At 69.8% G+C, this 57,671-nt stretch carries 44 protein-coding genes and 1 pseudogene (1 of these 45 cut by a window edge); 26 read left to right on the top strand and 19 right to left on the bottom strand.

Annotated elements, in window-relative coordinates; all coding sequences use genetic code 11:
• Together NGB36_RS11035 and NGB36_RS11030 are read right to left on the bottom strand one after the other, a co-directional pair.
• A protein-coding gene (locus NGB36_RS11035) for a hypothetical protein (RefSeq protein ID WP_255920014.1) crosses the window boundary here: on the bottom strand, positions 1-494 show its 5' portion. The gene continues 190 nt to the left of window position 1, outside the view; only the first 494 of its 684 coding nucleotides appear in the window; its start codon is at positions 492-494; the stop codon falls past the left edge of the window.
• A gap of 18 nt (positions 495-512) precedes the next feature.
• Positions 513-1,475: a hypothetical protein gene (locus tag NGB36_RS11030; RefSeq protein WP_255920013.1), complete on the bottom strand. Its 963-nt coding sequence runs from the start codon at positions 1,473-1,475 to the stop codon at positions 513-515.
• 440 nt (positions 1,476-1,915) lie between these two features.
• Between NGB36_RS11030 and NGB36_RS11025 the strand changes: the two genes are divergently transcribed.
• From NGB36_RS11025 to NGB36_RS11005, 5 genes are all read left to right on the top strand, one after another.
• Entirely contained in the window at positions 1,916-3,721 is a 1,806-nt protein-coding gene (locus tag NGB36_RS11025) for an amino acid adenylation domain-containing protein (RefSeq protein WP_255920012.1), read from the top strand.
• A gap of 182 nt (positions 3,722-3,903) precedes the next feature.
• On the top strand, positions 3,904-6,282 hold the full coding sequence (locus NGB36_RS11020) for a polyketide synthase (protein WP_255920011.1): 2,379 nt from the start codon (positions 3,904-3,906) through the stop codon (positions 6,280-6,282).
• Complete coding sequence (locus tag NGB36_RS11015; protein ID WP_255920010.1) at positions 6,279-6,629, top strand: PqqD family peptide modification chaperone; 351 nt, start codon at positions 6,279-6,281, stop codon at positions 6,627-6,629. The genes NGB36_RS11020 and NGB36_RS11015 overlap by 4 nt, the downstream gene beginning before the upstream one ends.
• Entirely contained in the window at positions 6,626-7,600 is a 975-nt protein-coding gene (locus tag NGB36_RS11010) for a TIGR03560 family F420-dependent LLM class oxidoreductase (protein WP_255920009.1), read from the top strand. The genes NGB36_RS11015 and NGB36_RS11010 overlap by 4 nt, the downstream gene beginning before the upstream one ends.
• Positions 7,593-7,853: an acyl carrier protein gene (locus NGB36_RS11005; protein WP_255920008.1), complete on the top strand. Its 261-nt coding sequence runs from the start codon at positions 7,593-7,595 to the stop codon at positions 7,851-7,853. The genes NGB36_RS11010 and NGB36_RS11005 overlap by 8 nt, the downstream gene beginning before the upstream one ends.
• Before the next feature lie 22 nt (positions 7,854-7,875).
• On the opposite strand, the gene NGB36_RS11000 is transcribed toward NGB36_RS11005, so the two are convergent.
• Complete coding sequence (locus NGB36_RS11000; protein ID WP_255920007.1) at positions 7,876-8,601, bottom strand: thioesterase II family protein; 726 nt, start codon at positions 8,599-8,601, stop codon at positions 7,876-7,878.
• Positions 8,602-8,697: 96 nt separating this feature from the next.
• Between NGB36_RS11000 and NGB36_RS10995 the strand changes: the two genes are divergently transcribed.
• Positions 8,698-9,534: a hypothetical protein gene (locus NGB36_RS10995; protein WP_255920006.1), complete on the top strand. Its 837-nt coding sequence runs from the start codon at positions 8,698-8,700 to the stop codon at positions 9,532-9,534.
• 138 nt (positions 9,535-9,672) lie between these two features.
• Complete coding sequence (locus NGB36_RS10990; RefSeq protein WP_255920005.1) at positions 9,673-10,941, top strand: MFS transporter; 1,269 nt, start codon at positions 9,673-9,675, stop codon at positions 10,939-10,941.
• Positions 10,942-11,601: 660 nt separating this feature from the next.
• Here the strand turns inward: NGB36_RS10990 and sbnB are convergent.
• The 5 genes from sbnB to NGB36_RS10965 are packed head-to-tail and all read right to left on the bottom strand — an operon-like array spanning position 11,602 to position 16,160.
• Positions 11,602-12,615, bottom strand: coding sequence for a 2,3-diaminopropionate biosynthesis protein SbnB (gene sbnB, locus NGB36_RS10985; protein ID WP_255920004.1), 1,014 nt, complete (start codon positions 12,613-12,615; stop codon positions 11,602-11,604).
• Positions 12,597-13,613: a 2,3-diaminopropionate biosynthesis protein SbnA gene (gene sbnA, locus NGB36_RS10980; protein ID WP_255920003.1), complete on the bottom strand. Its 1,017-nt coding sequence runs from the start codon at positions 13,611-13,613 to the stop codon at positions 12,597-12,599. Before sbnA ends, sbnB begins: the two co-directional genes overlap by 19 nt.
• Complete coding sequence (locus NGB36_RS10975; RefSeq protein ID WP_255920002.1) at positions 13,610-14,590, bottom strand: ornithine carbamoyltransferase; 981 nt, start codon at positions 14,588-14,590, stop codon at positions 13,610-13,612. The genes sbnA and NGB36_RS10975 overlap by 4 nt, the downstream gene beginning before the upstream one ends.
• 24 nt (positions 14,591-14,614) lie before the next feature.
• Entirely contained in the window at positions 14,615-15,532 is a 918-nt protein-coding gene (locus NGB36_RS10970) for a diiron oxygenase (RefSeq protein ID WP_255920001.1), read from the bottom strand.
• Positions 15,533-15,551: 19 nt separating this feature from the next.
• On the bottom strand, positions 15,552-16,160 hold the full coding sequence (locus NGB36_RS10965) for a LysE family translocator (protein ID WP_255920000.1): 609 nt from the start codon (positions 16,158-16,160) through the stop codon (positions 15,552-15,554).
• A 411-nt stretch (positions 16,161-16,571) separates the two neighbouring features.
• On the opposite strand from NGB36_RS10965, the gene NGB36_RS10960 reads away from it, so the two are divergent.
• From NGB36_RS10960 to NGB36_RS33405, 3 genes are read left to right on the top strand one after another with little or no spacing between them, the layout of a single operon-like run.
• Positions 16,572-17,414, top strand: coding sequence for a formyltransferase family protein (locus NGB36_RS10960; protein ID WP_255919999.1), 843 nt, complete (start codon positions 16,572-16,574; stop codon positions 17,412-17,414).
• Positions 17,411-18,730 (top strand): aminotransferase class III-fold pyridoxal phosphate-dependent enzyme, encoded by a 1,320-nt coding sequence (locus NGB36_RS10955; protein ID WP_255919998.1) that lies wholly within the window; start codon positions 17,411-17,413, stop codon positions 18,728-18,730. Before NGB36_RS10960 ends, NGB36_RS10955 begins: the two co-directional genes overlap by 4 nt.
• Positions 18,730-19,896: an HAD-IA family hydrolase gene (locus tag NGB36_RS33405; RefSeq protein WP_308288834.1), complete on the top strand. Its 1,167-nt coding sequence runs from the start codon at positions 18,730-18,732 to the stop codon at positions 19,894-19,896. Before NGB36_RS10955 ends, NGB36_RS33405 begins: the two co-directional genes overlap by 1 nt.
• Before the next feature lie 9 nt (positions 19,897-19,905).
• On the opposite strand, the gene NGB36_RS10940 is transcribed toward NGB36_RS33405, so the two are convergent.
• From NGB36_RS10940 to NGB36_RS10915, 6 genes and pseudogenes are all read right to left on the bottom strand, one after another.
• Positions 19,906-20,955 carry a helix-turn-helix transcriptional regulator gene (locus NGB36_RS10940; protein WP_255919997.1) on the bottom strand — a complete coding sequence of 350 codons (1,050 nt, stop codon included), beginning with the start codon at positions 20,953-20,955 and terminating at the stop codon, positions 19,906-19,908.
• A 43-nt stretch (positions 20,956-20,998) separates the two neighbouring features.
• Positions 20,999-24,025: a non-ribosomal peptide synthetase gene (locus NGB36_RS10935; protein ID WP_255919996.1), complete on the bottom strand. Its 3,027-nt coding sequence runs from the start codon at positions 24,023-24,025 to the stop codon at positions 20,999-21,001.
• Positions 24,022-24,819 (bottom strand): alpha/beta fold hydrolase, encoded by a 798-nt coding sequence (locus tag NGB36_RS10930; protein ID WP_255919995.1) that lies wholly within the window; start codon positions 24,817-24,819, stop codon positions 24,022-24,024. Before NGB36_RS10930 ends, NGB36_RS10935 begins: the two co-directional genes overlap by 4 nt.
• A gap of 383 nt (positions 24,820-25,202) precedes the next feature.
• A pseudogene (locus NGB36_RS10925) lies at positions 25,203-25,789 on the bottom strand (transposase); the annotation flags it as partial.
• 1,165 nt (positions 25,790-26,954) lie between these two features.
• Positions 26,955-28,187 carry an MDR family MFS transporter gene (locus NGB36_RS10920; protein WP_255919994.1) on the bottom strand — a complete coding sequence of 411 codons (1,233 nt, stop codon included), beginning with the start codon at positions 28,185-28,187 and terminating at the stop codon, positions 26,955-26,957.
• Entirely contained in the window at positions 28,184-29,731 is a 1,548-nt protein-coding gene (locus tag NGB36_RS10915; protein ID WP_255919993.1) for an AMP-binding protein, read from the bottom strand. Before NGB36_RS10915 ends, NGB36_RS10920 begins: the two co-directional genes overlap by 4 nt.
• Before the next feature lie 358 nt (positions 29,732-30,089).
• On the opposite strand from NGB36_RS10915, the gene NGB36_RS10910 reads away from it, so the two are divergent.
• The 13 genes from NGB36_RS10910 (at position 30,090) to NGB36_RS10850 (ending at position 45,660) form a co-directional block, all read left to right on the top strand.
• Positions 30,090-31,370, top strand: a complete 1,281-nt coding sequence (locus NGB36_RS10910; protein WP_255919992.1) for a condensation domain-containing protein — start codon at positions 30,090-30,092, stop codon at positions 31,368-31,370.
• 92 nt (positions 31,371-31,462) lie between these two features.
• Positions 31,463-33,913, top strand: a complete 2,451-nt coding sequence (locus NGB36_RS10905) for an ATP-grasp domain-containing protein (protein WP_255919991.1) — start codon at positions 31,463-31,465, stop codon at positions 33,911-33,913.
• Positions 33,914-33,941: 28 nt separating this feature from the next.
• The gene (locus NGB36_RS10900; RefSeq protein WP_255919990.1) at positions 33,942-35,618 is read left to right on the top strand and encodes a carbamoyltransferase C-terminal domain-containing protein; all 1,677 of its coding nucleotides are present in this window, start codon (positions 33,942-33,944) and stop codon (positions 35,616-35,618) included.
• Complete coding sequence (locus NGB36_RS10895; protein WP_255919989.1) at positions 35,618-36,976, top strand: KamA family radical SAM protein; 1,359 nt, start codon at positions 35,618-35,620, stop codon at positions 36,974-36,976. The genes NGB36_RS10900 and NGB36_RS10895 overlap by 1 nt, the downstream gene beginning before the upstream one ends.
• Positions 36,973-38,253, top strand: coding sequence for a pyridoxal phosphate-dependent aminotransferase (locus NGB36_RS10890; protein WP_255919988.1), 1,281 nt, complete (start codon positions 36,973-36,975; stop codon positions 38,251-38,253). The genes NGB36_RS10895 and NGB36_RS10890 overlap by 4 nt, the downstream gene beginning before the upstream one ends.
• Complete coding sequence (locus NGB36_RS10885) at positions 38,250-38,975, top strand: maleylpyruvate isomerase family mycothiol-dependent enzyme (RefSeq protein WP_255919987.1); 726 nt, start codon at positions 38,250-38,252, stop codon at positions 38,973-38,975. Before NGB36_RS10890 ends, NGB36_RS10885 begins: the two co-directional genes overlap by 4 nt.
• A 71-nt stretch (positions 38,976-39,046) precedes the next feature.
• Positions 39,047-40,192, top strand: coding sequence for an acyl carrier protein (locus NGB36_RS10880; protein ID WP_255919986.1), 1,146 nt, complete (start codon positions 39,047-39,049; stop codon positions 40,190-40,192).
• A gap of 69 nt (positions 40,193-40,261) precedes the next feature.
• Positions 40,262-40,537 (top strand): acyl carrier protein, encoded by a 276-nt coding sequence (locus NGB36_RS10875; RefSeq protein ID WP_255919985.1) that lies wholly within the window; start codon positions 40,262-40,264, stop codon positions 40,535-40,537.
• The gene (locus tag NGB36_RS10870; RefSeq protein ID WP_255919984.1) at positions 40,534-41,748 is read left to right on the top strand and encodes an acyl-CoA dehydrogenase family protein; all 1,215 of its coding nucleotides are present in this window, start codon (positions 40,534-40,536) and stop codon (positions 41,746-41,748) included. The genes NGB36_RS10875 and NGB36_RS10870 overlap by 4 nt, the downstream gene beginning before the upstream one ends.
• Positions 41,741-42,877, top strand: coding sequence for an acyl-CoA dehydrogenase family protein (locus tag NGB36_RS10865; protein ID WP_255919983.1), 1,137 nt, complete (start codon positions 41,741-41,743; stop codon positions 42,875-42,877). The genes NGB36_RS10870 and NGB36_RS10865 overlap by 8 nt, the downstream gene beginning before the upstream one ends.
• A gap of 35 nt (positions 42,878-42,912) precedes the next feature.
• Positions 42,913-43,557 (top strand): 4'-phosphopantetheinyl transferase family protein, encoded by a 645-nt coding sequence (locus NGB36_RS10860; protein WP_255919982.1) that lies wholly within the window; start codon positions 42,913-42,915, stop codon positions 43,555-43,557.
• A 5-nt stretch (positions 43,558-43,562) separates the two neighbouring features.
• Positions 43,563-45,104, top strand: a complete 1,542-nt coding sequence (locus NGB36_RS10855) for an AMP-binding protein (protein WP_255919981.1) — start codon at positions 43,563-43,565, stop codon at positions 45,102-45,104.
• Positions 45,105-45,162: 58 nt separating this feature from the next.
• Entirely contained in the window at positions 45,163-45,660 is a 498-nt protein-coding gene (locus tag NGB36_RS10850; protein ID WP_255919980.1) for a flavin reductase family protein, read from the top strand.
• A 1,281-nt stretch (positions 45,661-46,941) separates the two neighbouring features.
• Here NGB36_RS10850 and NGB36_RS10845 read toward each other — a convergent pair.
• The 4 genes from NGB36_RS10845 to NGB36_RS10830 are packed head-to-tail and all read right to left on the bottom strand — an operon-like array spanning position 46,942 to position 55,054.
• Positions 46,942-48,201, bottom strand: a complete 1,260-nt coding sequence (locus NGB36_RS10845; protein WP_255919979.1) for a TIGR02679 family protein — start codon at positions 48,199-48,201, stop codon at positions 46,942-46,944.
• Positions 48,202-48,204: 3 nt separating this feature from the next.
• A complete protein-coding gene (locus tag NGB36_RS10840) occupies positions 48,205-52,305 on the bottom strand; it encodes a TIGR02680 family protein (RefSeq protein ID WP_255919978.1) in 4,101 nt (1,366 codons plus the stop codon).
• The gene (locus NGB36_RS10835; RefSeq protein WP_255919977.1) at positions 52,302-53,477 is read right to left on the bottom strand and encodes a TIGR02678 family protein; all 1,176 of its coding nucleotides are present in this window, start codon (positions 53,475-53,477) and stop codon (positions 52,302-52,304) included. Before NGB36_RS10835 ends, NGB36_RS10840 begins: the two co-directional genes overlap by 4 nt.
• The gene (locus NGB36_RS10830) at positions 53,474-55,054 is read right to left on the bottom strand and encodes a TIGR02677 family protein (RefSeq protein ID WP_255919976.1); all 1,581 of its coding nucleotides are present in this window, start codon (positions 55,052-55,054) and stop codon (positions 53,474-53,476) included. Before NGB36_RS10830 ends, NGB36_RS10835 begins: the two co-directional genes overlap by 4 nt.
• A 373-nt stretch (positions 55,055-55,427) precedes the next feature.
• On the opposite strand from NGB36_RS10830, the gene NGB36_RS10825 reads away from it, so the two are divergent.
• Positions 55,428-55,658, top strand: a complete 231-nt coding sequence (locus NGB36_RS10825; protein ID WP_255919975.1) for a FitA-like ribbon-helix-helix domain-containing protein — start codon at positions 55,428-55,430, stop codon at positions 55,656-55,658.
• On the top strand, positions 55,655-56,065 hold the full coding sequence (locus NGB36_RS10820) for a type II toxin-antitoxin system VapC family toxin (protein ID WP_255919974.1): 411 nt from the start codon (positions 55,655-55,657) through the stop codon (positions 56,063-56,065). Before NGB36_RS10825 ends, NGB36_RS10820 begins: the two co-directional genes overlap by 4 nt.
• On the opposite strand, the gene NGB36_RS33765 is transcribed toward NGB36_RS10820, so the two are convergent.
• Positions 56,040-56,597 carry an amidohydrolase family protein gene (locus NGB36_RS33765; protein WP_372509411.1) on the bottom strand — a complete coding sequence of 186 codons (558 nt, stop codon included), beginning with the start codon at positions 56,595-56,597 and terminating at the stop codon, positions 56,040-56,042. The two genes, NGB36_RS10820 and NGB36_RS33765, sit on opposite strands and share 26 nt — an antisense overlap.
• Before the next feature lie 140 nt (positions 56,598-56,737).
• On the opposite strand from NGB36_RS33765, the gene NGB36_RS10815 reads away from it, so the two are divergent.
• Positions 56,738-57,538 carry a hypothetical protein gene (locus NGB36_RS10815; protein ID WP_255919973.1) on the top strand — a complete coding sequence of 267 codons (801 nt, stop codon included), beginning with the start codon at positions 56,738-56,740 and terminating at the stop codon, positions 57,536-57,538.
• Positions 57,539-57,671 lie beyond the last annotated feature (133 nt).

The following is a 57,671-nucleotide window of genomic DNA, read 5'->3' as shown; positions in this document are numbered from 1 at the left end:
TCGGGGGTGGTATACGTGGTGTGGATCTCGCTGTGGTGGAGCGTGTAGCAGTTGCCCGCCTGCTCGTTGGTGACGAACCGGGGCACGACCCGCAGGTCGGTCGGGACGGCGTCGAAGTCGTCCTGGGCGTTCTGCGGGATGTCCTCGTCGGACAGGCGCCCGACCAGTTCGTGCCGCACGTGCTTGTACTGTCCGCGCATGATCAGCGACGTGAAGGTGAACCGGTGGTCGTGCGGCCGGTCCCGGTGGTCCTCTGTGGAGACGTGGACGCGGATACGGAAACCGCGGTCCAGGGCGTCGTAGATGACCAGCTTGTCGAGCAGCCGGTGGTGCTCGCATTTGTCGAAGAGGTCCTCCTCCTCCCGTGCGCGCTCCAGCAGTTGGGTCAGCGTCGCCTTGTCCTCGGCGAGCGCGGTGAGGATCTCCCGGGTCTGTGCACGGGCCTTGGGCAGGTCCGACCAGTCGACGACCAGCCGGTCGAGAGCTTCCAGCATGGGTGGCTCCTTGTTTCGTCAGGCGGTGGGGAGGCGCAGGTCCTTCATGGCGGAGATGCCGAACACCCGGTGCGCCGTGCCGGTCGCGAGGGCGTGGACCTCCGCGGGCGTGAGGCCCTGCGACAGGGCGTTGGCCTGCTGACGGGCGAGGGGCACGGAGCCTGCCGCGACGATGCCGTCCTGCTGGTACCACAGGCCGTTGTCCTCGATGTGGTGCAGGCCCTGGCCGCCGAGCCGGGCCGAGTCGCAGCGGTCCGTCATCATCATCGAGTTCTCGGCGCCCATCAGTTGCACCGCACGTGCCGCGATGGCCAGGTCGACGTGCTCGCCATCGAAGTTGATGCAGGCGCCGATCCGTCCCGCCGCCGCCTGGCGCATGATCGCCGCCGGCACCGGTCCGGCGATCTCCGCCATCCTGTCGAGCGTCCACGAGGGCAGGTCGTAGGAGGCGATGACCGCGTCCCGCTCCGCGCGCGCCTGTGACGTGCGGAACGCGTGCCGGATGTTGAGCGGCATGTCGTTGAAGAGGTGGTCGGTGACGACCCGGACACCGTTGCCGGCCCACTCGGCATGCCAGGCCAACTCGACTATTTCATCGACGAGTTCCGCGCTGGCCGCCGGGTCGGCCCGGGTGAAGTGCCCGAGTGCCGGGCGGATGCCGTGGGCCATGAGCAGGGGGACGATCCAGTCGAAGCCGGTCTCCTGGGCGCCGGGCTGAACGGTCAGCTCCGAGGCGGGCGAGAATGCGTCCGGCGACACCACGGTGTACATGAGACCGTGCGGCCCCAGCGCCGCGAGGCGCTCCCACTCGTGCCGCGTGGGCGCCCAGACCGTCGCGGCGGGGGTACCGCCGTGGCTGGCGAGCAGCGGGCCCTCCAGGGCGATGCCGGCGATGTGCTGGAGCCGGCCGTCGCGCCGCATACGGTGGTACTCGCGGACGAACGCCTCGAACTCCGCCAGCTGGGACCGGTGGAGGTACATCGTGGGCAGGCTCAAAACGCCCTCGCGTGCGCACCATTCCTCGAGCCGGTCGAGGTCGACCTTCGTAAAGTCCGAGAAGTCGACATCACCGAACCCGTGGCAATGAACCTCTACCGGTGGCAGCTCCGAAAGGTCATTCAACGGCGGCCGCAGCCAGTTTGCTTCAGGGGATTCCACGAGAACACTCCCAATCCAATGAGTCGCACTCCTACTGAGTGTGAGTCACCGGTGCATACGACAGCCAGACCGGGCCTAGGTCAACATCCTGCACTGCATCATGCTGAAGGCGTGCAACTCGCAGGAGATCCCCTACCGTTGTGGCAGCGATTCGGCCACCCTTTAAAGGGAAGACCTGAGTTTTCCGTCGGCTAGGATCCCAAACCGACCAGCTTCGATATCCGAGGGAAAAGTTGCCGGAAGTGGAAATCAATACACCTGAATTGACTGACCTTGCGGTAGCCACCGATACGCTGCACTCCTGGTTCTCCCGTCAAGCGGCCACGAGCCCCGAGGCCACGGCACTCACCGCCGGCGGTACTTCGATGTCCTACGCGGAGCTCCACGACCTGGCCGGATGCATAGCCGGTCGGCTGGCCGCCGCCGGTGTGCGGCCGGGCGATCTGGTGCCGGTGTTCGTCGCCCGCCGCCAGGTCGTGCCGGCCGTTCTCGGCGTTCTCATGGCCGGCGCCGCCTATGTGCCGCTCGACCCCCGCTATCCCGACGCCCGCTTGGAGAGCCTGATCGAGCGGGTGGCTCCCCGGGTGCTTCTGACCGATGAGGAGCTCGCCGGTCGCGCTGGGAAATGGCACCCGGGCCCGCTCGTGTTCGCCGGCGAGACCTCGGATCGGGACTGCCCGGCGGCGAGCGTAAAGGTGGAGCCGGATGATCTCGCCTACGTGATGTTCACGTCGGGATCGACCGGAACCCCTAAGGGTGTGCAAATCACCCACCGCAACGTCACCCGGCTCATGACCGCGACGGCAGACCTTTATGGTCCGGACTCCGACGACGTGTGGACGATGCTGCACTCCTACGCCTTCGATTTCTCGGTGTGGGAGATGTGGGGGGCGTTGCTTTTCGGCGGCCGTCTTGTCGTCGTCGACGACGACAAAGCCCGTACGCCCGACGAGCTTCTCCACTTGATCGACCGCGAGGGTGTCACGGTCCTCAGCCAGACGCCCTCGGCCCTGGCCGCACTGGCCACTGCCGACGAGGGCCGGCCAGCCCGGCTCGACCGCCTGCGGTTGATCATCCTCGGCGGTGAACGGCTCGACCCGGCCTCGCTCGGCGGATGGTTCGGCCGTCGAGGGGACGAACACCCCCGGGTGGTGAACATGTACGGGATCACCGAGACGACCGTCCACGTCACCCACCGCCGGATCACGGCGAAGGACGCGGCCGCCGACACCGGCAGCCCCATCGGTGTGCCGCTGTCCGACCTGGCCGTTTCGCTGCGGGACGAGGATGGCGCGCCTACTCCGGTGGGCAAGGTCGGCGAGATCTGGGTCTCGGGACCCGGCCTGGCCCGTGGCTACTTCAACGACGACGAGGCCACCGCACGCGCGTTCCGCACGGCGTCCTGGGGGCCGCAGGACCAGCGCCGGACCTACCTCAGTGGCGATCTCGCACGGGCGGGGGCCGACGGCCAGCTCTTCTACGTCGGACGGCGCGACCAGCAGGTGAAGGTCCGTGGGTACCGAGTCGAACTCGGCGAGATCGGTGCGGCGCTCAAGGCACACCCGGACGTCGTGGACGCCTGCGTCGTGACGGACACCGGCGAGTCGGTGGGGTCCCGGCTGCTCGCCTGGGCGACCGTCCGCTCCGGCGGCCCGGACGCGGACGGGCTCCGTGCCTTCCTGAGCGATCGGCTGCCCGGCCACATGGTCCCCAATGAACTGCGGATCCTGGACCGCATGCCGCTGACGCCCAACGGCAAGGTCGATCGCCGGGCACTGCTCGACCAGGCTCGTGCGGTGACGAGGGGTGTGGACCCGGCCGAGGCACATCACTCCCATACCGACTCCCTCGAAGCGGCGGTGGCCGGTATCTGGGCCGGGGAGCTCGGAGTTGCCGAGGTGAGGTCCGCGGACGACTTCTTCGCCCTCGGCGGACACTCGTTGATGGTGATGAAGGTCGTCAGCCGCACGCGCCAGGAACTCGGCGCGGACGTACCGGTGCGCGCGCTGTTCGAAGCACCGCGTCTCGCCGACTTCGTCGAGCGGGTCCGTGCCCGAAGTGCGGGGTGAGCCGGTGCCGTCGACCGCTGTCGAGCGGCCATTCGCTCGGCCCGCGCGCTGAAGGCCTCGCCGGCACCACCGGACCGGCCCCTTTCGCGGCCGGGTGGTTTCTCACGCTTGTCTTCGTACGTCGCGCTGCCGCCGCCTGCTGAGTGGCCGCAGGGCACCTTGATCCTCCAGGAGTTCTTAATATGCAGCCGAACCCACTTCACGCACGCCCCATCGCAGTGATCGGTATGGCGGCACGTTTCGCAGGAGCCGACGATGTCGAGGAGTACTGGACGAACCTTGTCAACGGCGTCGAGTCGGTCAGCCGTCCGGATGAGGGTGAGTCCGTGCCGGACGACGACGGGAGCGACGGCCGCCATGTGCGTGCCGTCGCGAAGGTCGATGACATCGAGTCGTTCGACGCCGACCACTTCCGCGTACCACCGGCAGAGGCCGTCACCATGGACCCTCAGCAGCGCGTGCTGCTGGAAGTGGCGTCCGCGGCGCTGGAGGACGCCGGTTACGCCGGGGAACGTGATGCGGTCGTCGGTGTGTTCGTCGGCTCCGGTGAGAACCACTACTTCCGCGAGTTCGTCGCCCCGACGGAGGCCCGCGCGGGACGCGGCGGCGACGTGCGCATCACCCTGGCCAACGAGAAGGACTTCCTCGCACCGCGACTCGCCTTCAAGCTCGGTCTCACCGGGCCCGCGATCACCGTGCAGACCGGCTGTGCCACAGCGCTCAGCGCCGTGGCGCTCGCCTGTGCGTCGCTGGCAGCCGGCGACTGCGACATCGCCCTGGCCGGTGGCGTGAGCCTGCTCATGCCCGACGTCGACGGCTACACCTACACCGAGGGCGGGATCCTGTCGGCGGACGGGCGCTGCCGCGCCTTCGACGCCGGGGCTTCCGGCACGATACCGGGCTCCGGCGCCGGAATCGTGGTGCTCAGGCGCGACGCCGACGCGCAGGCCGGTCGCGACCGCCGCAGGGCTGTGATCCGTGGATGGGCGGTCAACAACGACGGCGGATCACGCGCCGGGTTCACCGTCCCGAATATCGACGGCCAGGAAACGGTCATCCGCACCGCGCTCGCGCGCGCGGACATCACACCTGAGCAGGTCGGCTACATAGAGGCCCACGGCACTGGGACCGCGATCGGCGACCCGGTCGAGTTCGAGGCGCTCCGGCGCGTCTTCGCGACTCCCCACCGGCAGCCCCGGACCCTTACGTTGGGTGCGGTCAAGCCCAACATCGGGCACACCGACGCGGCGGCGGGCGTCGCGGGGCTGATCAAGGCGACCCTGGCGGTCGAGCGGGCCGTCATGCCGGGAACACTGCATTTCCGCGCCCCGAACCCCGAGATCGACCTCGACTCGACCCCCTTCACCGTCACCGCCGAGACACGGGCCTGGGACGCCGAGGGACCGCGTGTCGCGGGCGTCAGCTCGTTCGGCCTCGGGGGGTCCAATGCGCACGTGGTTCTGGAGTCGGTGTCCGCCGTTCCGGCCGCGGACGCCGCGCGCTCGCGTCAGGTCCTCGCGCTGTCGGCCCGCTCGGACGAAGAGCTGGAGCGGATGCGGCAGCGACTCGCCGACCGGCTCGCGGCGGCGCCGTCACTGGATCTGTCCGCGCTGGCCGACATCGCGCACACGCTCGCGGTGGGCCGGGCGCGCTTCACCCGCCGCTGGGCGGCTGTCGCCGCCGACCGGGCCGAGGCCGTCGCGCGGCTCCGCTCGCCCGCCGAGGCCGGCCGGCCCACCACACGGTGGTCTCTGGCAATCCACGGGACGCCGGACGAGTTGGCCGGAATGGGAGAGCGGCTGCTCGCCACCGAGCCGCTACTGGGCCCAGCGGTCGCCGAGCTCAGGGAAGAAGCCGGGCTCACCGGGCAGCTGGGGCTCACAGACCTCGCCCCGCACCAGGCCGGCACGCTGGCTGCGCTCGGCGTTGTCCGGATCCTGCGCCGCCTGGGGCTGACCTTCTCCCGGATGGACGCGCCGGACTGGGCACGTCCGGCCGCGCAGTGGCTTGCCGGCGGCGCCGATCCCACGTCACTGGCGGCAGCTGTCGAAGCCTGCACCGGCGCCGACGCCGGATCCGTCCGCGAGCGGGCCGGTCAGGTCCTGGTCGGCCCGTCGTTCGACCTGGCCGAGGTGGCGGCCGCGGCGTGGCGAGCGGGAGTCGCTGTCGACTGGGCCGCCTACTACGGCGACGAGCCGCGCGGCCGGGTTCCGCTGCCGACGTATCCGTTCACGCGCCGTCGGTTCTGGCTCGAGCGCCCCGAGGTCCAGCCGGATCCCGTGGACGTCGAGCCGCGTGGCTCGAGCCGCGCCGATGCGGCGAGCGTCGTCGCCTACGTCGAGAAGGTCTGGTGCGAAGTCCTGGGCGTTGAGCACATCGCGCACGACGCACACTTCGTGGACGACCTCGGCGGCGACTCCCTGTACGCGGTGGAGATCGGTGCCCGCCTGAACGAGGGCCTCGGGCTCGACATTGCGGTCGACCTGCCGTTCATCGCTCCCACGATCGCTGCCAGCGCAGCTTTCCTCGATCGGACCCTAGCTATGGAGACAACCTCATGAGCACTGTCAACGACAAGACCACCCTGGTCCGCCGACTGGACGTGACCGCCCGCATGACCGGTCAGGTGGCCGAACTGAGTGAGCGCACCGAGGGCGGCGTACTGCTCGAGACCTGGGTCGGCCGTTACGTGGTCGACAGCGACGGGCGTGTGGTCTGGCTGCTCATCGACGGGCGCCGGAACCTCGCCCAGGTGGTCGACGGCGTGACCGAGAAGCTGGGACTGTCCGCCGCGGAGGTCCGCCGGCCGGTGCACGACCTCTGCGAGCGGCTGCTCGAGCTCGGTCTCGTCGAGGAGTTGACGCCGGCCGACGCCGCGGCTCTCGCACAGTCGGCAGTCGCCGGATGAGCCGCCCCGCGATCACCCGAGTCGGCTTGCAGCTGGCCGGCTACTCCTTTCCGGGAGTCATGGACAACAAGCTCTTCCAGCACATCGTGGACATCGCGCACGCTGCCGAGGCATCCGGCTTCGACAGCCTGTGGACCATGGACCACGTCCACCAGATCGCGTCGGTCGGCGAGCCGGACGAACCGATCCTGGAGGCGTACACCACGCTCGCGGCGCTGGCGGCCGTCACCTCGACCGCCCGCCTCGGCGTGCTCGTCTCGTGCAATGGATTCCGCAACCCGGCACTGCTGGCGAAGATGGTGACCACCATCGACATCATCAGCGGCGGTCGTGCCGTCCTCGGCATAGGCGCCGGCTGGCACGAGGAGGAGTGCCGCGCCTACGGCATGGACTTCCAGCCGCCTCGGGAACGTCTGGCACGCCTCGACGAGGCGGTCCAGATCTGCCGCGCGATGTTCACCGAGCACGCCGCACGGTTCTCCGGCCGGTTTCACAGCGTCGACGAAGCACTAAATGTGCCCGGCCCGGTCAATCCCGACGGTCCGCCGATCCTCATCGGCGGCGGCGGCGAACGCGTCCTTATCCCCCTGGTGGCTCGGCACGCGGACGCGTGCAACTTCTTCGGCGGACCCGCCACGGTGCGCCACAAGATAGAGGTCCTCGAACGGGCGTGCGCCGCGGTGGGTCGCGACAGCGGCGAGATCAGCAAGACCTGGCTGGGGACCGCGATCGTCACCGATTCCGAGGCAGAGCTCCAGGAAGCGCTGGAGCGGCTGGGATCCCTGCTGGGCGTGGCGCCGAGCGCGGCCCGAGGGCTCGCGCTCTGCGGCACCCCCGCCGAGGTGCGGCGCCAGGTCGCGGAGTACCGCGCGGCCGGGATCGACGGCGTGATCGCCACGGTCCTCGACGCCGGCGATCTCGACCATCTGCACCGGGTCGGAACGACACTGCGAGAGGCCATGGATGACTGAGCGCACCAGCGCCCCGGAGAACGACTTCGCTCTGGAAGGCGCCCCCGGCGACGTCATCGCGGCGGTGTGGGCCGAGGCGCTCGGCCTGGAGTTGGTCGACCCGGACGCGGGCTTCTTCGACCTGGGAGCCACGTCGGCGACAGTGGTGCGGGTGGTCCACATCCTGCGCCGACGCTGGCCGCGCCTGAAGATCGTCCACGTCTTCTCCCACCCGACTCCCGCGCAGCTCGCGGCGTTTCTCGGCGATGCGTGAGCGGATCGCGGCGGCGGACCGCTCAGGTCAGCACGGCACGGACCGTCTTTGCGAGCTCCAGCCACGCGGTGCCGCTGAAGAGATGATCGGCGCCGACGACCTCACGGAACGCGGTCGGGCCCGTGGTCTCGTGGCGCCAGCCGTCGACCTCGGCGCCGCCGAGTTCGTCGTCGCATGCGCCGTACACGACGGTGAGCGGCACATCGAGGGGGGCGTCCGCCGAACGGGCGTAGTCCGAGACCAGTTTCATATCCGCGGTGAGGATCGGGAGGAGTACCTCGAGCAGTTCGGGTTCTCGCCGGAACTCCTCGGGCACGTAGCGGGCGAGGTCCTGATCCTGGTCGACGCGGGCGTTCTGGAAGACACGCGGCGGAAGTTGGGACGCGACCAGCAGATGGACCACCTCGGGGGCGCTGCCGGATCGGCGCAGCGCATGCGCCAGCTCAAAGGCCAGCAGCGCCCCGGAGCAGTGGCCGAAGAGCGCGACTCGGGGTGCGCCCAGCTCGGTCAGCTCCCGGACCAGCTCGTCGACGACGGCACCGAGGGCAGTCGCCGGCGGCTCCGTCTGCCGGCTCTCACGTCCGGCGAGCCGGACGCCGTACACGTCGGCTGCGTCGGCGAGCGCCGGAGCCCAGGCGCGGAAAGGAGCCGCCCCGGCGCCGGCCCACGGAATACATATACAGGCGATTCCATTCCCTGTTTCCGCACTCCATGGAATCAGCGTCGAAGACTGCTTTGGAATGTTCATAAAACAGATCCTACCCGCTGCGTCATTCAAGGCGCAGCGTGACGAAGCTAACAGAAATTCCACAACCCGAGAATCCCTTCTATCCGGGAGGTCCTGATGTTTAATCCCGTCATCGACGTCATCTGCGCACAGCCGAGGGTCCTCACTCCGCCGGACCTTTCCTTCGAAGCCATCCTCAAGCACTTTCCCGGACTGGCCGAGGCCGAGGCCGTCTGTATGACGGGCTCGACGGCGGCCGGGTGGGGCAATACCTTCAGCGACATCGACCTCTACGTGTTCTCCGACAAGGAACTCGTTCTTCCGGTCGACGAGACCATGGAGACCTGGCCCGGCGCCGACCCCAGCGGGATCCGCTGGCACAACTGGATGGGCGTCTACGACGGTGCGCGCGTCGACCTGAAGGTGTGGCCGACCGACACGCTCGCCACGGCGCTGGCGCGCTACCTCGAAACCGAGGTCGAGTTCTGTTCCATGGGTGATTTTCTCCAGGATTTCGTCTACCGACTCTCCATCGGCATTCCGCTGAAGAACGAGAAATTCTTCCAGGAAATGAACGAGCTGCTCGACCGCTCGTCGTACAAGCGGGCGCTCGCCCGCCTCCTCAAGGCCGACACGGAGAACTCCCTCACCGATGTCGCCGGCCAGCTCGACTCCGGTGACTTCATGTCGGCTTGTGTGTCCGCCGACATCGCGGCAGAGCACATCGCGGACGCGAGTCTGGTCCTGGCCGGGCAGCTGTGCCGACGCAAGAAGTGGATGCTGCGCCGTCTCGAAGGCACGCCGGAATGCGGGATCACGGTCGACGAATATCGTTCGATGGTCCTGGACGGTGCCCGTTCCGGGGAGTCCGACGGCGACTGCGCCCGCCGCGTGGCCCGATGGACCCAGGCGCACCTCGTCCGGCTCGAGGACGCCCTCCTTTCAGCTTCCTGAACGTACTGGCGAAACCTGCCCTACCGCGTCGCCGTGCTCACCGAAGAGGCCGCACCACAGGCCTCTCGGTGCGCACGGCGACGCCTGTGAACCCCCTGCGCAGGTCGCAGTTCGAGAGAGAGAAACCAGGTGAACACCATGAACCAGCTGACCAGGCTCCGCACCGCGCTGAGTGGTCCACAGGATCCCCGCCAGCGACTGCTCGCGCTGTCGACCGTCGTCAACACCATCGGCATGGGGATATTCCTGTCCACAGGGACGATCTTCCTCATCAGGTCCGCCGGGTTGAGTCCGACGAACGCAGGTATCGGCCTCACGGTGGGGTCGCTGACCGGCTTCGGCGCCGGAGTACTGATCGGTGACCAGGCGGACCGGCGCGGCGCGCGGGAGGTGGTCATCGGGTCCATGCTGCTGGAGGCCGTGGCGAGCGTCAGCCTCCTGTTCGTGCACAGCCTGTGGCCGCTGCTGGTCGTGGCCGCCGCCGCTGCCGTCGGCCGCTCGGGAACGGGCAGCGCGCGCGGCGCGATGATCGGCGCGCTGGCCGAGGAGGGCAAGGGCGCGCAACTGCGTACGTACCTGCGTGCCGTGACCAACGTCGGGCTCGCCATCGGGACCATCGGGGCCGCGGTCGTCCTGGCCGTCGACACCCGCCCGGCGTACGTGGCCATGATCCTCACCGACACGATCACCTTCCTGATCGGCGCCGGCATCCTGGCGCGGCTCCCGCACATCCCCCCGACTCGCTCCGCCGGAAAGGACAGCGCCGAGCCGAAGAAGGAGCGCCGGTGGGTGGCGCTGCGCGACCTGCCCTACCTGGCGCTGACCGCCGCATCGTCGGTCGCGAGCCTGCAGTATTTTGTCCTGGTCACGGGCCTGCCTGTGTGGATTGTCCTGCACACGACGGCGCCGCGATGGATCGCGGCCATCGTCCTGTTCTTCGAAGCGGCCATCGTCGCGGCCACACAGGTCCCCGCAACGCGCTCCATCGACGGGCCGCGCTCCGCGGCGCGGCTGCTCGCGCTGTCCGGCCCGCTGTTCCTGGTGTCCTGGATCCTCATCGCCATGGCGTCCGGGCCCGCCGCGTGGCTTGCGATCACGCTGCTGCTCGTAGGCGTCGTCGTGCACTCGCTGGCCGAAGTCTGGCAGGCGGGTGGCGCGTTCGAGCTTTCCTTCGCCCTGGCTCGACCGGAGGCCCATGGCCAGTACCAAGGCGTGTTCGGTCTCGGATACGGCTTGACCGAGGCGGTGGCGCCTATCGTCGTCATCGCGATGTGCGTCAACTGGGGCAAGCCCGGCTGGATCGTCCTCGGGGTGATCGTCGCGGCAGCGGGGTTCGTGTGCGCGCTTGTCGAGCGGATCTGGACTCGTTCACAGGCTGCGGTCGAAGCCGTGCCGGCCGACGCGTGACCGGGCGGGCGGTTCGGGCAGTACGGGTAGGTACGGCAGCCGCGCCGGAAAGCCGGCGCCGATGGGGGCTCTTGTGGGCGCGGCGGGTACGTCCCCGGACCGCGCCCCGGGTGCCCCCGTTGGCCTCCAACGGCCGACGGCCGGGCCGGCAGCACGACCAGCATATGTGGAGCGGTCGCAGCAGCCCGAGTCTGCCGGCGCCGTCCGAGCAAGCCCGCCCTGAGTCAACGCGTGACAGCATCTACGTCGGCCGTCGGCCCCAGGTGTCGGGCAGGCGCCCGCCGACGAACGTGCACACGACGGTGGCGGAGACCACCATCAGCTACAACAGACCCGCAGTGGCGGCCCTGTAGCTCCACGACCGACAGCCCGGCCGGGTCGCCGTTGCCGGGCCCCTGCCGCAGCGCCGCCTGCGCGGTCACGGGCCCCGCATTCCGGCCGGGGGCCGGGACCATGTGACCCTCGGCCACATGGGGCGCCTCTCCCTCGGGTCGTGGGCCTGGGCGAGCCGTCGCTTTGCTGGCGCGCCGGGACGTCGGCATGGCAACAGCCCGCAGCCGGGGCTGCGGGCGGCTCAGCGGGAGCGGGTCGTCGGCCCAGGTGCGGCGTAGGGCCGAGACGATGTCCTGGGTGAGCGGCTCGCCCACACGATCGCGGGGTTCACTTCTGCCAGCGCTCGGTCTCTGCGAAGAACCCGTCGATCGGGGTCGTACGCCCCGACTCCACCGCGCGCCGGTAGATGAAGGAACCCACGGCCAGATCGAGGATGCCCAGCCCGAAGGGGGAGAAGATGCGCGGCTTGCTGTCGTCGAACTCCAGTTTGCCGAGCACCGCCTGGGCCAGGGTCCCGTCGATGAAGTCGCGGTGGCCGCAGGCCTGTTCGGCCAAGTGCGGGGAGGTCTGGGCGGTTAGGCAGTGGTCGAAGTCGTCGACCACGTTGTGCGATGCCAGGACGATCTCGGGGGCGATGTCGCGCAGCGAGATGTTGAGCACCGTCTGCTTGGCGGAGAAGACGTCGAGGCCGCTGATGTAGGGCGTGGCAGCCGTCGTGGCCAGAACGACCACGTCCGCGCCGCGCACCGCGGACTCCAAGCTGTCCGCCCCCGTCGCGGGAATCCCCAGCGTTTCGCGGGAGTACGACACCAGCGCATCCGCGTAGCCGGGCACCTGGTCGTACACCGCGAACTCGCCGATCTTCCACTGCCCGGCGGTGAAGAACTCCAGGATGTTGCGCGCGATCACACCCGCGCCGACGACAGCGATCCGCTCCGCGTGGGTGGACCCGTGCAGGGTCGAGGCGCCCAGGACGCAGGAGGCCGCGGTGCGGGCGGCGCTGATCTGGGACGCCTCCAGGCAGGCGAACGGATACCCAGTGGCATAGTCGTTCAGCAGGAGTACCGCGGAGGCACGGGGAACGTTGCGCGCGACGTTGTCCGGAAAACTCGCGATCCACTTGATGCCGGCCACGTCGTGATCGCCGCCGAGGTACGCGGGCAGCGCGATGATCCGTGCCGAGGGCTTCTCGGGGAACCGCAGGAAGTAGCTGTTGGGGTTGATCGACTGCCCCGACTCGTGGGCCAGGTAGGCCTCTTTCACGACCTGGAGGATGTCCTGCCGTGACTCGGCGATGACCTCGCGGGCCACCGTACCGCTGACTACATCGAACGTGAACAAGGTGTCTCCTTCTCGGGGCTCTGCCGGCGCGCAAGCGTGTTGACAGCAGGAGTGGGGTCGATGCCGAAGCGAGCGGCGGCCCAGTCGTCGTCGTACACGGTGTCGAGATAGCGCTCGCCCATGTCCGGTGCGATGGCCACCACCCGGGAGCCGGCGGGAATGTTGGGCGCGGCCCGATGCACCGCCGTGAACACCGAGCCGGTCGAGCCACCGGCCAGCAATCCGTGCCGCCGGGCGAGCATCCGGCAGGTGCGTACCGCCTCGGTCTCCTCGATCAGCACGACCTCGTCGACCAGGCCGGGGCGGCAGATCTCGGGACGGCGGCTGGTACCCAGGCCGGGAATGTGACGGGGACCCGCGGGGGTTCCGAAGGTGACCGAGCCGAGCGTGTCGACGGCGATGATCCTGGTGTGGGGCGAGACCTCACGGAAGTACCTGGCGCACCCGGTCAGGGTGCCGGTCGTGCCCGCGCCCACGAACAGGAAGTCCACGTTCTCTATCGCGGCAAGAATCGCTGCGGCTGTACGGGTCTGATGGACCCTCGGATTGGCGGGGTTGGCGTACTGATTGGGCCACACCAGCAGGGGATCGTCCGCCAGCATGCGCTCGATGAGGGCGATGCGCGTGCCCAGGAAGCCCCCGTTCGCGTCCCGCTGGTCCACCACTGCGACGGCCGAGCCGAGGGCACGCATCAACGCCACATTGTGCGGTGCGGCGTTGACGTCGGTCACGCAGCTGAAGGCGTAGCCCTTCGCGGCGCAGACCATGGCCAGGGCGACGCCCAGGTTCCCCGACGAGGACTCGACGACGCGTCCGCCCGGAGAGAGCAGACCGCGCCGCTCGGCGTCCTCGATCAGCCCGACCGCCGTCTTGAGCTTCACGGAGCCAGCCGGATTCAGTCCCTCGATCTTGAGATACAGCTCGCTTCCCGGGAGGACGTCGGTGAACCTCAGGAAGACGTCATCGGTGACGAGATCGCAAACGGAATCCTTGATCACTGGCTTCCCTGGCGCGGCTGTATCAGAGCCTCCAGAACCGCCATGGCGCTGGTGAGCTTCATCTCCGCCTGGGTCCAGGCTAGCGACCGGTCGCCCTCCAGTACCTCCGAGGAGATCTCGTCACCGCGATGGGCCGGCAGGTCGTGCATGAGCACGGCACCCGGCCAGCGGCTCATGAACGCCCCGTCGATGTGCAAGTAGCGGAATTCCTCACGCCAGTTCGCGTTGGGCTTCGATGTCCCGGTGGTCTGCCAGCGGGCCGTGTACACCACGTCGACGGCGTCGGGGGCCTCGTCGAGCGCGTGGACCTGCCGGATCGAGGAGCCGCGTTCGGCGGCCCGGGCGCGGGCACGGACCAACTCGGCCTCGGGCACGCCGTAGCCGGGCGGGGTGAGCAGGGTCAGCTCGATCCCGGTGTAGTGGACCAGGCCGTGCGTCAGCGCCACGGCACTGTTGTTGCCCTCGCCGACATACAGCACCTTGATGCCGTCCAGGGCGCCGAAGTGCAGGCCCATGGTTGCGAGGTCGCAGATGCCCTGGGTGGGGTGCTCCTCCTGACCCATGGCATTCACCACGGGAATGCCGCCGGCCCAGGAGAGGGTCTTCAACCGGGCCACGGGGCCCGCGGTGCGCGCGACCAGGATGTCGAGCATCCGCCCGAAGACGCGGCCGGTGTCCTCCACGGACTCGCCCGTCTCCAGCTGGAGGTCGTGCGGGCCGTAGCTGATGACCTGGCCGCCGAGGCGCAGCGCAGCGGTGGTGAACGCCGTACGGGTGCGGGTGGACGTCTTGGTGAACAGGATGCCCGCGATCTTCCCCCGCAGCGGTTCGTCGTGACCCGTCCGGTCGGTGAAGAACTCACGGGACCGATGCACCAGTTGGTCCAGTTCCTTGTCCTCCAGGTCGGCCAGGGAGAAGATCCCCGACTCCGAAGCACGCTCAGGCAGTCCCAACAGGGATCGGCCTGTTGCCACCATGTCTCACATCTCCTATAGGCGTTGTCACAACAACCCGGCGGACGTGAAGGCGTCCCGCGCCCCGGCCACGTCCAGCACTCCAACGGATTCGAACAGGTGAAAGGTGTGCCGCGCGGAAGACCGGACGCCGCGACGCAGTTGCTCGGGGGCATAGCAGTCGGTGACGATCTCGCGCACGGCCGCGTCGCCCAGCCCTGCCGCGCCGAGGGAGGTACGCACGGGCACCAGGTCGGGCGTGAGGCTGCGGCTGACCAGCTCCGGCAGGCAGCGCGCGGCCCGCACGCGGAGTGCCGGGCTCATGCCCTGCCAGAGTTCCTTGAAGAAGGCGGCGAAATAGGCGTGGTGGCGGCCTTCGTCCTCGGCGTGATCACGGACGACCTCGCGGACGGTGCCGACCACGAAGGGGTCCTTCGGTATGTCCTTGAGGATCGAGGTGACTAGCGTTTCGAAGACGACCACCTGGAGCAGCTGCACAAGGACGGGCTCGCCGGGCAGGACCTCGGCGCCGATTGCGTCGAGGCGGCCGAGGAACGGCGCGAAGTCGTAGTCGGGCGTCTCGATGCCGGTCGCGCCGCTCACCTGTTCCACCACGTCGAGGCTGTACAGCGCGTGATAGGCCTCGTCGCAGTAGATCTTGTACGCGTCCAGGCGCACCGAGGACGGCAGGTGCAGCCCCGAGGTGCCGTCCGCAATGCGACCGGCGGCGCGGTTCACCACGCTCGTCTCGAAGTGCATCGTGAACAGCATGTACTGGTAGAGATGCCGGGTTACGAGGGCGAACCGCTGCCGCGGGTCCAGCGCCCGCACCAGCGGATGGTCCAGGTACGGGATCAGCTTCTCAGGAAAGAGGGTCTTTCCCGCTTCCAGTTCATCCCCGATCACGCGCCGCGGGTCGGTCCGCACTCCTGCCTTTTCGTACCAGCCGTCCAGCGGCGACCCCATTGCAACCCTTCCAGCCTTGTCAATTCCCTGTTACCGCGGACACGATCAGCCACAGTCCGACGGCGCACAAACCGGTCCCCGCACACCTCTCCAGGACCTTTCGCCATCTCCCTTCGCGGAAGATGTCGCCCATGCGCGCCGCGAGAACGCCATAGGCGAGCAGCGACAGGAAACTCAGGGCGATGTGAATCGAAGCCAGCAGCGTGGCGGCCCCGAGCGCCGACCCGTGGGAGGGCAGGAACTGCGGGAGCAGGGAGGTGTAGAAAACGCCGACTTTAGGGTTTCCCAGGCTCGTCAGCGCGCCCTGCCGCCAGTCCCGGCCGACGGGCAGCTCGGGCTCCGCCGCCCGGGACGCGGCGATGAGCGCCTGCACCCCGAGCAGGACGAGATAGGCGGCGCCGGCCACTCTGAGCATGGCAAAGAGCGCCGGAGAGCCAGCGACGGCGGCCGCGAGTCCCGCCGAGGACAGCAGGGCCCACGCGGCCAGCCCCGTACATACGCCAGTGGTGGTCCGGACAGCGCTCCCGGGGCCGCCGCTCAGGGTGTTGCGCACCACGACGAGCGTGTCGGCTCCAGGGACAACCACCACCAGCGCGGCCAGCGCCGTATACCCCGCGATGTCAGCCAATGTACCGCACCTCGGCCGAGCGTGGGCCGGGCGACGCCACACCGAAGATCAGATCCCAGCGAATGTCGTTCGCCGTCACAAAGAGCGCGGAACGGGACCGTATGAGCGAGCACGAGGCCATCTGAATTCTCCCACCGTTAGGAATTCAACGAACGCCGCTTGTGGCGGCCTCGCAAGACTCACCCGCTGCCCTCGCCGAACTCCAGTTCCGCAGACATCATCTCCATGCATTGCATGAACATGAGTGCAGCTTGATGCATGTGTGGGCGGAGGATTGCCGTCCTTCAGCTTCCTGCAGTTCAGCAAACTGGGCCGGGCCGTGATGGACCGGCATGCCGCCGCACCGCACAGTGGAAGAACGTCGAAGCGGCTGTCGCACGGCCTCGAAGAACCCGAGAGAAGAGACCGCCCTTGTCCGCACTTCCCCCCGCCACCGGTACCCATGTCCCCCTGAGCCGCCGCTCCGTATCCGGGCCGTTGCGCATCGGTGTCCTGGTCTCCTCGACCGGCGCCAACCTCAGCACCCTGCTCGGCATGCAGGACGCACACCCGGGCGAGTTCGAGGTCTGCCTCGTCGCCTCGCACGGGGAGCGGGTCAAGGCCCTGGACGTGGCGCGCCGGGCCGGCGTCGAGGCGTGGACCGGCGACTTCGACCGCCACTGCGGCACCGCGTCGGCCGCGGGCGACCCGGAGGCCCGCGCGCGCTACCGGGCCCGGGCCCGGGAATGGCACGACGGCCTGGAAACACGGCTGGCCGACTGGGAGCGGTGCAACGGCGAACTGGACCTGATGGTCCTCGCCTACCACCGCTGGATCGAGGGCCGGCTCCTGGAGCGCTATCAGGGCCGCATGATCAACCAGCACCCGGCCGACCTCTCGGTCCTGTCCGACCGGGGCACACGGGAGTTCATCGGCAAGGATCCCGTACGGCTCGCCATGGCGGCGGGCCGTCCCACGACTCGTACCTCCTGCTTCCTGGTCGACACGACCCGGGACGGGGGCGCGGTGCTGGCCATGGGACCGGAGGTGCCCGTGGCGGGACGGCGGCCGACCCCGGAGGACGCCTGGCAGCAGGAGCTGGCGCAGAAGAGCCGCAGCGACCGCCCCTGCCTGCAGTGGACCGTGCGGGCGTTCGCGGCCGGGCGGCTCGCGCTCAGCGACAGCACACACTCTGACGGAAGCCGCGTCGTCGTGGTGGACGGACAGCCGACGCTGTTGGGCGGTCGGCGGTTGACCGAGGAAGCATCCGCATGACCGAATCCAAGAACTCAGACCGCATTCCCGGCTTCGCCGGGGCGGGCAACCTCGTCTACCGCGAGCCCGAGGTCCCCCGGTTCGTCTCGGGCGAGGGCTGCTGGCTGACCGCCGGCGACGGACGCCGGTACCTGGACGCGGAGGCCGCCAACGGCACGGTCGCCTGGGGCTACGACGGCGAGCTGCTGCGTGAGGCGCTGGCGCGCTGTGAGCAACTGCCGGCTCTGCCTTCCTTCTGCGAGTCCGAACTGAGGCTGAAGGTGTTGTCCCGGCTGGAGCGACTCGTGTCGGGTGTCCTGAGCACCCCCGGGCGCGTGGAACTGGACCTCGGCGGCGCGCAAGCGATGGAAACAGCGCTGCGCATAGCCTTCGCGGCCAACGGGCCCGGCACGGTCGTCGTCTTCGAAGGTGCCTTCCACGGCCGCTCCGGAGTGACGAGCATGCTCAGTTCGAGCCCCCGCTACCGCGAACTGCTCGCCGCGTGGGGCCTTGAGGTGGTCCGGCTGCCCAGCCCGGACTGCCGGCGGTGTCCGCATCCCCCTGTCGGCGGCGGGTGTACGGTCGGCTGCCGCAAGGCCGTCGCCCGCTGGGGATCCGAGCTGACCGGGGTCGGCGGCAACGGCTTCCGCCGCAAGGTGTCGGCGTTCGTCTTCGAATCCGTACAGAACGTCGGCGGCATGGTGGAGCCCGACCACGGGTTGCTGCGCTCCGCCGTGGACCATGCGCGGGAGCAGGGCGCGGTGGTCATCGCAGACGAGATCTTCACGGGCATGCACCGGGTCGGACCGCGCTGGGGTTTCCAGCGGGCCGGCGTCACTCCGGACGTCGTGGTGACCAGTAAGGGCCTGACCAACGGCGGTGCGGCGCTGAGTATGGTCTGGTCGCGCGAGCCCTTGGGCCATCCCGACCAGTACCGCCCCGGCAGCCACTCCTCCACGTACATCGGCATCCCGAGCGCACTCGCCGTCGTGGACACGGTGCTGGACCGCTGGGAGCGGTGGACGACAGTGGACAAGGACATCCTCCTGCTGGAGGAGGCGATGCGGGAACGGCTGACCGCGGTCGCGACGCGTCACCCCGCCCTGGTCCGCGAGGTCGATACGATGGGCGGCACGGCTCGTATCGTCCTCAACGGACCGCACGCCAGCCGGCTGCGTCACCTCTTCCGCTCCGCACACCCCGAGGCCGGGGTCCTCGTCGCCACCACCGGCATGGCACCCGACGTCATCAACGTGCATCCGCCTCTGGTCATCCGGGAGGCTGAACTCGATGTGTTCGCCGAGGTCTTCGACACCGCACTGAACGGACTTGCGTGATGGGAGTGGAGACGGAACGCAAGTTCCTGGTGCGCCGCGGCTGGCGCGAGGCGGTGGTCCGGACACGGGAAATCCGCCAGGGCTACCTGTCCGAGGACCCCGACCGGGCCGTGCGGGTACGGATCACCGACGGGCAGTCCGCGGTCCTCACCGTCAAGGGCCCCCGCCAGGGCGCGCTCAGGCCCGAGTTCGAGTACCCCGTACCGCTCGCCGACGCCGAGGAGATCCTCGGACGGCTGTGCCCACAACCGCTCGTGGAGAAGGTGCGGCACTACCTCGGTGTGCCGTACGACGGCTGGACTGTGGACGAGTTCTTCGGCTCCAACTCCGGCCTCGTCCTGGCCGAACTCGACGCGGACGACGCCCAGTCCGTCACCGACCTGCCTCCATGGATCGCCGAGGAGGTCACCGAGGACCTCCGCTTCGACAACTCCCGTCTGCACGGGAATCCGTATCCCGGCTGGGCACCGCCGGCGCCCGTCGCGACGCGGTTGCGGGACCCCGCCGACGCGGATCTGGTGATCTTCGACAACGACGGCGTACTGGTCGACTCGGAGCCGATCGCCAACCGCGTACTCGCCGCCCTGCTCACCGAATCCGGGTTCCCCACCACCTTCGAAGACAGCATCCGCCGCTACATGGGCGGCACCCTGGACCGCGTGCGGGCCTTGGTCCGCGCGGAAACGGGACGCGAGCTCCCGGCCGGCTTCGCGGAGCACTACCGGGAGCGCCTGAAGGCAGCGTTCGAGCGGGAGTTGTGCCCCGTCCCCGGGATAGTGGACATCCTGACCGCCCTGGGCGAGCGCGGAACGCCGTTCTGTGTCGCGTCGAGCTCACCACGAGACCGTCTCGACCTCGCCCTGCGGGTCACCGGGCTCGCCCCGCACTTCGGGCACCGTGTGTACTCGGCGGACGACGTCCTGCGTGGAAAGCCGGCTCCGGACCTCTTTCTGCACGCCGCCGTGCGCATGGACGTCGACCCGGCCCACGCAGTGGTGATCGAGGACAGCATGCCGGGGGTCGACGCGGCGGTGGCCGCCGGCATGACAAGCATCGGCTTCGCGCCCCTGGCTCCGGCCGACCGCCTCAGCCGAGCGACGTACGTGGTGCGGGACACCGTGGGCCTTGCGGACTGCCTCGGCCTCCCCAGGGCGGAGCGGGCCTGAGCGGTCCGGTCAGCCGGCAGCGGCGTTGCCCTCCTCATGGACATCGTCGGCGTCCAGGATCCCTGAGGTGGCAATCAGCACGCCCAGCTGGCAGCGGCTGCGCGCGCCGAACTCCTCGTAGATCTTGGCGATATGGCCACGGCAGGTCCGTACGCTCACTCCCATGCGGCGGGCGATGGCGTTGTCGGTCTCGCCCTCGGCAAGCAGCTTGATGATGGACATGCGGACGTCGGACAGCAGGGTCTTCACTTCGGACACCCGGTTGTGGGCCGAGAACGGCGTCGCGTCATTCCAGAACCGCTCGAAGACGGAGACCAGGAACTTGACGACGGCCGGCTGGTGGATGACGAGCGCGATCTGACGGTCACCGCGGGCCGGAATGAAGGCAATCTTGCGATCAAAAATGATCAGCCGATCGGTGCATTCGCCGACGGTGCGCACGTCCCCGCCGTGACTGGTGACCTGTTTGACGTACTGCCGGGTGGCAGTATGGAAGCGGGCTGAATGCTGATAGATGGTGCACATCTGGACACCGCGCTCCAGCATGGCGCGGGTGGGTTCCCAGGACGCGGCCAGACTCTCGGCGTTGCGGCCGCCGCCGGGCTGCACCGTGAGCACTTCCTCCGTGCAGCGCGCGGCCGCGACCTCCAACTCGGCATTGATGGCGTCGAGCCCGGCAATCGTGCTGAACTCGTTCCCGTCCTCGGTTTCGTGGATGGCCTCGTGGTACGTGACCTGATAGCGGCCGAGGTCGGCGCGGAGATGTTCCGCCTCGCGTTCGAGGCGTTCGATCTGCTGGTCCAGCGGGACCAGCAGCCGGGAGGCCGCGCTACGGGGGGCGGAGACGCCGAAGGTGTTTCCCTCTCCGAGCAGGGGGACCAGCAGCTCGTACTTGCTGAGCCACTCGGCGGCCGCAGCGGTACGCCCCTCGCTCCAGCCCAACATGTCCGCCGCCGCGGACAGGTCCAAGTGCCGTTGACGGACCATCAGCCGGTAAAGCTCGACCGAATCGACCTCTCCGATACATTCACCCTCGTCGGCGCTATGTGTACGCAGCATTCTTCCCCCGTAGCGGTTGTCATGCGACCGAGTCGCACCGTGCTCATGCCAAGGACGCGAACTCGTCCAGCATCGATTCCAATTCCGCGCCGAAGCGTGCCACTCGGTCTCCAGGCACCCACGGCGGGAACTCGATCCGTCCGGACATTCCGAGATCCGCTCGGTCTGTGAACAGAACGGTCCACGGCCAGCGCACTCCCAGCGGGCTTACGGACAGGGACCGCACCGTACAGCCCGGGACAGAGAGCGCGGTGGCCGGATCGCGGTCCCACGCAATGACCAGCGGTGCAACGGATCGGGTCTCGCGCAGGCCCAGTTCGGCCATCAACGCGGGGAAGGGCACTCTCGACATCTCGCGCGCCTCGGCGATCACCTCGCGGGCCCGGCGCAGTGCGTCGTTCGGGCCAGGGGTGACGCGACCGTCTCCGGGAGGCAGGCCGAACGGAACGGTCGTCAGGAAGTATCCTGCGGCGGCGGCGTCGGCAGGTTCGTTCCGGTCAGCCACTGTGAGCGCGAACCGCCCGCCGGTCTCCGCCAGTTGACACACCGGCTCAAGAGTTGCAGCCAAGGTGACCGCGAACACCGTTGTGCCGTTGCGCCGCGCGCAGTCGCGCACCTTGGACCAGACACGTGGGCCAACCGCCAATTCCGTGACACTGCAGGAGCTCTGTACCGGACCGCTCTCTCCCTCACCTAGCGGCGGCAACCAGGCGCGTATCCGGTCGGCCGCGGCGCACACGGCCAGCTTGCCCTCGGTGGAATCGAGGTAACTCCGCTGCCTGTGCGCATAGTCGGCATGGCCATGCTCCTCCGAGCGGGAAGGGGCATGGCCGCTCAGTGCGGCCGTGAGCTCTTCGAGTACGACCCGAGCGCTCCATGCGTCGATCACCAGATGGTGCCAGACGAGCAGCACGCGGACCGTGTCCGGTGCGGCGAGCACGGCAGCGCGGACGAGCGGCCCCTTGGTGACGTCGAAAGCCGGGCGCTGCAATTCGGCCAGCAACTGCTGCCAGCCGTGCTCCAGGCTCTCCCCGGGCGCCACGGACCGCACCGCGACGGAGACCGGTTCACCATCGGTCACGAACAGCGCGCCGCCCTCGTCGATGCATCCGCGAAAGACAACGTGCCGGTTGAGAACGGCCGTCAGCTCCCGGGCTGTTCGGTCGGGGTCGACGGGGCCGGTCAGCTCCAGTGCCACGGACTCGTGGAAGGACCCGGGAGCAGCGCTGATCAGCTCTGCTGCCCACATCCCGGCCTGGCCCGGCGTCAAGGGTGCCTCGCTCTGTCCCGCGTTCTCGTCGTCCGACGCGTCGTCGACGGGCATCGCCGATACCTTCGCCGCCAGGTCGGCCAAGGTCTCCGCTTCGAGAACGTGGGCGGCCGTAACGGCTCGGCCGGTCGCCGATCGCAAGGCGATGGACAGCCGCGCCGCCTGCAGCGAGTCGCCACCTATCTCGGCGAACCCGAGGTCCAGTGCCGAGGGCGGTGTGTGGGGAAGCAGAGCGCGGCAGGCGTCCTCGACGGTTCGCTCGTGCTCGTTCCGGGCCGGGCGCGCCGGCGCGTCGTTCGGCTGCGGAAGCGCGGCGCGGTCGAGCTTGCCGTCGCTGGTCATCGGTATCCGTTCCAGCGCGAAGAAGCGCCGGGGTACGGCCTGTGCGGGAAGCTCCTCGGCCAGGCGCGCCCTGATCACGGTCCAGAGGTCGCCGGTGGCTTCGCCGACGGCGTCGGAAAGCACCACAAAGGCCGTCAGCACCAACGGGCCACCAGGGCTCGTCGGCCGCGCGAGGACGGCGACGTCCGATATCTCGTCGAGCCGCCTGAGCGCGACCTCTGTCTCCGCCGGTTCGATCCGGACGCCGTCGATCTTGAGCTGATCGTCGATCCTGCCGAGGAAGGTCAACTCGCCCTCGACGTCGGCAACGACGAGATCACCGGTCCGGTACATCAGACCGTCGCCGTCGGCGGCGGCCACGAAGCGTTCGGCGGTTCGGCTCGGATCGTGCAGGTAGCCGAGGGCCAGGCCACGGCCGGCGACGCACAGCTCTCCGGGCTGTCCCGGACCGACCGGAGCGAGGCGATCGTCGAGCACGAAGCCGCGGTTGCCTTCGATCACCGATCCGATCGGTGTCCGCCGCTGCGGTTCGGTACATCGCTCGGGAACCGTGTACAGCGTGGCGCACACGGTGGTCTCGGTCGGGCCGTACCCGTTGACGACGACCACATCGGGCATACATGACTGCAGATCAACCAGCAGTCCGATGGGAATCGGCTCGACGCCGGTCAGAAGACGCCTCAGCCGGGGGGCGGGACCACCGCTCACGACCCGGTCGCGCAGCGAAGGGAGGAACTGAGGAGGCAGGTACGCCGAGTCGATGTGGTGCTCGGCCAAGTAGTCGAGCGTGGCGTCGATGTCACGGCGGTGCGCGTCCGGCACAGGCACCACGGTCCCGCCGTTCAGCAACGCACTCCACATCTCGTACACGGAGACATCGAACCCGGGCGACGTCCACCAGCTGTGCCGCGCTCCCGGGCTCAGCGGCGCGCGGCTCTGGAACGCCGCCAGCAGGTTGTGGACGCCGCGTGCCGGAACCACGACACCCTTGGGCCTGCCGGTGGAACCGGAGGTGTAGATGACGTAGGCCGGATCATCATCGTCCGTGGCGGGATCGTGCCGCCCCGGGTCTGGTGAGCCGGGTGCGGCCGATGTTTCCGAGAGGCGCAGGGCCGCACGGAGGTCATCGTCGTCGGCCTGGAGAACAACCGAGGGCCGGGCGTCCTCCAGGATCTGCTCACGCCGCCTTGCGGGGCCCGACACATCGATCGGGAGATACGTCGCGCCGACCGCCACTGCGGCCAGCACACCGACGACGAAGCCCGAGCCGACGGGCATCTCGACTGTGACGAGATCACCCGCACCGACCTTCCGCATGCACAGACGGTCCGCCAACATGGCTGCGGCAACAGCAAGTTGCCGGTAGTCGAGGGCTCCCTCCGGGCCAACATAAGCCTCGCGGTCGGGGTGGGAACCGGCGACCCGGACGAACGTCCGCCACAAGTTGCCATGTGTCACAGTGGGACCTCCTCGCGCGATGGTGCAGAGCACGTCTCCGCCACCAACTTGGCCGTCTGCTCGGGTTGTTCCAGCCAGAAGAAGTGACCTGCCGACAGCACCGTGAAATGGGCGCCGGGGATGGTGGAGGCCAGCTTCTCACCCGACTCGACAGGAACGAGGCGATCGGTGTCGCCGTGTACGACGTGCGTCGGCACATTGATTCGGTGCAGTCGCTCAGCGGTGCTGTGAAGAGCGACTGCACCAATCTGCAGAGCCGTCGTCCGCGGGTCCACTGGCAGTGTCAGAGCGGCATCGCGGTACTCCTCCCAGGCGCCCCGGCGCACCCGCTCCGGGTCCTTTACCCCGACGCGAAAGATGTTGCGCAGCGTCGCCGGCTTGTCGCCGTGGACGATGGCCGAAGCCAGTACATCCGAGGCAAGGGCCGGTGAACCGGCCCCGCCCGTGTGGGTGCAGCCGAGCAGCAGACTCTCCACCCGGTTCGGATGGCGCAGAGCCAACTCCTGAGCGACAACGCCCCCCATCGACACCCCCATGACGTGCGCACGCGGCCAACCGAGCTCGTCGAGCAGGCCAACGGCATCGTCGGCAAGATCAGCCACTGTGAAGGACTCGCACGCCAACGCCGAGTATCCAACACCGCGATGGTCGTAGGCCACCACGTCGAACGAAGCGGCGAGCAGCGACATCAGTCGCTTTCCCCAATGGAGATGCGTTGCCGCTGTCCCCTGTACGAGCAGCAACGGTGATCCCGCTCCACGACGGATGTGCTTAAACGATCTTTCCGTAGGCACGGAGCGTGAGCATAGCGAGGGAAGTCGAGAACTGACACTCCTTTCAGGAGGACTTACCGGCTTTCCCTCGCCTTCACTTCAGGATTAATCAGGCATCTCCTCACGATTAATCGGGCGAAACGGATAGCGGAGACACCACTGCGAGTGGTGTCAGTCAGCCCACATGGGATGGGGGTAGCGAACTGCCGTCCTGTGGCGTTAACCTCGATGTTTCCGTTGGTTCATCCGTCGGACCGATTCGCCTTGTTTGGGCTGGGGTGGGCAAGCCGAAGGCCCGGCTGACGCGTCGGGTGGGCGCCGGGTTCCACGGCTCCGGAGATGGTGGGGTGCTCGTCGGGACAGTACGTCGCTGCTCGTCAGCCTTGGTTCGGCAAGGCCTGCAGCTACTCGAACGCGTTGGTGATCACGTCGGTCCAGGGCCAGTGGCGGGCGAGGCGGAGGTATCGGCGGCCGTTGATAACCAGCTGGGCGGCGGCGGAGAACAGCCGCAGCCGCAGGCGCTTGGGTTCCCACAGGCGGGCCTGGCCCGTCAGGGCGAGCATGGGCATCCAGGCCAGCAGGTCGAGCGCGAGCTGGATGATCTCCAGCCGGATGCGTACTGGGCGGCATCTTGCAGGGGCAGGTTGCGCAGGCCGGTGTCGCGGGCGGCGCGGATGCGGTCCTCAGCGCGGGCGCGCTGGCGGTGCCGCAGCTCCAGGCGCCCGATCGGTGTGCCGGTGGCGTTGGTGGCGAAGCAGGTCAGCCGCATGCCGTCGGCGTCAGTAAGGCGCAACTGGGCGCCGGAATACGAGCGTTCCTTGCGGACGATCAGCCGCATGCCCTTCGGCCAGCCCTTCAGGACGTCACCGGCGAGCTCGGCAACCCAGGCGCCGTCGCGGGCCTTGTCGTCCGGCTTGGTGGCTGGTGTCCAGGCCGATGCCGGGACCAGGAGCACGGCGGGTTGGATGGCGTCAGCGATGGTCATCCCCACCGACTAGGCGCTTGAGGTCTTCTCATCCACAATTTGTTGTCTATGCCGAGGTCGCCAGTTGCTCGATGCCGAGGTGTCTCGGCTTCGTCCGCTCCCAGGAACAGCAGCATCCGCGCAAGTACCGCCGGTGGCAGCGCGAGGCGCCCATGCACCTGTGGCAGATGGACCTGGTCGATGGAGCTCCCGCCGTCCTACTCTGCCTCGGGTTCGGAAAGCGCCAAGCCGATACGACGTCAGCCGGGCGGCCGCACCCCCGTGGAGAGCCGCAGGCGAGAACGGATCGAGGTTATGGGCGCTGGCATTCTTGTGGGACCGTTACAATCTGAACGGTCGGATGGTGACTGGAGCGCTCGACGGGTGGGGTTCCGAGTCCAGACGCAGCAGGCTACCTGCAGGCAGAGCGGTCATGTCCGCGTTGTCGTGCTTCCGCTGGACCCGGGGCGGCACAGATGAAGTACCTCGGAGGACGGTGGGGAGCGCAGGGGGAGCGCGGACGCCTTTGGACCTGCCAGTACGAGGCATCATGAGCGAACGTTGCTCATACACTCTGATCAGGCAAAACGAGATGTGACAGGCTTGCGCAGCACGGGATGGCACGATCAATCCCGTACTCGTAATGCGTAGGTCGAGGGTTCGATTCCCTCAGGCGGCTCCAAGGTGAACCGCAGGTCAAGTCTCTGACCTGCGGTTTTTCGTTCTCTTGACCTTGGAAATCCCCCAGATCGGACGCCCTCGTTCTATGCATCGCAATGCGTAGGCTAGCGGTTTAGTTTCAGTGGCGAAGCTGTGTGGCCAGGGCCCCTGACCTGGTCATGTCCCGACGGCTGCAGGTTTTGATCACCTTTGGCGTCCGGCTCTAGTGGACGGGCGGTGGACGAGACTGCACAGGTGCTGCAACTGGGGCAGAGGTAGGGGCGGTGATGGTGGGGTGAACAGTGGCGAGGTGTTATTGCACGTCTACAAGTGCGTGGGTTCCGACGATTTTCAGTTCGTCCCGCGGCTGGTCAGTGGCACTGAGCGGACGGCCCTCGTCGAGAAGGCCCTGTTCTCCCGAGGCGTTCGGGCTTCATTGCCTCGCTGTTCTGGCCGCGGGAAGGGGTGGAGGCGGCCCTGCGGAAGCGGACCCCTCAAAGTACGGCCGTGCGCCCACCGCTTCGAGTGCCGGTCAGCCCGCGGTTCGGCAGCGGACCGCGGGGGCGAGCGCCAGCTGGCCCAGCGCGGCCAGTACGCACAAGGCGATGCAGCCGTACCAGAGGACCGGAGCGCCGATGGCGAGCAACCGGGTGCCGACGACGGGGGCGATCAGGAATCCGGTTCCCCACGCCATGCCGAGCAGCCCGTTGTATCGGCCGCGCAGGTTCTGTGGGGCGAGGTCGGCAACGATGGAGGCGGTGACGGCGAAGACGAGGATCTCGCCCAGTGACCAGACCGCGACGGCGACGGCATAGCCGGCGGTCGCCGAGGCGATGCTCGCCAGCGCGTTCCCGCAGGCGGCGATGAGGAATCCCGCCGCGAGAACGTGGCTCTTGTCGAAGCCGGAGAGCTTGTGGCCGATGATCGGTTGCATGGAGACCACGACGATGCCGTTGACCGCCATCACCCAGCCGTAGGCTTCGCCGGACAACCCCGAATGCCGCATCGCCAGCGGCAAGGTGGCGAAGGCCTGTTGGAAGACGATCGCATACAGGACGACGACCCCGGCGAAGGCGAGCATCGTGTGGTCGCGGACGACGGTGAGCAGGCTCCCGGCGGCCCGGTCGGCACCGGAGGTATGCGTCTCGGGGACGGCGAGCCACACCATCAGCCCGAAGATCGCACACGCTCCGGCGTCGATCCAGAACAGCAGATGGAAGCCGTGCGTGGCGATGTATCCACCGAGCATCATCGCTGCTGAGAAGCCGAGGTTGACCGACCAGAGGAGCAGTCCGAAGGCCCGGGTACGGTCCGCGACGGGTACGGCGTCGGCGACGAGCGCCTGGGACGCGGGCCGGTAGAGGTCGATGGTGATGCCGAGCAGGAATCCGCACAGTGTGATCACGGCGATGCTTCCGGTGGAGCCCAGCAAGACAAGGACCGCACCATTGGCCAGCATGCCGCCGGTGAGTGCGGCACGGCGTCCGAAGCGGTCCGCGATGATGCCGCCGAGCGGTTGCGAGATGACCGACCCGACGCCGACGATGCCGAGGACAAGTCCCGTCGTGGGGACCGAAAGCCCCCTTACACCGGTGAGGTAGAGGCTGAGGAACGGGTTCACCATGGCGCCGAGACGGTTGACCAGGCTGCCGCACCACAGCACCCAGAAGGCGCTGGGCAGTCCACCCACACGGATTCTCACCGCCGAGCGCAGACGTCCCCGGGCTTCGGTGCCGGCGCGGCCGGGCGCCTCGACCTTGCTCACGGCAGCTCTCCGTTCCTCTCTTCGCCTGTCTCGCCTGCCGTCGCCGCGCTGGAGATGAGCGCGGCTCGGTCCACCTTGCCGTTGGTGGTCGTGGGTAGGGTCTCCACCAGGCGTATTTCCCGGGGGACCATGTAGGAGGGAAGCCTGTCAGCGCAGAATTCGCGCAGGCTCGCCGCGTCGGCGGCGGGCGCATCATTCGACACCACGACGAAGCCCCCGAGCACCGTGCCCGATGCGGCGTGCGGAAGTGGAACGGCGGCCGCTGCGGTGGCTCCCGGGAATTCCAGCAACCGGCGCTCCACCTCGCCGAGTTCGACGCGATTGCCGTTGATCTGCACCTGGGAGTCCGACCGTCCGCAGAAGTACAGCTCGCCGTCGTGCCCGCGGTAGGCGACATCGCCGGTGCGCAGCACCAGCTGCCCGGATTGAGGGCAGAGAGGATCGGGCACCAGCGCGGCCCGGGTCGCGGCGGGGTCGTCCCAGTAACCGGAGAAGAGAGCAGGGCTGCGAAGGTACAGCTCACCGGGAACGCCCGGTTCGTCGATGACATGCCCTGCCTCGTTGACAAGCAGGAGTTCGGCGCCGCGATGGCCGCTGCCGATGGACAGCCTCTCCAGGTCGTCGGGGAGTGGATCGGGAACGTCGGCGAAGGAGCATGCCATCGACTCGGTTGCGCCATAGCAGTTGATGATGCGCACCTGCGGCAACAGCTCGCGGATTCGGCGGAGTTCGGGCAGTGGGAACTCCTCGCCGCAGAAGAGGATGCCGCGCAGCCCGTCGAGCGCGGCCACCTTCTCCGGTTCGTATCGCAGTGCCTGCTGCCAGATCGACGGAACGCCGTTGACCTGCGTGGCGCCGGTTTCACGGAGGACGCGCAGGAAATTGCGGGGCCAGCGGACGAGTTGCTGCGCCACCGGTACGACCGCGGCGCCGGATCCGAGTGCCAGGCCGATGTTGAGCAGCGAGAAGTCGAATTGCAGCGGTGAGGTGCTGGCCACCCGGTCCCGGGGGGTGACGATGCGGTACTCCAGCATGGCCCGATAGAAGGAGACCACTGCGCGATGGCTCATCACCACGCCCTTGGGGCGGCCGGTGGTGCCCGAGGTGAAGATCATGTAGGCGGGGTCGGTGACGCATGCCTCGCGGCGCAGGGAGCGGCCGGTCGGCGGGCGTTCGACGACGGTGATTCCGGCCGTGTCGAACCGTGCGGTGCCGACACCGCCGGGGAGGGCGTCCCGCTTTCCGTCGGTGGGCTGCACGTGCAGAGCGGGGCGGGCCGTGGAGATCATCGAGTGCAGCCGTTGTGCGGGGGTCTCGGGGCTTACGGGAATGAAGGTGAGGCCGGCCGCGGAACAAGCGAGCAGCATAGCGATGGACTGCGCCGTCACATCCGCTTCCAGGATGATGCGTTCGCCGATTCCGATGCCCAGATCGCGAAGGTGGGATGTGTAGGTGTCGACCAGCAGCCGCAGATCGCGGTAGGAGGTGACGCGTACCCGGCCGATTCCCGCGGATTCGACGACGGCCGGGCGGTCGGGAGTCACCTGCGCACCGGCGAGCAGGAATTCATGGAGGAATTCTCCGGCGAAGCCGTCTGAAGCGGGGAAACCGGATGAAGCGGTTGTACCTGGCGCATCTACTGAACCGTCAAATTCGGATGAATGGTTCATTTCGGTCGGCTGCTGACTCACGCTCACACGCCCCCCGTCGACACCAATTTCGTATCACGGAATCGAGATTCCGAAACGACGGTATGATGCCATACCCCCGGAGTGCTCGCCATGTGGCGTGCGTCTCAAGGATCTTGATTGACGCGCTTCAACGGCTTGTGGAAGTGTCTGTCGGGCGTGGATGGAAACTGGATTCCGAAACATGGAAGTTCCCTGGCTTGGAGGGGGGCCAATGTCCGAACCAGCGCTGCTGTCACTGGGGCAGCTCTCGGTCTGGCAAGACATCAGGTACCTGCCACCGAGCCGACGGCATGAGCCCAACAATGCGGCCGTGTGGACCATCCCGCAGGGGGTGCATGCCGAGCAGGTCGGCATAGCACTGCGCACCGTCGTCGAGCGCCACCCGTCCTTGAGGACCCGCTACGACCTCACCGAACGTGCCGCACCACGCCAGTTGACTCCGGACGCCGAGTTCCACGACAGCCTCACGACGCTCGAGTCAGCAGACCGGCCACAGGAGATCGCTGCGGACCTGGCCGCTCGCCCCTTCGATCTCGGGCGGGAACACGGCTGGCGCGCCCGGCTGCTCACCTGCCATGACGCCCCTACCCATGTGGTCTTCATCAAGCATCACATCGTCGCCGACGCCTGGGCCCAGGAACTGCTGCACCGGGAGTTCCTGACGGCGCTGACCCGCCCCGGCGGCCTGAAGCCGGCCCCGCCTGGCCCCGCCGACCTCGCCGCCGACCAGTACTCGCAGACGGGCAGGCGCCGCCAGGCTGCGGCTCTCGCCCACTGGCAGCACACGCTGGAAAGCGCCCCTGCACACATCAGCCTTCCCCGCCGTGCCCCGGGCGCCGGAGGGGCGACGGAAAGCAGCGCCGACGCCCTGCAGTGCACTTTGCATTCCGCGCCCGCACGCTCGGCCGCGCATGCCATCGCCGAGCGAGCGCAGGTGTCGGTGGCCGCTGTCGTCCTGTCCGCGTATGTGCGCAGCGTGGCGCGGCTGTGCGGAACCGATCGGCTGCTGACGCAGTTGATGTGCGCCAACCGCTTCACCGAACGCTGGAAGAACGTGGTGACGTCGATGAATCAATGGGTGCCCGCCGTCGTCGACCACGCCATGGACGACGATCTGATCGCGGTGGCCCGCACGGCGCACTGGAACAGCCTCACCGCCTTCCGCCACGGCATGCACGATGTCACCGCCGTCGAGGCGCTCCGCGACCGCATGCGGCATGCGCCGGAGCCGGTCTGCGCGTTCAACCACGTCGCCGTGCCCGACGGGCCTCCCGGGCCGGGCGAGGAAGCGGACACCATGTCCGCCACCGGGCCCCGGATCGACTGGGAGGAGCCGTTCACCACCATCGGCCCGCGCTGCTACGCGCGCGCGCTGGAGACCAGCAGCTCACTGTCGGTTCGGCTGACTGCCAAGGACGTCGCCCGTGAGCAGGCCGAAGCGCTGCTCCGGGAGCTGCACGACGCCCTGCTGACCACCGCGGAACGGATCTGAACAGCGTAGGGCCGGCGACTGCCACCGCCCCGGCCGCTTCCCTGCCGACTTCACCGCTCGCATCACTCGCTCCTGCCCTCAGGAGGCTTCTCTTGCCGGATCACGTGATCGTCATCCACCGCTGGACCGACCGCTACGCCGACTACGCCGCCTACATCGACCACACCGCCCACCGCGTCAGCTACATCACCACTGACACCGCGGCGGCCCTCCTGCCGCAGGAGCACACGGCGGGCATCCGGCTCGTCCCCAGCACCCAGGACGCCAAGGCGGTCCGCCAGGCCGTCGACGACCTGGTCGAGCAGAGCGGCCCGCCGACCCGGATCATCGCCCTGCAGGAGCTCGACCTGGATCTGGCGGCCGATCTGCGCGGAGATTTCGGGCTTCCTGGGTTGAGCACCGAGGATCTGGCACCGCTGCGCGACAAGCTGCTGATGGCGCGGCGGCTCGAGGCGGCAGGTGTCCCTGCGCCCGCGACGGCCGATGCCCCCGACCACGCCGCGGTCGAAGCCTTCGCCGGACGGAACGGCTGGCCGGTGCTGGTCAAACCGCGGTACGGGACGGCGAGTTCGGGCATCACCCGGCTCGACTCCCGGCAGGAGCTGGCGGCGTACGCGTTCCCACAGGACACCTTGCTGGTTCAGCCCTGGGTCCCGGACGGGGTACTGCACGTCGACGGCATTGTCACCGAGGCGGGCCTGGGAGCATGGCGGGCCTCCCGTTACCTCAACACATGCCTGGATTTCACGGCCGGAGCCGCGCTCGGTTCGGTGGAGATCGACGACGAGGAGACCCTCGCCCGGATCGGCGAGATCACCGACGCCACCACACGGGCGCTGTTCACCCAGGCGTCCGTCTTCCACCTGGAGCTCTTCGCAAGCGACCAGGGCGACCTCACTGTTCTGGAGATCGCCGCCCGGCCGGGCGGCGCCGAAGTCCCCTTCATCTGGCGCGAAGTCCATGGCATCGACCTGATGGCCACCGCCTTCGCCCACCAGATGGGTCTGCCCGACGACCAGGTGCCGCAGGCCGACGGCGCCTCGCACGTGGGCGGCTGGCTGCTGGTGCCGCCCAGTGTGCCGATGCCCTGCCGGGTGCGGTCCGTCACCTCTCATACAGGCGAAGTCGACGGCCCCTATGCGGAAGTGCTGCCCGATGTCGGCCGGCTGATGGATCGCAGCGGTTACGAGCACGCCGGGGCCCGGTTCCGTTTCCGCGGCGCGGCCACCACCCAGGTGGAGGAGGCGATCCGCCGCACCATGCGGAGCGCCGTACTGGAGTGCACGCCGGTCGATCGGACGGCCCCGCCGCGCCTAGTCCTCATCGGCTGCGGGAACCCGCCCTACCGCAGGTACTCGCTGTCCACTGCCGCAAACCGGGTGCAGACCGCACTCGTGCAGCGCACAGCCACCGACTGGCAACGGCAGTACGTGGACGACCGGTTCCGCACCGCGGACACCTGCGATGTGGCGCAGACGACATGCGCCGTCGCGCAGTTGCTCGACGGCCACGAAGGGCCCGGCGCCGTACTGACCTGGGACGAAACGCTGTTGGAGACCACCGCGCAGGTCGCCCGCCGCCTCGGGCTCGCCCATATGTCCCCGCAAGCCGCCCGCCGCTGCCGTGACAAGCTCGCCACGCGGCGCCTGCTCGACGCTGCCGGAGTGCCCTCGGCCGGCTTCCGGCACGTCCACACCCACGCCGAGGCGCTCCAGGCGGCCGAGCAACTCGGCTACCCCGTCGTCGTCAAGCCCCGTGCCCTCGCGGGCAGCATCGGAGTCACCCTCGCCGCCGACGAGGACGAACTGGTCCGCGCCGTCGACCAGGCGACCGGTTCCACCTTTCCCGGCATCAGCAGCCTGTCCGGTGTGATCGTCGAGGAGTTCCTGCGCGGCCCGGAGATCAGCGTCGACAGCGCGGTCCTCGACGGCGAGGTGCGCATCGTCAACGTGGCTCACAAGCGGCTCGGCTTCGCCCCGTACTTCGAGGAGATCGGCCACCTCGTCGCCCCCTGGCGCCACCAGCCCTGGGCCGACGAACTGCGCTCAGTGGTCACCTCGGCCCACCGGACGCTCGGCATCCGGACCGGCCTGACCCATGCGGAGCTGAGGCTCACCTCCGTCGGACCACGCATCGTGGAGGTCAACGGCCGCCTCGGGGGCGACTTCATCCCGCTGCTCGGAACCCTCGCCACCGGCGTCGATCCGGTCGCCGCCGCCATCGACATCGCACTCGACACTGCGCCCGACACCGAACGGACGCGCGACCGCTGCGCCGAGGTCCGCTTCGTCTACCCCGAGCACGACGCGGCCGTCCGCTCCCTCGACCTGACCGCAGCGCAGGCCGTCCCCGGCATCGTCCAGGCCATCCCCCTGGCCGGGCCCGGCACCGAACTGCGGCTGCCACCACACGGCATCGTCCCGCGGCTCGCCGCACTGCTGGCTACTGCCGACACCCCCGAGGAGTGCGCGACGACCCTCCGGCGCGCCGAAGAAGCCGTCCGCGCGCAGCTCGTGCCACTGCCACCCCTGCACCGACCCTGACCACCGCGCACGAAGAGAAACAAGTGACATGTGGATTCTTGGCCTCAACGCACCGCCCACCGGCTGGCATGACGCCGCCGCCTGCCTCGTCAACGGCAACGGCAACGTAGTCGCCTTCTCCGAGGAGGAACGGTGCAACCGGCACCGCCACTCCCTGTACCGCAAGCCGGTCGGCGCCGCCCGGTTCTGCCTCGACCAAGCGGGCATCACCGCCGCCGACATCGATGTGGTCGCGGTCGGCTGGGACACCGAGCAGCTCTACCCGCAGCGCTTCACCAGCGACGCGGAGTTCCTCTCCTACGCCGCCGGGCTCGACTTCGCCGGCCGCACCCCCGAGGTGGTGCGCGTACCCCACCACGCGGCGCACGCCGCATCCTCCTTCTACGCCTCACCGTTCGACAAGGCCGCCGTCCTGGTGATCGACGGGCACGGTGAGAACGAGTCCTCCACCATCTGGACCTTCGAAGACGGCGCCGAGCCGCGCCGCGAGCGCAGCTGGCAGCGCACCGCCTCGCTCGGCTACGCCTACGACGCCGCATCGACATGGCTGGGGTTCTCCTTCCTCAACGCGGGCAAGACCATGGGGCTCGCCGCCTACGGGCGCGCCCGCGGACTCGCCACCGAACCGCTGGTGGAGATCGACGGCGACGACTTCCGGTTGGCCGTGCGGCCACTGGCTGAGAGCCACGGCCGTGCCCCCGCCGAGGAGATCAAGGAGCAGTACGACGCCGTGGTCGGCGCCTGGAGGGAGCGCTACACAGCCATCGCCGGGGCAACCGGCCCCAGCGTGCCGGAGGAGCGTCTCGCCGACGACCCCAAGGCGGTGCTCGTCGCCTACACCGCACAGCGCATCATCGAGGAGACCGTCACGCACCTGGCAGCCATCGCCCGCAAGGCCGCCGATGTCGACAACCTCTGCCTGAGCGGCGGAGTCGCGCTCAACTGCAGCACCAACGGCACACTGCCCGGCCCTGTCTACGTACCACCGGTGCCGCACGACGCGGGCGTGGCACTCGGCGCCGCGTGGACGGTGCGCCCACCGAAGCGGCACACCGACCCGCTCACCCCCTACCTGGGCACCGACATCGACGGGCCCGCCTACGGAGCACGCAGCCACGGTCCGGACACCTTCGGCCTGATCCGCTCCGAGCTGGACATCGACGCCCTCACCGCACTGCTGCTCGACGGCCGGGTCGGCGCCGTCGCCCAGGGGCGCGCCGAGGTCGGCCCGCGCGCTCTGTGCCGACGCTCGATCATCGCCGTACCGGACACGGCCGAGGTCAACACCCGTGTCAACGCCATCAAGAACCGGGAGCAGTGGCGTCCCTTCGCGGGCGTGACCCGCCCCGGCTACGGCGCCCGGCTCTGGGAGCAGCAGGAGTATCTGAGCCGCTACATGCTCGGCGCCGCCAAGGCCACTGAGCTGGGACGCAGCGTCGCCCCAGGTGTCGTGCACATCGACGGCACCACCCGGCCGCAGGTGCTCCAGGCAGACGAAGCCCCCGCCGTGGGGGCAGTGCTCGATGCGCTGGAGCGCCAGGGGGTGCCACCGGTCCTGCTCAACACCTCCTTCAACGACAAAGGCCAGCCCATCGTCAACACCGCGGGCGACGCGCTGGCCGCATTCCGCTCCATGGACCTGGACTTCCTTGTCCTCGGCGATCAGCTGATCCGGAAGGCGGACGGCAAGGGGGCCGCACGCTGATGCCCGGCACCTTGCTGGAGACCTCGCGGTTCCAGGCGTACGGGCCCCGCCACATCGACGAGATCGCCGAGCGTTACGGGCTTCCGGAGGAGATCGGACGGACCGTGCGCCTGGTCTCGCTGGTGCTGCCGTTCCGGGTCAACACCTATGTGCTCTCCCACCTCATCGACTGGGGCTCGGTGCCCGACGACCCGATCTTTCAGCTGACTTTCCCCCAGCGCGGGATGCTGACCGATGCCGACCTGCAGCAGATCGCCAAGGCATCGGCCGATCCCGCCGACCGGCTGCTGCTGCGCGAGACCGTCAAGGAGATCCGCGCACGCCTCAACCCGCACCCCTCCGGCCAGCGGCTCAATGTGCCCAGCCAGGACGGTACGGAGCTACCCGGGTTGCAGCACAAGTACCGCGAGACCGTGCTCTACTTCCCAGGCCAGGGCCAGACCTGCCACGCCTACTGCACCTACTGCTTCCGTTGGGCGCAGTTCATCGGTGATGCGGACCTGCGCTTCGCCGCGCCCGACCCCGACGGTCTGATCACCTATCTGCGTGACCACCCCGAAGTACACGACGTACTGGTCACCGGCGGTGACCCGATGGTGATGTCCACCGAGCGGCTCGCCCGCCACCTGCTGCCGTTGCTGGACGTGGAGTCGGTGCGCACCATCCGCATCGGCACCAAGTCCGTCGCCTACTGGCCCCAGCGGTTCACCACGGACACCGACGCCGACGACGCCCTGCGGCTGTTCGAGCGCATCGTCGCCTCAGGACGGCAGCTTGCGGTGATGGCGCACTTCAGCCATCCGCGCGAGCTGCGGACCGACCAGGCGCGCCGTGCCCTGGCGCGGATCCGCGCCACCGGTGCGGTGCTCTACTGTCAGGCGCCGCTCATCGCCCACGTCAACGACGACGCATCGGTGTGGAGTGAGTTGTGGGGGGCCGAACTGGCCGCCGGAGCAGTCCCGTACTACCTGTTCGTGGAGCGCGACACCGGTCCACACGACTACTTCAAGGTGGCGCTCGCCAGGGCCGTGGAAGTCTTCCGCGACGCCTACCGCACCCTGCCGGGTCTGGCCCGCACCGTACGCGGTCCGGTCATGTCGGCCACACCGGGGAAGATCGCCGTGGACGGGATCGAGGAGACGGAGCAGGGCGCCTTCTTCCAACTGAGGATGCTGCAGGCCCGCACACCCTCCCTGGTGGGCCGGCCCTTCCGCGCCCGGTTTTGCGCCGAGGCCGCGTGGATCGACGAACTGCAACTCGATCCGGCCACCCCTCCCGACATCGCGGCGGCGGTGGCCGGCGGTACCGGCGCAAGCGACAACTCCCGTCCCGCGCAGGGAAGAAGGAGTCAGCCATGACGATCGCCTCCCTTCGCCGTACCTCGCCGAACATGGCACTCAACCAGCTCGTCGACGGGCGGGGCGCCGCCGGAGAGTCCCTGGTCCATCTCGCATTCGGCGAGGCGAGACTGCCTGTGCTGCCGGGACTGGCACAGCAATTGGCGGCCGGGGCGTCACGCGCGTCCTACGGACCGGTGGCAGGAAGCGAAGGGGTGCGCCGTGCGGTGGCGGGCTACTTCGCGCGCCGCCGGATGCCGACGACCGCGGACCAGGTTGTCGTCGCCCCCGGCAGCAAGCCGTTGCTGATGGCGGTCCAACTGGTGGTGGACGGCGATGTGCTCCTGCCCCGGCCGGCCTGGAACACCTATGCGCCGCAGGCGGCGTATGCCGGCAAGAAGGCCTTCGGGGTGCCGATTCCGGATGAATGGGGCGGCGTGCCGGAGCCCGGGGCGTTGCGCACGGTGCTCCGCGCCGCACGCGCCGCAGGCCGCGACCCGCGGCTGATGATCCTGACCCTCCCCGACAACCCGACAGGCACCCTCGCCCCGCCGCACCTGGTGCGCGAGGTGTGCGCCATCGCCGAGGAGGAGGACTTGCTGATCGTCTCGGACGAGATCTACCGGGACATCGTCCACGACCCGCAGGCCACGCCCTTCCTCAGCCCCGCCGAGGTGGTGCCCGACCGCACCGTGGTCACCAGCGGTCTGTCCAAGACACTCGGCCTCGGCGGCTGGCGCATCGGCGTCGCGCGCTTCCCGGCAAACGAGACCGGCGAGCGCATCCGCGACGCGGTGGTCTCGGTCGCTAGCGAGGTGTGGTCGACCCTGGCCGGGCCGATGCAGCAGGTCGCCGAGTACGCATTCGACGAGCCCGAGGAGATCACCGAACGGCTCGCCGCTGGGGCCCGGTTGCACGGCGCCGTGGCCCGTGCGGTGCACGCGATCGCCGTCGAGGCGGGAGCCCGCTGCCGTCCGCCGACGGGCGCCTTCTACGTCTACCCGGACTTCGAGCCGCACCGCGCACGCCTGGCCGAACGCGGCGTCACCGACTCGGCCTCGCTCGCCGAGAGGCTGCTCGACGACTCCGGCATCGTCGTCCTCGGCGGCCATCTGCTCGGCGACGACCCGAAGGCGCTGCGCTTCAAGGCCGCCACCAGTCTGCTGTACGGCAACGAGCAGCAGCAGCACGAGGCGCTCGCCTGCGACGACCCGGCCGGCCTGGCGCACATCTCCTCCCAACTCGTCAGGATCGGTCAAGGACTTGCCGGACTCATCGGACAGGAGAGGCAACAGTGAAGGAAATTGCCCCGACCCAGGAGTCCTTCCAGGAGATCTCCGCCGCGGCACAGCGGCTGCTGAACGGCCTGGCAGCGCTCGACGACACCGGGGTGCGCGCTCCCTCGCTGCTCTCCGGTTGGACCCGCGGACATGTGCTCAGCCACCTGGCGTGCCAGGTCCCGGCGCTGGAACGGCTGCTGGAGTGGGCACGCACCGGCGTCGAAACCCCGCAGTACGCCGACAGGCAGGCACGCGGCGCCGAGATCGCCGCCGGGGCCGGCCGCCCCGCCGCACTCCTCGTCGCCGATGTACGGGAGACGGCGGCACACTTCCAGCGCAGCATCGAAGAGCTCCCGGGGCCCGCCTGGAAGGCGACGATCAAGCCCTTCACGGGAGAGACCTGCACGCCGCAGCGGGTGTTGGTGATCCGCCTGCGCGAACTCGAACTGCACCACATCGACCTGCGCCTCGGCTATGGATTCACCGACATCCCCGAGACCGCACTGCGGATCATCTTCGATGATGTGACCGGCTACTTTGCGCAGGCCCCTGGCGTACCCACGTTCACGCTGCGCGATGACGAGGGCGCGGTCATCGCCCGGTTCGGAACCGGCAGCGGACCCACGGTCAGCGGCACCCTCGCCGAGGCGCTCGCCTGGCTCTCCGGCCGCTCCGACGGAGCCGGGCTCGACACCGGGGCGGGCACCGCACAGCTGCCCACCCTGCCGAAGTGGATCTGACGCTTGAACGACGTCGCCGCGGCGACATCCCAGCCTCCCAGGAATGTCCCACGAACGAAGGTGAAACACCCATGGCGGACGCGCCCCTGCCGGACCAGTATGCGCTCGACTCGGTCCACTGCGGCCTGCTGGACTGCATCCAAGTGAACCTCGGGGTGCTCGCGGACCATGTCCACGGGCCGGGGACCCATCTGCGGCTCGGCGCAGAGCTGGGCTTCCGCTGGTGGCAGCGGGCGGACGGACTGCCGACCGTCGACCCACCGCTCGCGGAACAACTCACCGCTGCCGGGCGGTTGCTGGGGCTGCACGTGACGGCACGGGGCCGCATGGGCCGGGACACGATGCTGCGCACCATCCGGGAACGGCACACCACGCACTACGTCGTGGCCGACTCCTATGTCATGCCCTGGCTGCCCTACCACGGGCACGCCCACATGGAGCACAGCTTTCTTCTCACCGCAGGCCCGGACGGCTGGCACGTCACGGACGCCTACAGAAACGAGACGCAATGGGGCCCGGCCGCACCAGGACACTGGATCCTGCCGGACAACGGGCTGGCAGGCATCGAATCGGCCGAGGTGATCCTGCTGGAACCGGACGGTCCCGCAGCAGCGGGACAGCCGCCCCCGGTCTTCTCGCTCGACGACACCACGCTCGACGCCTTCCTCACCGCCTATGACACCTGCCCGGACCGGGGACTGGCGCTGGCCCAACTCACCACCGAGACCTGGCTGCTGGCCCGCTCGCGCAAACTCCATGCGGCATACCGCACCCACGTCGACACCGCCGGTGCCGGGAGAACGGACGAGACCACGACGCAGCACCTGCGCGCCTGGGACAAAGTCGTGGAGCAGACCTATCTCGCACACCGGCGGGTGGCACGCGGCCGGGCCGAACCCCCGGGTGTCGTCGACCGGCTGCGCGCGGTACTCGCCGACGACCGCAGGGTCTTCGGCACCGCCCCCGCGGCGAGCACGAGCGAGGCCGACGAGACGCTGCGCCGACGCGTCGCCCAGGTGGTCGCCACCGTGCTGGGCGTGCCGGAGACCGAACTGCTCGCGGGCGCGCCGCTGAGCTCCTTTCCCGCCTTCAGCTCCTTCCGCCTGGTGGAGATCATCGAGCGTCTGGAGAGCGAACTCGACATGGAAATCGACCCCGACCGACTGATTCCGGAAGACCTGCACCGGCTCGACAACCTGTGCCGCCTCGCCAGCTGACGGCCGCCGCCATACCCGCTCCAGCCGCAACCGACCACCCTGCACAACCTGCACAAGAGGAAACCCACTATGGACCCCCGCTTCATCGACGTCCTCCGGCCTTTGGTGAAAACCGCGAACCCCGAAGCCACCGCCATCACCGCCGACACCGACCTGCGCAAGGTCGGAATCGACTCCATGCAGGCGATCGAGCTGCTCTTCTCCATCGAGGACACCTTCGGCATATCGCTGCCCGACGAGGACCTCAACGACAGCACCTTCGCCACCGCAGGGAGCCTGTGGCGCGCGGTGCAGGCGCAGCTGCAGCAGCACGATGCCGGGGCCTCGGGCAAGGCGACGGCATGACGACACCGCCCGTCACCGACGCCTTCGATGACCTCGCCGCGCAGCCCGGTACGCCGCGCGTGCCCGGCCTCGCCGACCGCGTCGCCGAGGTGGTCGCGGTCACCGAGGAACATCTCGCCCGCACCGACCGCGAGGCCGCCTTCCCCGTGGAGGCCCTCGACGCGCTGCGCCGGACCCGCCTGCTCGGACTTCTCGTCCCGCCGCAGCACGGCGGTCTCGGCGGCACCCTGGCCGATCTCGTGGAGGCCGCGCAGTTGCTGGGCCGCAGCGACATGTCCGTCGGCATGATCTTCGCCATGCACTGCCAGCAGGCGGCTGCCGTAGTGCGGTACGCCCATGAGCCGCTGCGTACACAGCTACTGCCGCGCATCGCCGCCGGTGAGGTCTACCTCGCCTCGGTGACCACCGAATCGGGCAAGGGCGGACATCTGCTCACCTCCGAAGCACCGCTGCACCAGGACGGCGCACGGCTGGCGATCGACCGCTTCGCGCCCATCGTCACCGGAGGTGCGCACGCGGACGGTTTCCTCATCACCATGCGCAGCCCCGACGCGGACTCGGCGAACGAGGTGTCGCTGGTGTATGCCGACCGCGAGACGCTCCGGATCAGCGGCTCAGGCGACTGGCAGCCGATGGGGATGCGGGCCAGCCACAGCATCCCGATGAAGCTGCAGGGAACCGTCCCCGCTCACCACGTGGTCGGCGAGCACGGGAACTTCCGCGAGATCGCGGACAAGGTCTTCGGGCCCCTCGCCCACCTCGGCTGGTCGGCGGTCTGGCTCGGTACCGCTGCTGGTGCGCTCTCCCGCGTCCTGCGGCTGCTGCGCAGCCCGGCCGGCAAGAAGCAATTCGACCTCCGCTCCGAACTGCTGCTCACCCGCATCTCCCGGGCGCGTCAGCGGCTGGAGAGCGTCCATGCGCTGCTGCAGCGGACACTGAGGATGGTGGCCTCCGGTGAGGACCTGTCCGTTCCCTCTCGCCAACTGCTGCTGAACTCCTTGAAGATCACCGCATCGCAGGAGTGCTTCGCCGCAGTGGACGAGCTCATCGAAGCGGTCGGCCTGCGCCACGGCTATCTCAAGGACTCGCAGACCAGGCTCGAACTGGTGCTGCGCGACCTGCGCTCGGCGGCGCTGAACTACAGCAACGACCGCCTCCATCTCGCCGACGGACGAATGGCGTTGCTGGACCAAGGGGTGCGCTTTGCCTGACACCCGATCCGGCGCCGGACCGGCCCTCTCCGTTACTCTCGCAGAGCTCGACGGCCTTCCGGCGCACGCGGACGGCGCCGAGGTGTGGCGCGCCCTGGGACGTGCCGATCTGATCGCCCACGCCTACCGCGGCGGGGATGTCGCCGCAGGCGTCGACCCCGCCGGCCTGGAGCGTCTCCTCGCGGCCGTCGACGCGCGCTTCTCCATCGCCGCCACCCTGTCCATGAGCGTGCAACTGGCCACGGGACTGCCGGTGCTGGCCACCGGTTCCGCCCCCATCGCTGTCGAGGCCCTGGACCACGCGGTGAGCGGCGAGGCCACGGTGGCGCTCGCCGCCACGGATGTCACCGCGGGAACCGACCTCACCGCACTGCGGACCGAGGTGCGCATCGGCGACGACTGCCTTGAGGTGCACGGCGAGAAGAACTGGATCGCCAACACCACCACCGCCGAGCACTTCATCGTCCTCGCCCGTCACCGCGACGGGCGGCACTTCACCCACTTCACCTGGGTGCTGGTGCCCGCTGGCGCCCCGGGAGTCACCGTACGCCCCGCCGACTCCCCGCTCTTCGCCGCATCCGGCGTCGGGCACGCCGACTTCGACGCCGTACGGCTGGGCCGCGACCACATCCTGGGCCGGGTCGGCATGGGCCTGCCCGCCTTCGCACGGCACATCGGCACCGAACGGCTCGCCGGGGCGCTGTGGGGGGTCGCCCTGTGCCGCCGGGTGCTGGACGACACCCGCCGTCGGCTCGCCACCCGGCCGCACGGGGAATCCACCATCTGGGAGCTGGACAGCGTGCGGCAGCGCTTCGCGACCGCCGTGGTACGGGTACGCCAACTGCAAGCCCTGTGCCGCCTGTTGGAGGACCACGTCGCCGACCGGCACGATGCGGTGGCCGCTGCGACGCTCAAGGCGGCCGCGGCAGAGACGGTCGATCACGTCCTGGGCACCTGCGCACAGCTGTGGGGAGCAGCGGGCTTCGCCGCCGGCGGGATCCAGGAGGTCCGCGCACAGGCGGCGCTCTTCGGCATCGGCGGCGGGGCGAGCGAGTTGGTCCTCGCAACCGTCGCGGACGGCGCCGAGAGCGTGCTCGCCGCACTGGAACCGGCCGGCATACGCCCGTGACGTCTCGTGCGACATCGGTTGTGACGCCGCATGTGATGGCGCATCGGGCACCGGTCACGGTCGACGACGGCGTGTGGGTGGTGACCGCTGCCATCGCCGGCCAGGCGCCCTCCGCCCACCCCGACGACCAGCGGCGGGCATCAGCCCTCCCCGAGAGGCGCGCGCGGGAATTCCTCGCCGGGCGCGGCCTGCTCAGAGGGCTGCTCGCCACCGTATGCCCGACCCTCGCCGACGCCACCATCGCAGCCGACGCCCTGGGCAAACCCTGGCTCACCGGACGCCCCGACATCGGCATCAGCGTCTCACACAGCGGCTGCCAGGTCGCCGCCGCCGTGGCCCCTGGCCGTGCCCTCGGAGTGGATCTGCAGCATCCCGCGGCCTCCCTCACACCGGGATTTGCCCGCAGACTGCTGCACGGCCATGCCGCGCGACTGGACGGACTGCCCCCGGCACGGGCCGCCGAGGAGGTCGCCTGGGTGTGGACGGCGCAGGAGGCCTGCGCAAAGGCCTCCGGTGAGGGCATCGCAGGCCGGCCCTGGGAGATCGACATACCGCCGGGCGCCCGCTGCGGGCAGTGGCGCGGCTACCGCTGGGTAAGCCTGCGCGGCCGGTCGGCGACCCCCCTCAGCTGCGCCTTCGCACCGGCGACGATGGACGACATTCGCAGAAGGATAAGGTGACAACGGTGAGCGAACGGCGCACCCTCTACGACTGGTTCGCGGTCTCGGCCGACACGTACCCGGATCTCCCGGCGTTGGAGATCGGCGCCGCATCCCTGACATACGCCGAACTGTCCGCCACAGCCAGCCATGTCGCCGCCCGGCTGCTGGCACTCCTCGGCGGTGAGCGACCGCACCGCGTCGGGCTCCTCGCCGGCCGCACCGTCCTCGCCTATGCCGGCTACCTCGCCGTGCAGCGGCTCGGTGCGACCGTCGTCCCCCTCGGGCCCTCATTCCCGGCCGAGCGCAATGCGCGGATCGCACGCGCCGCACAACTCGACGCGGTCATCGCCGACCCGGGCGCGGATCCCCCGATGTTGGACCGCCCGGTCCTTACCCTGACCGACGCGCAGTTGTCGGCGTCGCTCTCCAGCCCGCCCTTCGTATTGCCCACCGATGTCGACCGAGCGGCCAACGCCCGGCCGGAGCAACTCGCCTACATCCTGTTCACCTCGGGCTCGACCGGGGTGCCCAAGGGCGTCCCGATCCGGCATCGCAACATCTGCGCCTACCTCCACCACGTCGTTCCGCGCTATGAGGCCGGTCCGGGAGCCCGTCTCTCCCAAAGCTTCGACCTCACCTTCGACCCCTCCGTCTTCGACATGTTCACCGCATGGGGCTCCGGCGCCACCCTCGTCGTGCCGACCCGTGGCGACCTGCTCTCCCCGGTGCGATTCATCAACCGACGCGCCATCACCCATTGGAACTCCGTGCCCTCGGTGATCTCGATAGCCAAACGCCTCAAGGCGCTACGGCCCGGCACCATGCCCGCCCTGCGGCGTAGCATGTTCTGTGGAGAACCCCTGACGCTGCAGCAGGCCGAGGCCTGGCAGCGAGCCGCCCCCGCAAGCACGGTGGAGAACGCCTACGGTCCCACCGAGCTCACCGTCACCTGCACCGCATACCGGCTACCGGCCGAGCGCTCGCAGTGGCCGAAAACCGCCAATGGCACCGTGCCGGTCGGAACGAGCTATCCGGCACTGGAGATCCGCATCCAGGACGGGGAGTTGTGCGTCCGCGGCCCGCAGCGGTTCTCCGGCTACCTCGACCCGGCCAACAACGCCGGCCCCTTCCTCACCCCGGAAGGGGAACCGTATGATCCTGCGACGGAGTTGACCGACGCCCACTGGTATCGCACGGGCGACCGCGTCCGCCGCATGCCGGGTGGCGACCTCCTCCACCTCGGCCGCCTCGACCAGCAGGTCCAGGTGCACGGCTACCGCGTCGAACTCGCAGAGGTCGAGGCCGCGCTGCGCGCACAACCGGGCGCCCTCGATGCGGTGGTGACCCCGGTGACCGGCACCGACGGCTCCATCGAGCTGGCCGCCGCCTGCAGCGCGGCCCCAGGTTCCGAGGAGGCGTTGCGCAAAGGCCTGCAACAGTACCTACCCGCCTACATGATTCCTGCCACGCTCACAGTGATGGAGGCCCTTCCACTCAACGCCAACGGCAAGGTGGACCGAGCCGCTGTCGGCGACATTCTCAACCAGGCAGTAAGCCCCTCGTGAACTGCTGAGGTCCAACTGACCGCTGGGTTCTCGGACAGAACCTTGGAGTGGAGCCCCTGTGCCCGATATATCCCCGCCGACCGCGTTCCTCGACGCGATGGCTGCTGTACCGGCGCCGGTCACCATTGCCACCACCATCGATCGACAGGGCAAGCGTTGGGGCTTCACCGGAAGCTCTTTCACGTCGCTGTCCGCAAACCCACCCATGGTGATGATCTGCCTGAGCAAGACAGCGTCAACTCATGCCGCGTTCACCGGCTGCGCACAATTCATGGTAAATGTCCTCGCAGACAACCACGGCCACATCGCACGCAGGTTTGCCGCTCCCCGCATCGACCGCTTCTCGGCAGGCGACATGGGTGACTGCGAAGCCGGCCTGCCCGGCCTGCCGGACGCTGTCGTACGCCTGGTGTGCGCCTTGCACCAAGTCCTCGACGGTGGTGATCACTCAATCCTCGTCGGGCGCGTCGAGCAGGCCGTCACCACCGGCGGCGAGCCGCTGGTCTACTGCGGGCGCACGTTCACCCAGCTGGCACTGGAGTCGGCTCGGGTATAACCGGTGGGCAGATCATCGACCAGCGCCGCCATGTCCTGTCAGGAGATGATGTCCTTCGTCCGGAAGCCGCAGTACGCCAGGGCGACGAAGACGGTAGCGTACGAGAGCGCGACAAAGACGCGGCCCGCGCCCGGCCGCTACAGATCGGGCGCCCTCGTTCTGTGCATCGCAGTGCGTAGGTTAGCGGTTTCGTTTCTGTGGCGAAGCTGTACGGCCAAGGCTCTGGCCTGGTCATTTCCCGACGACGGCAGGTCGCGAACGCCCTCGGCGAGCAGCTCCGGTGGACGAGCGGTGGACGAGACTGCACGGGTGCTGCAACTGGGATAGAAGCAGACGGCGGCGCGGAGGAGTGAACAGCGGCAAGAAGTTGTTGTACGTCCACAAGTACGCGGTGTCTGGCAAATGTTCAGCCCCTCCTGCGGCTTGCACCTACGTCGGCGGTCACGGGTGACTGGGGGTGTCGGCGCCACATTGACGGAGGCAGCGCCGTCGGCCTTCTCTCGGCGGAGCGGCCGTCGGCGCCCGGGGTCATCGGTCAGGCCAGGTCCAGTCCGGGCGCGGCATGGCGGGGAAGGGCTGCAGCCTGAGGCAACGCCGGTAGGCGGCGTGGAGCGATGCGGCCTCGCTTTCGGGAGGGAACGCGAGATCGGCGAAGGCCACTTCGCCCTGCGTGTCCCGCTGCCGTTGGCAGCGGGCGGTCACCTAGGCATGGCCGACGACGACCCTATCTGGGTGACGGTCACCGTCTGGCCGAGAAGCTCTGCCTGTGTCGGGACGTCGATGACGTCTTCCGCAACGGTCTCCAAAGCGACTGTTTCTTCCTCCTCGCCGTAGGCATCGAGGAGGACGATTTCGATGCCCGGTCCAGCTCGGTGTCGCCCATAGTGAGGCATCTGGAGGTGTTTTGCCGTGTTGGCGGCCTGGTGCCTGCCCGGCAGGGGTGGATGCCCGGCACGAGCCGCACCTGCGGGTGAGGCTGTGTCAGGTGCGGGATGGTGAACCGCAGCAGTACGGAGCGTGAATAATGTGTACGCGGCCCGGGTCTCAGCCATCGCAGACCCCTGTGCCCACCTGGCGCGGCCGGGACGTGATCCCGGCGCGGGCGGGGAGCTGCGGCACCTGCTCGGTGAACGGTGATCACCTCCGGGCAGGCCCGCGCCCCCTGGTCTGTGGCGACGGGGCGCACCCGCCGGGTGCTGTCCTTCTGCCGCTCTACCCGTGCGACGGCCACGCCGTCCGGGTCGGAGCAGCAAGGTCGTACGGGTTCGCGGGTTCGGGTGCTCAGTGCCCGTGGAGATCGGCGAGCAGCTGGTCGAGGAGGTGTTCCTCCTCGACGCGGATGCTGTGTTGGGTGAGGGCGGGTGCGAGGGCGGGGTCCCAGGGGGTGGGGGCCGGGATGCCCGTGGTGAGCGGGGTGCCGAGGCCGCGTTCGACGGCGGCGAGGTAGGAGGGGGTGTCGTAGCGCCAGGGCGCGGCGGTCGGCAGGCGCAGGATGCCGGTGGCGATGCGGATGCCGCCCCAGTCGAAGTCGCCGTGGTAGGCGATCGGGTGGCCCTGGTCGGCGATGTGGGTGAGCAGGGTGCGGGCGGCGGCGGACGGGTTGCCTTCAACGCAGACCAGCGGCGGGCAGTCGGGGCCCAGCTCGTCGGCTGCGGCAGTGGGGACGGCGGGGTTCTCGCAGACGTGGACGATGGTGTGTTCGGGCAGGCCGAGTTCGGGCGGTAGCGCGGCGATCTGGCGCAGCGTCAGAACGCAAGGTTCGCCGCCATCGCGGGCGGCGGCGAGGATGCGGCCGGTCGAGGTGCGGGTGGAGCCGGGCAGGCCCAGGACGAGGACGCGGGAGGAGAGGTCGTCCAGTGCCACTCCGAGCGCGGCCCAGGCGGTTCGGCGGCCCTCGGCACCAGTGGCTGACCCGGCGGGCAGCGCGGCGAGCGCGCGGACGGCGGAGAGGACGAGTGCGCTCAGCGGGCGGCCGTCATCGAGAGCGTGGGCGTCGCCGAGGGTGCGGGCGGCGAGGACGGGGAGGGTGAGGCCGTCGGCGGGGAGCGCGGACAGTACCCGTACCGCGTCGGCGGCGAGCTGCCGTGCGGCCGCGGGGTCGCCTCCGGAGAGGCGCTTGAGCAGGCCGGTGGCCTCCACCTTGGCTCGCCAGGGCGCGAGTTCGGCCCGGTCGGCGATGGCGGGGTGGTCGAGTTCGGCCAGCGCACATTGCCAGGCGGCCGTGAGGGCGGCGTCCTGGGCCCGCCGGTCGGTCACCGGGCCGGTCAGGGCGACCACCGCCGCTGCGAGGCCGTCCGGGCAGGCCAGCGATTCGCGCAGCACGCGGTCGACCTCGGCCAGTGGCACGCTCAGGGAGCTGCCCGAGCGTAGCCGGCGGCCGAGCAGCAGCTCGACCGCGCGACGTTGTTCGGAGGTGGCGGCCTTGAGCGTGGCGGGGGTGTCCAGGGGCCGGCCGGTGGCGATACGGTCGCGGGCTCGGTCGAGTAGCCAGGCGGTCTCGGGACCGCCGAGCAGGCGACGCAGCCGCGGCAGATCCGTCATCGGCTACTCACCGTCGAGGAGGGACGGTTGAGTCTGTCCGGCTGCTGTGGCCTGGGCGGGGATATGCGGGACGGGCCGGGTCTCGCGGGTGCGTGCGGTGCCGTTCCAGCACCAGGGGGTGACCAGGACGGCGTCGATGCCTTCGCGGCGGCTCAGCTGGGCGATGGCGATGCCGGGCACGGTCGGGTAGCAGGCCCACTCGCGTTCGCTGGTCATCACCACGTCCAGGTCGAACGAGGCCAGCAGGCCGAGGCACTTGGCACGGGAGTCGTCGTCGACGCCGGCGAACGCCTCGTCCAGGGCGATCAGGCGCGGGGCGTGCGGGCTGCCGGAGGAGTAGTGCGAGGAGGCCGCGGCGAACAGCGGGACGGAGGCGGCCAGCACGCGTTCGCCACCGGAGGCCGGACCGGTGGCGGGGCGCCACTGGCCGTCCTGGCGGCGCTGGATGGTGAAGGCGTGCCAGGTGCGGTAGTCCAGGGCGCGGGTGAGCTGGTCGGCCCAGGAGTCGCCGGGGTTGTTCTCCCGATCCTGCGCGATTCGGGCCTGGAGGAACTCGCCGACCGCCGCCCGGTCGGCCGGGGTCCAGGCGTCGGAGGACTGGCGCAGCAGGCGGTTGCGGACGGCCTCCAGGCCGGGTGGGGCGTCCTTGGCGGGCTGCCACCGCAGGCGCAGGGTCATGCCGGTGGAGGTGGGCCGGTCGGCCAGGTCCGCGTTCATCGCCTGCACCTGTTCCTCGGCGGTGGCGATCAGTTCCTGGAGGGCTCCCGCGACCTCTCCGACCAGGTGGTTCTCCAGCAGTTCGCGCTCTTTGGCGGACAGCAGCCGGGTGCGCTGCCCGACCTCCTCGCGCAGCGATGCGGCGAGGGCGGGCACGTCGTGGGTGCGGCCCTGGAAGACCACGTCGACGATCATGATGCCGTCGTGCAGGGTCATGCCGACCGAGTGGCCGTGGCGGCCGAGGGCGTCGGTGAGCGTCTTGTGCTCGGCCGAGATCCGCTGCTGGATCAGTTCCCAGCGACGCTCGGAGTCGTCGGTGCCGTCGAGTTCCTGGTTGATCGTGCGGGCCAGGGCCACTGTCGGGGTGGGGGCCCAGGGCTCGTCCAGGGGCGGGACGTCGAGTTCGGGAAGGGCTGCGGTGAGCAGGCCGGTGGCGGCGAAGGCGCTAAGGGCGGTCACGGCCCGGTCGCGTTCGGCGGTGGCCTCCTCGATCCGGGCGCGGATCTCGCTGCAGCGGCCCTCGGCGCGGGCGCGGGCGGTCATGGCCTCGTCCCGGGTGCGGCGGGTGGTCTTCTCCTCGGCGTCCCGGGCGGTGATCGCCGCGTCGGCCTCGGCCAGCCGCCGGTACAGCTCCTCGACGCTCGCACCGACCGTCTCGGCCAGCACTCGGTGACGCGCGGCCGCCGCGTCGGCCGTACGACGGGCGGCGGTCTCAGCCTCCTCGGCCTCGGCGAGAGCGGCGGCGGCGGCCTCGGCCTCGGCGGCGGTCTCGGCCGCGAGGGCGGCGGAACGAGCCTGGGCAACGGCGGCCGGAAGCAGCGCGGCGAGGGCGGCGGCGTAGCCGGACACGGCGTCGCGGACCTGTTCGAGTTCCGCGCGCGTGGTGGGCAGGCCGGTGTCCTGGGCGTACTCGTGGACCTCCCGGTCAGCGCGCTCCGCGTCCTTCTGGCGGGCGGCGGCCTCGTGCTCGGCCTCGGCCAGGCGGTCCGTCAGGCGGTGTACGGACTCGGCCTCGTGACCGGCGCGGGCGTGTGCCTCGCGCAGTGCGTGGTCGGAGGGCTGGGATTGCTGCTCGGCGGCCAGCGCATTGGCCCGGGCCCGGACGACGCCGCGCTGCTCGTCCAACTTCTCGAGTCGGGCGGTGAGTTCGCCGCGCTGCGCAGCCAGCTCGGCGAGCCGGGTGCGGCGGGCGGCCTCCCGGGCGCCTTCGCCGATGTAGTGGGCGGCGGGCTTGGTCCAGCGGCCGGTCAGGGCGCCGATCCGGTACCGGCCACAGGTGGCCACCCAGGTGTGGTGGTCGGCGTCCCCGCCGAGGGCGATCGCGGCGAGCACGGCCTGAACCGCTTCGTCGTCGAGGGCGGCAGCCAGCGGGTCGGCACGGTCGACGGCCGGGCGCAGCACGGCGGCGAGGCTGGTGGCGGGGGCCTTGCCGCCGGGCAGCAGGGCGGCGTCGTCGGCGTCGAGCAGGGTGCCGTCCGGGGTGAGCCAGGCATCCAGCAGCCCGGTGGCCTCCAGCGCGGCCTCGATCCCGGCGCGGTGCTCGGCCGGTACCGCGTCGGCGAAGTCGACGGCCCGCCACAGGGGCGCTCCCGGACGGTCGGCGCGGGCCCGCGGATCGCGGGTGTGCGCCAAGGGAGGGGCGTCGTGGCCGCCGGATTCCAGGCGGGCGATCTCGTCGTCCACGGCGGCGAGTTCGCGCCGTACCGCGGTGTGCTCGGCGTCGAGTTCGGCCTCGCGGCGGGTGAGCGCGCCCACGGCCGTGCGGTACGCCGCGGCGGCGGCCTCGGCCGCCGGGTTGGGCCCGGCCAGGGTGTCCGTCCAGGCTTCCAGGGCCGCCAGGGCCTGGTCGGGGTCGGGCAGGCGCAGCTCGACCGTATCGGCGGCCCAGGTACGCCAGGCCGCGGTCAGGGCCGTGCCCTGCTCGGCGACGGCCTGCGCGGCCTCGGCGGACCGCTCGCGGGTGGTCGCGAGGTCGGCGGAGCGGCGCGTGGCCTCGGTCTGCGCCGTACGAGACCGCTCGTGCGCCCGCTCGGTCGCGGCGAGCAGCGTGGCCAGGCCGGTGACGGCTTGGCGGCGGCGTTCGACCGCCCGCTCACCCACCCGGCGGGTGTCCTGGAACGGAGCATGGTCGCGCTCCAGCGTCTCGGCCACCGGCGCGTGGTCGATTCCGGCCGCTTCGGCGGCGTGGCGTGCGGCGTTGTCGGCTGCGGCGAGGGCTGCTCGATCGGCCTCGTGCTGGACGTGGGCGGCAGCGGCGCGGCGCTGCCAGTCGTCGGCCTGGCGGCGCGCGGTACGGCAGGCACCGGTGCGGTCGTCGGCGACGGCGCGTAGGGCCTCCGCGGTCTTCCCGGCCTGTTCCAGCTCGCGGGCGGCATCCATCTCGGGGCTGCGGGTGAGCGCGTCCCGGGCGGCGGCCAGGGTCTCCCGGGCGTCCTCCAGTTCCGCCAGACGCGTCTCGGCCTGCGCCAACCGCTCCTCGGCAGCGCCGTGTTCGGCCTCGGCCTCACCGAGGTCGCGGCCCAGGTGCTCGTACCGGCTGTGCGCGGCGCGCACCACGGCGGCCTGCCGCTTGGCCGCGATCCGCGCGTAACGGCGGTAGTGGGTCAGAAAGTCGGCAGCGGCGCCGGATGCCTCGGCAAGCGCCTGAAGGGCGTGCCGTTCCTCGTCCAGGCCGCGGAACGCCTCTGCGACCTCGCCGACGAGGGCGGGGTCGAGCGGGGGCAGGGCCTCGGTGAGCGCCTTGGACAGTAGCTTCTCGTCGGGTTTCTTGGACAGCTGCGGCTGGCGCAGCTGGATCAGCAGGTTGACCAGAGCCTCGTAACGGCCCGGGCCGAGGCCGAACAGCTGCTCGTCCACCGCCCTGCGGTACTCGGCGGCCGTGTCGTGGACCAGCCCATGGCCCTGCAGTGCCTCGCGCAGCCGCTCTCGGGTGTACGGGACGCGGGTGGCGGACATCAGCGGCAGCTCCGGTCCGACGCGCAGAGATGTGGTGAAGAACCAGTGCTTGGCGATGCCCCTGCCCTTGACCGCTTTCAGACCGCAGCCGACCGTCCGGTACTGCGGCTTCCCGTCCTCGCCGATCCGCGCGAACTCCAGCCAGGTGTAGCCCGTGCGCTCGTCGTGCGGGTGCTTGCCGCCGAGCAGCAGGTTCCACTCCATCCGCTTGGCGCGGTCGCCGTCCGGTTCGACCCGGTGCGCGGCGAGCTCGCCGTCCAGGAGGAACGGCAGGGTGAGCGCGAGGACCTTGGACTTGCCGGTGCCGTTGTTGCCGCGCAGCAGCAGCCGCCCGTCGTGGAAGCGGAACTCCTCGGCGTCGTAGTAGAAGAGGTCGACCAGCCCCGCGCGCAATGGCTGCCAGCGGTTCTTGGATGGCTGTGGCAGGGTCATGAGCGGGAGCGGGCCTTTCGGATGGTCGGGGCGGCCAGGGCGTAGCGGACCAGCGCCGGCTTGGCGGTGACGGTCCCGCCCTCGCGGGTCACCAGGTCGAGGGCGGCGAGCCGGTCGAGAGCCTGGGCGAGCAATTCCGCTGCGGCGGCGGGCTCGGCGGCGCCCTTGCGCCAGTACGAGCGGTGTTGCACCGCTAGTTGCCGTACCAACTCGACGAGTTGCGGCTCGGTGCGGGTGCCTTGGGCGGTGGCGAGGTGGGCGGCTACCAGCAGAGTGGCGTGGCCGTCGGTGCCCTGCTCGGGCATCCGCAGATCGGTCAGCTCATCATCCGGGTCGACCATGGCGATCCCCTCGGCGCGCATCTCCGCCACCAGACCGGTGAGTTCGGTGATCCGGCGGGTGATCGCGTGGCGCTGGGAGACCAGGTAGGTGCGCTCGTTCTCCGGCAGCTCGGCGTAGTACACCACCGGGTCGTCCAGCAGTCTGCGGGTGAGCCGGTGGCGCAGCGCCCGCAGCCGCAACTCCTCGGTGTCGGGCATGACTTCGCAGGTGAGCAGAGGCAGGCGCTGGTCCGGGGCGGCGGTTTCGACCGTGGACGGGCCACGGGTCGCGGCCAGCAGTGCGGCCAGGACGCGCCGCCGCACGTCGTAGAGCACGTCGTTGGACGCCTCCGACAGGTACGCCTCCTCGTCGCCCGCAACCCGGTGCAGGACGCCCCGGTCCAGCAGCAGCCGTACCACGGCCACCAGGTCGGAGCGCTCCTCGCGGCGGTCCATCCGGAACTCGGTCCCCGCCGCCACCAGCACCGGGTCACCGGCACCCGTCAGCACACCGTCGGCCAGCCGGCCCAGGGTGATCTGGGCGTCGGCCCGCTCCAGCACGGCCAGCGCCAGGCACAGCAGCACATAGCGGCGGCGGGTGAACGGCACCCTGGTCCGCGGCGCCCGGGCAGGCCGGGTCGCGTCATCCAGCCGGACGGGCGACTTGTACAACCGCGCGGTTTCGGCGTCGACCACCAGCCGCCAACCGGTCTCCTGGGTGAACCAGGCCGCCAGCTCGCCAGCGTGCTTGCGGACCAGCCGGAACTCCTCGCTTCCGCTGGTCATCAGCGGCGAGGCGAGCAGCGCGCGGGTGGCCCGGCGCCGCTCGGCCTGGACGTCGGCGTCGGTCATGCCGCACTTCCCGTGGACACGAGGTCGATGATCTCGATGATGTGTTCCGGCCCGGAGAGCACGCCGTCCGCGGTCGGGATCTCGACCACCGTGTCCGGGTCCACCAGCTTCAGCCGGACCTCCATCGTGCCGTCCCCGGTGAGCGCCGAGGACTCGCTCTCGCCCGGCACCCGTGCCGACAGCGCGTCGCCGAGCACCGCGAGGAACAAACGGAAGGCGTGCGGGTCGAGCCCGTCCGGGCCGGCCAGTTCGGAGAGCAGCACCGGGCCGTCGGTGGCCAGCCGGGCCCGGGCGGCGGCGGTCTGGGCGGCCTCCAGCTCGACCTGCTCGGCCAGCACCTGCCGCGCCGCCGTGCGGTCCGCGACCCGGGTAGGCATACCGCGCCGTTCGTACGAACCGGTCTCGCGCAGCCGCGGGCTGATCTCCAGCGGCGGGGCCTCGGCCCATGGCGTGGTGGCAGCGAGGTCCGCGTCCTGCCAGGCTGCCTCGGTCGCGGCGTCGACCGTCAGGTGCCGGGCCGGGGTGAGGGCGAAGGCCGCCCGCCACAAGCGGTGCGCGGCGGCATCATCCGGGGCCTGCGCGAAGAACCGGGCCAGCGCCCGGAAGTCGGCCGACCGGTCCGAGCGCCCGCCACGCCGCTCGTTCAGCGCCGCCACCGTGTTGACCAGGCCAGTGATCGCGCTGACCGCCGCACCGCGCAGCAGCTTCGCCTGCGAGGGCTGCCGCGTGGACCGGCTGAGGAACCAGTCGGCCAGGCCCCGCCAGCGGTTCTCCCACGCGATGAGCGCCGCCTGCGTCGCCTCGGCGCGGGCCTGCTCCGCCTCCGGTTCGTCCGAGTCGGGTACGGCGTCACCGGCCTCCCGACGGGCGGCGGTCACCAGCAGCCGCTGCACGTCGGCCGCGTTCAGCCGGGTGAGCAGATCCGCGATCTGCGCGCCGCGGCCCGCCAGGTCGGCGATGAAGCGCTCGATGTACTCGACCAGCCGGTCCTTGTACGCGATGAACGCCTCCTCGTCGCCGTCCTGGAAGTCGATGGTGCGGCGCAGCGAGGCCATGAACGCCTGGGCGTTGTCCGCCAGGCTGCCGAACCGCTCGGCGATCTGGAGCAGCAGCAGGTGCGTCTTCGCCGGATCGGGGTCCTCCGCCTGCGCGAGGACCAGCAGCGAGCCGAGCTGCTCGGCGATGTCCGCCAGCGCGACCGACTGCAACTGGCCGCGTTGGCCCAGCGCCTGCTCGTACACGGCTATCGCGCGCAGCGCGGCCTGACCGTGGCGGGTGAGTTGGTACAGATAGCGCGCCCGGTGGAAGTCCTCGACCGAAGTCACCCGGCCGGTGTCGGCGTCCGCCCGCAGGTTGCTCCATTCGACCAGCTTCTCCAGCGCCGCGCCGACGGCCTCGACCGGCACCGCCGCCGCGTCGTCGGAGCCCTGGCGCAGCTCGGCGGCCACGTCCTCCGGCCGCAGATGGACGATGAACCGCTCCCGTGCCTGCGCGAACACGGCCAGGACCTGGCCGTAGAGGGCGGCGTTCGGCGCCTGCAGATAGGCGAACGGCTGAGGCGGCGGAGCGTCGGACACGCACCCCAGTCTCCCAGAACCCGCCACCTGCTCGGCCGCGAACCGGAAACTCGTCGTTGCAGCACCGCCCGTCGGCACAGCCGTGCCTGCGCGGCCCACGACGACACGTTCAGCTGGCAGAGAATCCTCAGCCCTGGCGGCGGCGTGCTCGGGCGGCGTCCCGGCTTCAAGCGACGTTCGCAGCCGAGCGTGCCTTCATCACCTGGATGGACCTCCTGCGTCGGACCTGCCCGTGGACTCCGGTGTCGGCCTGCATCTCCTGTGGTTACCGGGCGCTGGCGCGGAGGGATCGAGGACGATCTCCGCTGGCCCGTGAGGTGGTGGCGGTCCCCGGATATCTGCACTTTGCATGCATTGACGCTATACTGCATTCATGACTGCTCTGACGATTCGGGACGTCCCGGATGACCAGATCCAGACCCTGAAGGTTCGTGCTGCACAGGCCGGCAAGTCCCTCCAGGCTTACTTCCTCGATCTCATCGCGCGCGAGACATCCAAGCCCACCATGACGGAGATGGTGGCGCGCCTGAACCGGGAGACCACGGCCAGCGTCAGCACGGAGGACGTGCTGGCCGCGATCGACGAGGCGAGGACCGGGCGGTGAGCCAGGCGGTCGTCATCGACTGCTCCGCCCTTGTGCACTTCCTCACCAACCACGACCCGCTCGGCGTTGCCGTCCGCACCCGGGTGGGCGCCGCCGACGCCGTCGCCGTACCCACGCTCATCGACTACGAGATCCAGTCCGCACTGCTCGGCATGAGGAGAGGGGGCAAGCTCACGGAACGGGAAGTGGGCAAGGCCATCGATGCATACCGGCAGCTCCCACTCGTCCGACACGAGACGCTCTTCCTCTGGGACCGCGTTCAGGCGCTCCACGGAAACCTGAGCGCCTACGACGCCCAGTACGTCGCCCTGGCCGAGGCCCTCGCCGCAACGCTGATCACCAGTGATGCGAGGATCGAACGGAGCGGTGCCGCGAAATGCGTCATCGAGGTCTTGGGCTCGAACTGACGGCGGCGCGGCTGTGGGGCCGCTGGCTCAGCACGCACGGGCGTGCTGGTGAAGGTCGGCAAGCCGCTTGTTGCAGGACCCCGACAACTCGACCTGAATACCTCGCTTCGCTGCTCAGTGACGCCCCCGGTGGACAGCCGGTGGACGGACGCCTTTGGGCGGTGCAGTACGACGCGTCATAGGTCAGGACGCCGCACCCGGCCGCGACCGCGTCGGCGATCCCCGCGGCCCCATGCGCGTGTCCGGTGACAGGCGGGCCCAGCCTGTGTGCGGCACGGACTGCCGCGCCGAGTTCCGCCGCGGTGTACTGGGAACCGCCCGGGTCGGAGCCGATGGTGGACATGCCCCCGGTCGCCATGATCTTGACCAGGTCCGCCCCGTTCCGATCCCGCTCGATGACTGCGGCGATAACCCCCTTCTCGCCGTCGGCCTGGCCACCGAGATACCAACAGTGTCCACCGGTGCGGGTGATGGGCGGACCGGCCGCGACGATATGCGGTCCTTCCGTCTCCTTCCGGTACTCCTCCCGCAATCGCAGCAGGTGCCGCGACGGTGGGGGTAGCTTCCTGGCGTTACTGAGCCACAGCCGGTGGTTCAGCGTCGGGGAGACCGCGGTTCCGTGGTGGCCCCGCCGCAGGGGGCCGGGGGGCCGGATGGAATGATGACGGCGCTATGACGGTCCCCGTGCGTGCCGGCGCCGATCTGAGACTGCTGAGAGCCGTGGTGTTCTCGGCGGTCTGCGTCACGCTGTCCGCGGCCGGGCACGCGATGGCCTCGGGGGCTGGGGTCCCGCTGTGGACTTTGGCGGCGGGCTGGGCCGGGGTGCTGTGTGTGGCCGCGCCGCTGGCCGGACGGGAGCGTTCGCTGCCCGGCATCGCGTCCACTCTGCTGGCGGGCGAGCTCGGCCTACACCTGCTCTTCTGCCTCGGGCAGAGCTCCGCCATGGCCGTCCCGGCGGACAATTCCGGCGGTGTCATGGCCCTCGCCGAGCGGCTGTTGTGCAATGGGCAGCCGACACATCTAACCCCGCAGCGCGCGGCGCAGATCGTACGTCAATCGGGCATCAATCCGGCGCGAGCCATGGGCGGTATGCCCGGTATGTCAGGTATGGCCGGGATGGTGGGTCATGGCGCGCACGCGATGTCGCTGAGCGCGATGTTCACTGCGGCGATGCTCGCCGCGCATCTGACCGCCGCCGTCATCGTCGGCTGGATGCTGCGCCGCGGCGAGGCCGCGCTCTGGCAGCTCGTCCGGCTGTATGCGGTGGTTGCGGAACACCTTGCTCTGCTGGTGCCGTTGAGCGGACTCCTCGCTGCCATGCGCGTGCTGGCGCTGGTGGCTGGGCTGCTGGAGCAGGGCCTGTCCGCGTTGCGCCCGGCGCGCGTGGAGTACCAGGCCGGGCGGTTTCGGGTTGTCGCGCTGCAGCACTGCGTGATCCGGCGGGGTCCGCCCGCCGTGGCCCTGGCGGCCTGAAACTCCCTGCCTGCGCCTTGCGCGCGCTCAGGGTGCATGCGGCCGTCCTCGTGCCATTCGGCGAGACACTCACCGCCTCGATGGCGGCGGCGCCACCGTGGGCTCATCAAGCGGCAGTCCGGGCCTGCCTCGG

The sequence above is a fragment of the Streptomyces humicola genome, from assembly GCF_024436035.1.
Taxonomy (GTDB): Bacteria; Actinomycetota; Actinomycetes; order Streptomycetales; family Streptomycetaceae; genus Streptantibioticus_B; species Streptantibioticus_B humicola.
This window is presented reverse-complemented; position numbering and strand designations above follow the sequence as displayed.

Bases quoted from the DNA above. Each gene is read 5' to 3' on its own strand.
- NGB36_RS10900 (WP_255919990.1), top strand. From the start codon at position 33,942: ATGTGGATTCTTGGCCTCAACGCACCGCCCACCGGCTGGCATGACGCC.
- NGB36_RS10845 (WP_255919979.1), bottom strand. From the start codon at position 48,201: ATGACGGATCTGCCGCGGCTGCGTCGCCTGCTCGGCGGTCCCGAGACC.
- NGB36_RS10990 (WP_255920005.1), top strand. From the start codon at position 9,673: ATGAACCAGCTGACCAGGCTCCGCACCGCGCTGAGTGGTCCACAGGAT.
- NGB36_RS10895 (WP_255919989.1), top strand. From the start codon at position 35,618: ATGCCCGGCACCTTGCTGGAGACCTCGCGGTTCCAGGCGTACGGGCCC.
- NGB36_RS10975 (WP_255920002.1), bottom strand. From the start codon at position 14,590: ATGGTGGCAACAGGCCGATCCCTGTTGGGACTGCCTGAGCGTGCTTCG.
- NGB36_RS10910 (WP_255919992.1), top strand. From the start codon at position 30,090: ATGTCCGAACCAGCGCTGCTGTCACTGGGGCAGCTCTCGGTCTGGCAA.
- NGB36_RS10835 (WP_255919977.1), bottom strand. From the start codon at position 53,477: ATGACCGACGCCGACGTCCAGGCCGAGCGGCGCCGGGCCACCCGCGCG.
- NGB36_RS11015 (WP_255920010.1), top strand. From the start codon at position 6,279: ATGAGCACTGTCAACGACAAGACCACCCTGGTCCGCCGACTGGACGTG.
- NGB36_RS33405 (WP_308288834.1), top strand. From the start codon at position 18,730: ATGGGAGTGGAGACGGAACGCAAGTTCCTGGTGCGCCGCGGCTGGCGC.
- NGB36_RS11020 (WP_255920011.1), top strand. From the start codon at position 3,904: ATGCAGCCGAACCCACTTCACGCACGCCCCATCGCAGTGATCGGTATG.
- NGB36_RS11005 (WP_255920008.1), top strand. From the start codon at position 7,593: ATGACTGAGCGCACCAGCGCCCCGGAGAACGACTTCGCTCTGGAAGGC.
- NGB36_RS10840 (WP_255919978.1), bottom strand. From the start codon at position 52,305: ATGACCCTGCCACAGCCATCCAAGAACCGCTGGCAGCCATTGCGCGCG.
- NGB36_RS10880 (WP_255919986.1), top strand. From the start codon at position 39,047: ATGGCGGACGCGCCCCTGCCGGACCAGTATGCGCTCGACTCGGTCCAC.
- NGB36_RS10890 (WP_255919988.1), top strand. From the start codon at position 36,973: ATGACGATCGCCTCCCTTCGCCGTACCTCGCCGAACATGGCACTCAAC.
- NGB36_RS11010 (WP_255920009.1), top strand. From the start codon at position 6,626: ATGAGCCGCCCCGCGATCACCCGAGTCGGCTTGCAGCTGGCCGGCTAC.
- NGB36_RS11030 (WP_255920013.1), bottom strand. From the start codon at position 1,475: ATGTACCTCCACCGGTCCCAGCTGGCGGAGTTCGAGGCGTTCGTCCGC.
- NGB36_RS10995 (WP_255920006.1), top strand. From the start codon at position 8,698: ATGTTTAATCCCGTCATCGACGTCATCTGCGCACAGCCGAGGGTCCTC.
- NGB36_RS11000 (WP_255920007.1), bottom strand. From the start codon at position 8,601: ATGAACATTCCAAAGCAGTCTTCGACGCTGATTCCATGGAGTGCGGAA.
- NGB36_RS10940 (WP_255919997.1), bottom strand. From the start codon at position 20,955: ATGCTGCGTACACATAGCGCCGACGAGGGTGAATGTATCGGAGAGGTC.
- NGB36_RS10955 (WP_255919998.1), top strand. From the start codon at position 17,411: ATGACCGAATCCAAGAACTCAGACCGCATTCCCGGCTTCGCCGGGGCG.
- NGB36_RS10860 (WP_255919982.1), top strand. From the start codon at position 42,913: ATGGCGCATCGGGCACCGGTCACGGTCGACGACGGCGTGTGGGTGGTG.
- NGB36_RS10825 (WP_255919975.1), top strand. From the start codon at position 55,428: ATGACTGCTCTGACGATTCGGGACGTCCCGGATGACCAGATCCAGACC.
- NGB36_RS10875 (WP_255919985.1), top strand. From the start codon at position 40,262: ATGGACCCCCGCTTCATCGACGTCCTCCGGCCTTTGGTGAAAACCGCG.
- NGB36_RS10815 (WP_255919973.1), top strand. From the start codon at position 56,738: ATGACGGTCCCCGTGCGTGCCGGCGCCGATCTGAGACTGCTGAGAGCC.
- NGB36_RS10970 (WP_255920001.1), bottom strand. From the start codon at position 15,532: ATGGGGTCGCCGCTGGACGGCTGGTACGAAAAGGCAGGAGTGCGGACC.
- NGB36_RS10870 (WP_255919984.1), top strand. From the start codon at position 40,534: ATGACGACACCGCCCGTCACCGACGCCTTCGATGACCTCGCCGCGCAG.